The organism is Halomonas sp., from assembly GCF_029263665.1.
GTDB lineage: Bacteria > Pseudomonadota > Gammaproteobacteria > Pseudomonadales > Halomonadaceae > Halomonas.
In genome coordinates, this window is the sequence record NZ_JAJUFQ010000013.1 from 57672 (window position 1) to 110940 (window position 53269).

Genomic DNA, 53269 nt, shown 5'->3' on the forward strand with positions numbered 1-53269 from the left:
TAGCGCGCAATCAACTGGTCAAGAATCGACAACCCCAACCCATAACCAGGTTGACGTTCATCGAAGCGGACACCTCGCCTTGCCAGATTGGGAAGAGCGTCAGGCGGCACGCCGGAACCATCATCCTCTACCGTGATCACCACCTTGTCCCCCACTTCGATCGAGCACCAGACCTGGCTGGCTGACCATTTCCCGGCATTGTCGAGCAGCACACCCAGCATTTCTGAAAAGTCCTGCGACTCCACCGGCAATACCCTCTCTGCCTCACCCTCTTTCGTCAGCAATGCCAGCTCGTAGCGCTTGGAGGGATACAGACCACGGAACATTTCGACCAGACGCTGACTGTCGCGCTGCAGGCTGGCCATGCGTCCGGCATGAGGACCGGCAATCCTCGACCGCCGTAACTCCGCCTCGAGCAGCGCCTGCATATCTTCCATACGCTGAAGCAGACGTTCTCGGCGTTCGTCATCGATAGGCCGCGATCCACGTAACACCTGGGTTACCGCGGCCAATGGCGTCTTGAGTGCATGGGAAAGGTTGGCCAGGGACTCGCGTGAACGTGTCAGCCGATTTTCGATTTCATCGATAAAACGATTGAGCTGCGTCACCAACCCATCAAGCTCTGACGCTGCTTGCACGGATAGACGCTGACGCTGGCCAGCCTGCAACGCTTCCAACTGGCGCTGCAGATGCGCCAGCGGCATCAGACCACGATTCACTGCCAGCAGGTTGAGCGTGGCCAACATCAACAGCAAGGCACCGGCAATGGCACCGACCCACCAATGCAAAGTGGCAAGCCCGGCTTCCACCTGCGAAAAATCCTCGCCGACCAGCAACACTCCAGGTTCGCCTTCAAGGGAGAAAGGTTGCCGATAGACCAGTAAACGTTGCTGCCCAATGGTGAGCTCAGTCAGTCCACTGTCTTCATCAGTGAGCAATGGTTCCAGATCCTGCGACCACTCAGGATTGGATGTTCTGACATCATCGCCCACCTTGAGCACATAGAGATGATGAAAGACTTGATAACCGCGGCTTGCCGAATCCAGCATCAACGACGTCGAACTGCGATCATCGCGGAGCTGCTCGACGGCATGAAGCGCTTCACGGTGCAAACGCTCACCAAGGAAATCCTGGGCTAGCCGATTGAGCAGAATGCCATGCAGTACCCAGGTTGCCACCACCACCACAATAGCGATGCTCGATAACCAGGCAAGCAGACGAAAACGCAGGCTGCGTCGGTCAACGCGAAACGAAAACATAACCCTGCCCTCGGCGAGTCTGGATCAGATCCTTGCCCAATAGACGACGCAAACGGGCCACATAGACCTCCACCAGATTGGGTGCCGCAGCATCCTGGTCAAGGGAGTAAAGCTGATTGAGCAAGTGATCCTTGGACAGCACCCGGTCAGGGTGATGCATGAGATAGCGCAGCAGACGGAACTCCGTTCCGGTCAGCATATGCCAATTGCCATCCTGAAGCCTGACGCATTGGTTCGCTTCATCCAGCGAAATTCCGTTGAGGGATACCGCTTGCTGTACATGTCCGGTGCGTCGTCGCAGCAGCGCCTTGATGCGTGCCAGCAACTCGGCTTCATGGAAGGGTTTGGTCAGATAGTCATCGGCCCCGCCTTCAAGACCTACCACCTTGTCTTCCCAGGTATCGCGGGCAGTGAGGATCAGAATGGGCAGGTCACGGCCCTGCTGGCGCCACTGGTTCATGAGGTCCAGTCCAGAGCCGTCCGGCAAGCCAAGATCCAGCACCGCCAGTGCATAGCTTTCCGTTCCCATAAGCGACCTGGCCACACTCAATGAGGTGGCCAGGTCAACGCGATAGCCGCTGTCTTGCAGACACTCCATCAGACTCTCGGCAAGGAGGTCATCATCTTCAAGCAGCAACAGTTTCATATGCGCACTATGCTCCGAGATCGATGGTTCCTGTCATGCCCACTTCATAGTGCCCCGGAATGTTGCAGGCATATTCCAGTTGGGCGACATCCTGTGGCGCGGTCCATACCAGTTCCTTTGTTTCACCCGGCGCCACGGTGACTGCCTGCATGCTACCACCATGTTCGCCTTCGGCCATATCATGACCGCCATGCGCATCGTGACTGCCTGACATCTGCTGCATCATCTCACGATGTGCTTGCTGGGCCTCGGCATCACCGATGACAAATTCGTGTTCAAGCTGGCCTGTATTGATCACTTCGAAGCGAATCGTCTCACCTGGAGATACTTGAAGCTCCTTGGTATCGAACCAGATATCGCCTGCTTCAACGCGAATGGTGCGATCAATGTCAGCGCTATTCACCATCCCAGTTTTTACAGCATCATGTCCGCCCTCGTGCGAACCTGCTGCGAACACCACTGCCGAGGCCATACCACATCCCAGCATCAGTAGAATCCTGCGCATTACACCACCTCCTGAAACCGATTCGTGGATTCTGTTATAACGCTCGAAGCTGAAACCAGACTGAACACAGGCACCGTGAATGGAAACTCGCATGGTGTCGTGGGAAGCTCGTAATATCGTTAGCACCCAACTCATTCCTGGAGCCTCTCATGCACGTGGATGACGCCATCACCTCACGCAGGTCAGTACGCCGTTTCCTGCCAACACCGGTGGAACGTGAAGTGGTCGAACATATCCTGCGTGTGGCCAGTCGTGCTCCCAGTGGCAGCAATATCCAGCCCTGGAAGGTGCATGTCGTGACGGGTACGGTACTCGAGCGCTTGAGCACCGCATTGATTGCCGCCGCAGATTCCTCCCCGGATACCGAACAGCCCGAATACACCTACTACCCCCGCGAGTGGTTCGAGCCTTATCTCAGTCGCCGACGTGCCTGCGGCTTTGGGCTCTACGACAAGCTGGGTATCGCCCGGGGCGACAAGCCAGCACGCCATCGACAGATGCTGCGAAACTTTCTGTTCTTCGATGCCCCGGTTGGCCTGATCGTGACCATCGATCGACGCCTGGAAACCGGCAGCTACATGGATGCCGCCATGCTGGTACAGAATATTCTCGTGTCAGCCCGTGGCCAGGGGCTGCATACCTGCGCCCAGGCTGCCTTTGCTGGCTATCATGGCGTCGTGCGCCAGCACTTGCCCATGACAGATGACGAGATCCTGCTGTGTGGTATTTCGCTTGGTTACGAAGATCCCAACGCAGCGGAAAATCACTTTGTCACCGAGCGCGTACCGCTCAGCGAATTCACCACTTTCAGCGGTTACTGATTCGGCAAGGACATCAGCATTCAGTGCTTGCGAGATAGCGTAGATACCGCCTGAACCAGAGCGTGAATCGGCTCGCTGAGCGGACCTGTCGCACGATGCACCAGGCCAATATCACGATGAAAGGTGTGCTCTCCCAGATCGATGGCCCGTACACTGCCCGGCCAGCGGCGCAGTGAAGCGGTTTCAGGCACCAGTGCCACACCAACATGATTGGCCACCAGTTGGAGGATCGCATCCAGTTCATCCACTTCGCATATTTCCTTCACACCGAAGTGCATGTCACGTAGAAAACGATCGACTCTGCGCCCGCCAAAGGAGGCCCGGTCATAACGTACGAAGGGTTGGGTCGACAGCAATTCACGCCAATCGCTGCCTTCTTCCGAGGCGGGTACCACCAAGCGGAAAGGTTCACGTGCCAGCAGCGTCCAGTTCAGGTCACTCGGCAAGGAGAATGGTGGCCGGATGACCACCGCCATATCCATTTCTCCAGCATCCACCTGGTTGATCAGGTCCATGGACAGCCCTGGCACCACGCGTGAGCGGCAACCGGGAAAGTACCGATGAAAGCGCGCCATCACTCTGGGCAGCCAGGCACGTTGCACAGAGGCGATGGCACCGATCACCACCAGCGTCGTCGCCGCCTGGTTCAGGGAGGACGAAGCCAGGCCCTCATACAGCCTGATCAGCTCCTGGGCCCGCTCCAGCGTCTGGCGCCCCAGCGCAGTCAACCGCGCTGACCTGCCCTGACGCTCGAACAGACTGACACCCAATGCTTCTTCCAGACGCTTCATCTGTGCGCTGACCGCCGCCTGGGTCAGGCCAACCCGTTTCCCGGCAGCGGCGAAAGTGCCCTCCCGCGCGACACAGACGAATGTCTTCAGCTCGCGAATCATTCATCAATCCTTTTTGTGAATCACATAAAAATAGTTTGATTTTATTTTTATGTCACTCGCGCGAGGATACTCTTGGTACATAACAACTGACGACGTGCATTGACCGACTTGTATTGACTGACGTGCACTGAACAAGGAGCTAGCCCCATGAGCCTTTCCCCTTTCCACCTGGCCATCCCTGTCTACGACCTCCAAGCCACGCGGCGCTTCTATGGCGAAGTGTTCGGTCTTGAGGAAGGACGCTCCAGTGACCATTGGGTCGACTTCAATTTCTATGGCCACCAACTGGTCATCCATGAACACCCCAAGACGCCCTCCCAGGAAAGCGCTCACACCAACCCGGTAGACGGGCATGACGTGCCCGTGCCTCACTTCGGTATCGTGCTGGGTTGGCAAGAATGGGAAGCCTTGGCCGAACGCCTCAAGTCCTTTGGCACCGAGTTTGTCATCGAGCCTTACGTTCGCTTCAAGGGACAGGTCGGAGAACAGGCCACCATGTTCCTCCTCGACCCCTGCGGCAACGCGCTGGAGTTCAAGGCATTCAAGGACATGAGTCAGCTGTTTGCCAAGTGATAGCGCGCCAAGTGATAGCGCTGCATTCAGGGTGACGTCACCGGACTGGTATCATCCTGCCAGTCCGCCAGACGCCCATCGATGAGATGGATGCGGCGATCGACACGTTCGGCGATGGATTCTTCATGGGTTACGGCAACGACGGTCTTGCCATGCTCCCGAACCAGATCATTGAGGATATGGAAGACCTGTTCTGAACTCTGGCTGTCGAGGCTGCCGGTGGGCTCGTCGGCCAGTACCAGCGGCGGATCATTGGCCAGCGCCCTGGCAATGGCCACGCGCTGACGCTGACCACCCGACAACTGTTCCGGCAGCTTGTCGAGATGGGCCGCCAGCCCTAGTGAATCCAGCAGTTCCTCGGCTCGCGCGCGCCGCTGACTGGCAGACAATCGTCCCAGCTTGCGCATCGGCAGCTCGACATTGGCACGCACGCTGAATTCCGGCAACAGGAAGTGAAACTGGAAGACAAAGCCCATCGATGCCAGGCGCAATGCGGCTCGCTCGGTTTCACTGAGCTCGGCCATGTTGCGACCGCCAATCGTCAAGGTGCCGGCACTCGGCCTGTCCAGCAGCCCCAGCAGATAGAGCAGAGATGATTTCCCAGAACCGGATGGCCCGGTGATGGCGACGAATTCATTGTCGCTGATGCTCAACGTGATATCGCTGACCAGTGTCACCGGTACCGTAGCGGGGAGCACACGTTCCAGAGCCTGAGTCTCGACCAATACGCTCATGTGGCCCCCCGAATGATGGCGACAGGATTGAGGCGTGCCGCACGTCTTGCTGGAAGATAGCCAGCCACCGCCGCCGACAGCATGGCAAAGCCACCTGCGATCAAGTAATGCCAGATGCTCCAGGCCAGCGGCAGATGGGTGATTTCCTGGCCCACCACACCGCCACTGAGCTCAAAGCGAACCATCGACAGGGCAACGCAAAGCCCGAAGCCCAGCAGCCAGCCCAGAACCGAACCGGCGACACCGAACATCAGGCCTTCGATCACGAACAGGCGGCGCATATCTCGCGCCGTGAAGCCCAGTGACTTGAGAATGGCGATGTCGCGAGCTTTCTCATGGGTCAGGGTCGAAATGATGTTATAGATGCCAAACCCGGCTACCAGCAGGATGGTGCCGACCACGGTGTACATGATCACATTGCGTATCACCAGGGCTTCGAGCAGCGACTCATTGGCTTCCTGCCAGGACACCGCCTTGTAGCCAACCTGCGCTTCAGCCCGGGCGGCGACGTCGGATGCCATATCCGGGTCGGGCAGGTAGAGGCGAATGTTGTTGATGACATTCGGGCGTTCGCTGAGGATCTGGGCCTTCTTCAACAGTACGTAGCCTTCCCCCTCATCACGCGCCGTGGTGCCAGTATGAAACAGACCGGTGACCTTGAATGCCCGGGTCTGACCGGTCGAGGACACCAATGTCAGGGTCGTGCCGTAATCGGCCCCCAGTTTATTCGCCAGGCCATCGCCAATGACAATGTTGTTGCCACCACTGAGCAAGGATGAGAAGTCACCGCGAATGAAGTCCTCTGCCTTGATGGCTTCTACCTCTGTCTCGGGTTGAGGCTCGATACCGTAGATCGTGATGCCCTGGTCGCGCCCGGCATATTGCACCACCCCTTGAGTCTCCAGGCGCCAGACCAGTTCACCTGGCACCCAGGCGCTCAACTGGGCGCGAATCTGCTCCGGGTTGAGCATCCCCCGGCGATCCTCGAGGGGACGCAGACCGCGAATGCGGGTGGCGGCAAACACATTCTCGACCGGTTGCCGACGGGCCTCGCGCTGTTCGTCGCTGATCTGTACATGCGGCATGTCATTGACCAACTGGTCGATCAAGTCATCCTCACCGCCCTGCATCAATGCGGCCATGGCAATGGAAAAGCCCACTCCCAGCCCCACGCTGAGAATGGCTACCCAGGTCTGACGTCCACGTCCCAGAATATGCGTGACCGCCAGATCCAGGATCAGGGTGGTCATGCATCATCTCCCTCGGTGATGCTCACTTTGCTGCCGTCCGTCAGTTCTGCAGGCCAAGGCACAATGACCTGGCTATCTTCAGCCAACGAAGAGATCACCTCGACACGCTCAGTTCCGCGAATCCCCACTTGCAGGGTACGCCGATGAGCCTTGCCCTCCTCCACCACGAACACATCATCCTGGTGAAAGGCCTCCACAGGCAGCAACTGCGCATTTTTCACCACACGCGTGATGATATTGGCTTCCACCGTCATGCCAATACGTAGCGGAGAATCATCGGACAAGCGCAGATAGACACGATACGTTCTGGCCACTGGATCCCCTTTGGGGGTGATGCGCGCGACGTCGGCCTGTATCTGTTGCCCAGGGAAAGCATCGGACTGAATCAGTACCCGTTGGCCTACCTCCACCACGGGAATATCCTCTTCATTGACTTCGGCAACGACCTCCAGCCCATCTTGCCTGCCAACCCAGAACAGCGTCGTATCTGGACCTGCAATCTCACCGACATCACCATCCTGGCGCAGTACCTGGCCAGCTTGTGGTGCACGCAATACATGGTGGTCGAGCAAGGTTCGCTGGGCACTGGCCAGGGCTCGGGCACGAAGTGCATCACTACGCGCCTGGTCCAGTTCCTGACGACTGACAGAACCCTGCTGTGCAAGACGCTCCATGCGCTGGAGATCAATACCTGTCTGTTCCACGCGAGCTTCCAGATCCTCCAATCGAGCACTGGCCTCACGGTCATCAAGGCGTACCAGCACAGTGCCGGCCTCGACCCACTGGCCCTCACAGCGGCACAGGTACTCGATTCGGCCCTGCGCCAGCGGAGCCAACTGGGCCCATTCATCCGGCTCGACCACGCCGGTGGCATAGACCACATCCGCCGCATCACCGCGTGATGGCGTCACCGTCGAGACCGGCGTCGGACGCAGCCACCACCACACCGCCAGCACGATGATCGCCAGCAGTGCCAATACCAGCAACCCACGAGATATCAGACGTGAAGACAGATGAGGAGACGATTGCACGGGGCGCATTCCCGGGTTACCTTTAACAGACCGACGGTCGGTCTTATTACAGACCCATGGTCGGTCACTGGTCAAGTACTATATCCAGGGGTTCCTCCAGGAACGCTTCCCTGAGGAGGCCATCAGGCGCTATTGATCTCCAGATACGATTGACCTTCAAGTACTATGGGAAACGCCATCATGGCTCGCCAGATAAAAAGCGCAGCACAACGACGCGGGGAACTGCTTGATAGTGCACAGGCACTCTTCTTCGAGCGTGGTTATGACAACACCACCGTCAATGACCTGATCCAGCACGCGGGGCTTTCCAAAGGAGGGTTCTATCACCATTTTTCCTCCAAGGAAGAAGTTCTGGAAGCATTGGTAGAACGCCTCTCCAGTGCCAGTATGGAACAGCTGGCTGATGTGTTGGAGCACCCACAACTGGATGCCCTGGCCAGGCTCAACACCTTTCTTTCGCGGGCCCGGCAGATGAAGGTAGAACAGGTGCCACAGATGCGTGGGCTGTTCGATACCCTGTTCCAGCCGGGCAACCAAGTGCTCTATCACCGCATCAACGCCGCATCCATGGCAGTGATATGTCCGCTATTGGCACGCATCATCGAGCAGGGTCGCCAGGAAGGTTGCTTCGATGTGCCAGACGCCTACCTCGCGGCAGAAACCATCCTCCACCTTGGCGCGGCCAGCTATCGCATCGTGGCTCGCGCATTGCGCGCGGCGGGTACAGAGGATGCCCCCAAGGCGGCCGATGAACTGGAACAGGCGCTGTATTTCCAGGGTATCGTGATTGACCGCATACTCGGCCTGGAGGATGGCAGCGTGAGCTATGTCGAACCTGGCTTCGCACAGGCTATCGTGCAGGCACTGGCTTCAAACTGATCATCAAAGGAATGACTCATGAACCCCATCATGCGTAGTGCTAAAGTATTGTGGGACTTTCTGAGCGAAGGCCATGCCACCCTCGCCGACAGTGATATCGTTGTGGTGTGTGGCTCTTATGACTTGCGTGTCTGCGACCATGCTTGTGAACTGATGAAGCAAGGGATAGCGCCACACCTGTTGATCACCGGCAACACCGGCAACTGGACGCGTTATCTGTGGTCGCAGCCCGAAGCCGAGATATTCGCTCACCGGGCTCAGCAGAACGGCCTTGCCGAAGAGCAGATCATCCTTGAACCCAAGGCAACTAACTTCGCCGAAAACATTGCCTTTGCACGCCAGCTCATGCCTGAGGCACGCAGAGTGACCTTCGTTACCAAGCCTTATTCCATTCGCCGGATTCAACAGACGCTACCACTGCAATGGCCCGGGATCGAAGCAGCCGTGAGCGCACCGAAAATCGCCTTTCCCGATGACGTCTCCAATATCATCGGGGTATTCGGCCTGATCGAAGAAATGGTCGGTGACCTGCACCGCATGCAGGTATATCCCGAGTTGGGGTTTCAGGCCCCGATCGAAATACCGGAACCTGTCATCAGCGCATGGCAAAGATTGATCGACACGGGGTTCGACCGCCATCTGGTGGCAGGCATGATCTGAGGACTGACTCAGTTCGGAGTCGTCTCACGACATGGCTTGCCAAGGATTGATGATTTCCACATCAAACGCGGCAAAATCTCTTACATTGCGCGTGGCCAGCTTAGCCTGATGCTGCAAGCATATCGCCGCTATCTGGGCATCAGCCATCTGTACCCCCTACCCATCTTCTCAGCCATGGCTGCCTGCTCGGCATAATAAATAGCCGCGCCACCATCAAATGACAGGATCCGCCCTTCAAAATCTTCTTCCAACATCGCCGTCGCCTTGACCAGTAACGCGTACTTTCGCTTTCCATCAGGCAAGCGGGTGATGCCATAAAGGATTTCTGCCACGGTGATGGACGTGATGGCCAGTGCATGCATCTCCTGAACATCCAGCCAATCGACAACTACCTGTTCAGGCTCTGGCCTCATCACCTCAGAGAGTACGTTGGTATCGAGGATGATCATTCGTCGAAGTCTGCCCTGCGGGGCTGCCCCTGGCGTGACGGCAGATCAAGCGCTGCCCCCTCAGGCCCGAAGCGTTCGCGGATACGACTCCCGAGTCCCTTTTGCTCAGGCTGCCGTAAAGCATTACGCAAAATAACGCGGACCTCTTCCTCCATGGAGCGACCGTGTCGAGCAGCAGACAGACGCAGCTCAGCTTTCAACCCTTCATCAAGGTTACGAATCGTGATGGATGCCATGCCGGTATCTCCTTCAGCTACAACGCGCCGAAATGCCATCAATGCAATCATTGATAGCCATTATGGCAAGTGAAGGTTCCCTTGAATAGAACAGCGACTCGCCTTCCCGTTCTCTCCCTATTTCACACCATCCCTACCCCACGCTCTCCAGCATCCATTCCATGAACGCTCTCTTGGCGGCGGAACCCATGCCGGGACGCGCATCGATCAGTCCATATCCCCTTGCCGTCTGAACACCCAGTTCAGGCAAGCCGACCAGGATGCCGTTCTCCAGCATGTCCTCCACCAGACCGCGCCAGCCGATAGCCACGCCTTGCCCTGCGATCGCTGCTTGAATCAGCAGTGTGTAGTTATTGAACGTCAGTTCGGCGTCATGGGGGTAACCGGTGTAGCCCAGCAGGCCAAAGTAGCGTGGCCAATCCAGCCAGCGCTGGCCTTGCTCCGCCGTCAGTGTCAGTAGCGGTGCCTGGCTCAGGGACTGAACATCCGTGATGGGACCATGCTGCAGGAGAAAACCAGGGCTGCAGAGTGGCAGGACTTCCTCACGGAACAACAGCGGTACATCACCGGCCAATGAGCCTTCATCACAGAACAGAACAGCTACATCCACATCATGGGTCTGCCAGTCGAGAACCCCCTGGTTGGTGACGATCTGCACATCGATATCAGGATGGCGCTGGCGAAACAACGGCAGACGCGGCATCAGCCAGAATGCCGCGAAAGAGAAGTCCGTCAGAATGTTCACATGCGGGTGACGATCGCGCTGACGCAAACGATCGATCGTTCGATCGATGGTGGCGAAGCCATCCTGGACACTGGCAAACAGGGTCTGCCCTGCATCCGTCAACCTCACACCTCGATAGATACGATCAAACAGCACCAGGCCAAGTTGCTCCTCCAGTCCACGAATCTGCTGGCTGACAGCGGACTGGGTCGAGTGCAACTCCCGCGCCGCTGCGGTGAAACTCAAATGGCGTGCTGCCGCCTCAAACACTTTCAGGCTATTCAACGACGCCGTCCTGCCAATCCACGACATTAGCTCACCTAATAGAAGGCATTAGATTTCAACGAGTTTACAGCATCTTGGATTAGACGAGACACTGCAAGCAGTCATCACCGTCCATGGCAATCCCATGGCCGCGGTACATGACGTCAATCCATATCGTCGATCCATAACGACAATTCACAAAGACAGGAGGCCCCATGGCGCGCAAGAAGCCCAACATTCTGTTCCTGATGGCCGATCAGATGGCTGCTTCAGTACTTCCTTTCCATGGTCACCCCTTGGTCAAGACCCCCCATCTTTCGCGCCTGGCCAGTGAAGGAGTGGTGTTCGAATCCGCTTACTGCAACAGTCCACTGTGTGGGCCGTCCCGTTATACCTTGATGGCCGGGCAACTGCCCTCACGCATCGGTGGCTACGACAATGCTGCCGACTTTGCCGCCGACACACCGACCTTTGCCCATTACCTGCGTGATGCCGGCTACTACACGGCACTGTCGGGCAAGATGCACTTCTGTGGTCCTGATCAGTTGCATGGCTTCGAAGAGCGCCTGACCACCGATATCTACCCGGCCGACTATGGCTGGTTCGTCGACTGGGAAAACTTCGACACCCGGCCGACCTATTATCACAACATGTCATCGGTCACCCAGGCAGGGCCTTGCGTTCGTTCCAATCAGCTCGACTTCGATGACGAAGTCGCCTTCCGTGCCCGCCGCTTCCTCTACGACTATGCGCGCAACGGCGAACAGCGTCCCTTCTGCCTGACGGTATCGCTGACCCATCCTCACGATCCCTACACCATTCCGCAGGAATACTGGGACCGCTACGATCACGATGAAATCGACATGCCGCGTGTTCCCTATTCACGTGAGTTGATGGATCCACATTCCAAGCGTCTGCGCCATGTCTACCAGATCGAAGAAGACACCGTCGACGATGACCAGATTCGTAATGCCCGCCACGCCTACTACGGCTCCATCAGTTATGTGGATGACCAGATCGGTTCGGTGCTCAAGGTACTGGAAGAAACAGGGCTGGCCGACGACACCATCATCGTGTTCTCAGGTGATCATGGCGACATGCTGGGAGAGCGTGGCCTTTGGTACAAGATGAGCTGGTTCGAGAACTCAGCTCGGGTGCCGATGATCGTCCATGCCCCCAAGCGTTTCTCTCCGCGTCGAGTGAAGGAATCCGTCTCGACCATGGACCTGCTGCCGACTTTTGCCGAGTTCGCTGGTGATGGCCAGGCGCCAGAGTACGCCGTCCCCCTTGATGGCCGTAGCCTGATCCCCCACCTCACCGGCAATGGTGGGCATGATGAAGTCATCGGCGAATACCTCGGAGAAGGCGCCATCGCACCGTTGCTGATGATCCGCCGCGGACGCTACAAGTTCGTCCACTCAAAGCCGGACCCGGACCAGTTGTTCGATCTCGAGACGGATCCCCTTGAACTCAATAATCTGGCCGCTGATCCTGCGCACCTCGACCTGTGCAAGCAATTCCGCAATGAAGTCAGCGAGCGCTGGAACTACGAGCTCCTGCATCAGCAGGTGCTGGATAGCCAGCGCCGACGCAAACTGGTCTCTCGCGCCCTCATGAAAGGCAAGGTGACCACCTGGGATCACCAGCCCATGTTCGATGCCAGTACCCAATACATGCGCAATACCATTGACCTGGACGATCTCGAACGGCGTGCACGCTTCCCGGTACCTTCCGACCGGCCATGATGACGTCGCCGACAGACATCCGCCGGCAACCGGCCAGGCTGCAGCGCATCCTGCCATTTCTCGACTGGCTGCCACGGCAGACTGCACGCTCAGTGCGCGCCGATGCCATCGCGGGATTGACCGGTGCGGTGCTGGTCGTGCCCCAAGGGGTAGCCTATGCCTTGCTGGCTGGACTGCCCCCGGTCTATGGCCTGTATACGGCCATCGTGCCAGTCGTGCTGGCTGCACTGTTCGGCTCTTCGCGTCATGTGGTCAGCGGACCATCAGCCGCACTGTCCATCGCGTTGTTCGCCACCTTGATGCCCTTCATTGAGGCACAAGGTGGTGATTTCATCGCGCAGGTACTGACACTGACGTTCTTGACCGGTGCCTTCCAGCTCTTGCTGGGTCTGGCACGACTGGGAGTACTGGTCGATCTTGTCTCGCATTCGGTCGTGATGGGGTTTACCGCTGGCGCCGCGCTGATCATCGCTACCAGCCAGCTACCCTATGCACTGGGGCTGGCGCCGATAAAGAGCAGTGGTTTCCTCGATATCTGGCCACACATGTTTGCTCAGCTTGGCGACATTCATCTCGACGCCCTTGTGGTCGCCGGGTTCACGCTGGCGACATGCCTGGCATTTCAGCGCTGGTTGCCACGTTGGCCTGGCATGCTGCTTTCACTCGTGGCCGCTTCACTGCTGGCGGCCTGGCTCGATCCAGAACATGCCAGCATCCTGCGCATTGCTGCCGTACCAGCAGGCCTGCCACCGCTTTCGCTCCCGGACCTCTCGCTCGACACCGTACGCATGCTGACGCCGGGTGCCATTGCCTTGGGCCTGCTGGGGCTGGTTCAGACGGCAGCCATATCGCGAGCCTTCGCCGCACGAACAGGTGAACGGCTGAACCATAATCAGGAGTTCATCGGTCAAGGGCTGTCCAATCTCGGCGGTGCGTTCTGCTCCAGCTATGTCTCATCTGGATCACTCACACGCTCGGGGCTCAATGCCAGTGCAGGCGCATGCTCTCCCCTGGCAGCCGTCCTGTCGGCACTCTTCCTTGTACCGATCGTGCTGATGGCTGCGCCTCTGCTGCACCATATCCCCATGCCTGCCATCGCCGGACAACTGTTGCTGATCGCGGCCAGACTGGTCGATCGTCACAGCATTAGAGAGGTACTGGTTGTCAGCCGCTCAGAAACGGCCGTCTTGCTGATCACCTTCTTCAGCACCCTGTTGCTGACCCTGGAGTTCGCTATCTATTTCGGTGTGCTGACATCCCTGGTGCTTTACCTGCGCCGCACGACTCGGCCTCCGATCGTCGAATGCCCGCTGTCCTATACACCTGTGGCCATACAGCAAGTCACGGACGTTTCCAGCACTAGCGTCATCAGAATCGACGGTTCGCTATTCTTCGGCGCTTGCGAGTCGGTCGCAAGACGTATCGATCATTTCGACCGCCCCAACCTGGTGATTCTGGCAGCGGGCATCAACTTCATCGACCTGAGCGGTATCCACCTGCTCCAGCGTCAGGCACGGCTTTGCCATATCCGAGGAGGCAAGCTGTACCTGGCCTGGCCCAAGCCTGACGTCCTGGCTCGCTTGCAACGAGCCGGTCTCATCGGACACCCCCCCCACCATGAAACGCCCACGGCAATAACAATATGAGAGGCGCCCCATGACATCCAAGCAACATGCACACCCACCGGCCAATCGCCTGAACCCAGCCGTATTCCACGGTTCGGTCGCCGGTATTCTGGTCTTTCTCGTCTATACCATTGCCTTTACCGAACAGGCCACGGCGTTCTTCAATGCCTGCCTCAACTGGATCGGCCGAACCTTCGGCTGGTACTACATGCTCGCCATCGTAGCGTACCTGGTGTTCGTCATCGCCATCGGCGTTTCCCGCTTTGGCAAGATTCGGCTAGGGCCCGATCATTCACGACCGGAGTTCTCGACGCTGTCGTGGGCAGCCATGCTGTTCGCTGCCGGGCTTGGTGGCGCCATCCTGTTCTTCGTGGTTTCCGAACCCCTGACCCACTACCTCACGCCTCCGCTGGGTGAAGGCTCGACACCAGAAGCCCAGCGCCATGCCATCGTGCAGACATTCCTGCATTGGGGCGTTTCCGGTTGGGGCCTGTATGTGCTGATGGGCATGGCCCTGGCCTACTTCAGTTATCGCCATCGCCTGCCCCTGGCCATTCGCTCCACGCTTTACCCGTTGCTCGGCCAGCGTATCTACGGCCCCATCGGCAACGCGGTCGACATCACCGCGGTCGTGGCCACCGTATTCGGTATCTCCACGGCCCTGGGCATCGGCGTGATGCAGATGAACTACGGCCTGACCTACCTGTTCGGAATTCCCGAGAGCCTGTTCGCTCAAGCTGGATTGATCATACTGGTCGTGACCCTGGCCACGTTGTCCGTCGTCAGTGGTGTTCAGCGGGGAATTCGCCGCCTGTCCGAGCTCAACCTGCTGCTCATGGCGGCGCTGGTACTGTTCGTACTGCTGCAAGGTGACACCCTGCATCTGCTCAATGCCCTGGTACAGAACACCGGCGATTACCTGGATGCTCTCACTGGTAAAAGTTTCGACACTTACGCCTATGCTCCGGATGCCCAAGGCTGGTTCAGTGGCTGGACCGTGTTCTTCTGGGGGTGGTGGATTGCCTGGGCACCTTTCGTCGGCCTGTTTCTGGCACGTATTTCACGCGGCCGGACCATTCGTCAATTCGTCGCTGGCGCTTTGTTCATACCACTGCTTTTCGTCATGGTGATGATGTCCGTATTCGGCAATAGCGGTATCGACATGGTCGATAACGGGCTGACGGAACTGGGCGAGCAGGCGCTCAATACGCCTCAGGCCACCATCTATACCTTCCTTGAGCAGTTCCCCTGGGTGGGATTCACGGCCACGCTGGTCACCGTATTGAGCATCGTGTTCTTCGTCACCTCTGCTGACTCGGGTGCACTGGTGCTTTCCAATTTCACCTATGTACTGCGCGACGTGAACCACGATGCCCCTATTCTGCTGCGCATCTTCTGGTCCGCCATCATTGGCGTCATCACCCTGGCCCTGCTGGTGGCAGGCGGTCTCAAGACCCTGCAGAGTGCCGTGGTCATTACCGCCCTGCCATTTTCGCTGGTCATCTTCCTGACCATGATCGGCATGTATCGCTCGTTGAAGCTGGAAAGCGGCAAGGCTGAAACACGCTATCAGAACGGCGCGACCTCAATGGCCAGCAACGACTGGCGAGAGCGCCTGGATCGTACCCTGGACAGCAGTACCCGTACTCAGGCAGAAGACACGCTGCGCCATGCTATCCGCCCGGCACTCGCGGAACTTGCCGAGGAACTGACACGGCGTGGACAACAGGCCAATGTGGGCGAGGAGAAGGTGGAAGGCACCGAGTTGCTGTGCCCGACACTTCACGTTGAATTCGATGGCGCACCGAGCTTCATCTACGGTATTCGCCCTCAGCGAATGCAAGCCCCGAGCTTCCTGCCTGCTGATGACGACTACTATCTACGCCTCGACGTCCATCTCGCCGAAGGCGGTATCGGGCAGGATCTCAACGGCTACACTCGGCTGCAGGTCATGCACGACGTGATCAACGAATATCAACACCACCTGCGCTTCCTGGCCCAGACCAGTGAAGATGGTGGCAGCCTGGAAACCATGCCTGCCACCCATGTCGCCGAAGACCTGAATGAACAGGAACCCCAGTCACCACCTGTCGGTGGTTAGCGCTTAACCGCAACCGACTTATAGCCAGCTATGGCTAACGATCATCAACGACAGGATGCTTGCTGCCGCCTGCCATGGAATCGCATGGCAGGCGGCAGTGGGTTCGCTACCCAATGGTCGAGGGCAGCAGCCGTCGCTGGCTGCCTTCGGCTTTCAGCATCTCTCCTTGCAACCCCCGTCCCTGCCTCGGCATCATGAGTGGCCCCCCACATGTGACGAGGATATTCATGTCGACCCTCTTTTCCCTCCTCAAGGAAGTGGCTGCTCCTGCTATTGGCCTAGGCTGCATGAACCTCTCCCATGGTTACGGCAATCCACTGGCAGAGCAGGAGGCGCTGCGCGCCTTGGATGCAGCATTTGACATGGGATATCGTCACTTCGACACTGCCACGCTCTATGGCGCAACAGCCAATGAGAAGCTGCTGGGCAAGGCCCTGCAGGGCAAGCGTGACCAGGTTCTGCTAGCCAGCAAGTGTGGCATGGCCATGGACCCAGCACAGGGCAAGAAGGTCATCGATGGCCGACCAGAGACACTCCAGCAACAGTGCGAAGACAGCCTGCGGCGCCTGAATACCGATCACCTGGATGTGTATTACCTTCACCGCCTGGATCCACAGGTCACCATCGAAGAAAGCACAGGCGGCCTGGCCCGGCTCGTGGAACAGGGCAAGATTCGTCATATTGGCCTCTCCGAAATATCCGCCGCCACCCTGCGCCGTGCTCGCTCAGAACATCCTATCGCCGCGGTGCAGAACGAGTACTCCCTGTGGACACGCAACCCGGAAATCGGTCTGATCAAGGCCTGCCGCGAAGCCAATACAGCACTGGTCGCCTTCAGCCCTCTGGGCAGAGGTTTCCTGACAGGCACTATCACTGACACAGTCAGCTTCGACGATGGTGACATGCGTCGCAACATGCCACGTTTCAGCGCTGACAATTACCCCAGGAATCTCAGTCTGCTGGAAGATTTCAAGAACGAAGCCCACACCCTCGGAGTGACACCTGGCCAGCTCGCCCTTGCCTGGCTCAGGGCCCAGGGTGACGATATCCTTCCCATTCCCGGTTCACGTTCCATCGAACACATGCGTGAAAACCTGGAAGCAGACACGCTCCGCCTGGATGCCGACAGCATCACCCGCATAAACGGCATGCTGACAGTGGAACAGGTCGCGGGCCCCCGCTACAGCGAAGCCCAGCAGAGGGAAATCGATACAGAGGAATTTGCTTGACCGTTCCTACGCGGCTTCCCCCCTACTAAGCTACTCCTCTCCCTCCGACGGCTCCTTGGGTGAGCGTCTTGGGTCTGTGCCGACAACTTTCTGGAACGCTTCCATGATATTGATAGGGAGTGGCACCACGATGGTGGAAGCATTCTTGTTGCTCATGTCGCTCATGGTCTGCAGGTAGCGCAACTGCAAGGCAGCCGGGTTCTCCGACATGATATTGGCGGCCTCGACCAGTTTCTTCGAGGCCTGCAACTCGCCTTCGGCATGGATCACCTTGGCGCGCCGCTCACGTTCGGCTTCTGCCTGCCGGGCAATGGCACGAATCATGCTGTCGTCAAGGTCGACATGCTTGATCTCGACATTGGCCACCTTGATGCCCCAGCTTTCTGCCGAGGTATCGATGATTTCCTGGATATCGTCATTGAGTCTGTCTCGTTCTGAAAGCATCTCGTCCAGGTCATGCTTGCCCAGCACGGAACGTAGCGTGGTCTGGGCCAATTGGCTGGTAGCATTGACAAAGTGCTCTACCTGGATGATGGCCTTTTCCGGGTCCACGACCCGGAAATACAGCACCGCATTGACCTTGACCGTGACATTGTCCCGGGAAATCACATCCTGCTCGGGGACATCCATGGTGATGACCCGCAGGTCCACCACCTGCATCCTTTGAATGGCTGGGATGATGATCACCAATCCCGGTCCCTTGACGGCCTGGAAGCGGCCCAGGAAGAACACCACGCCACGCTTGTACTCTGGCAGGATACGAATCGCAGCTGCCAGCAGCAGCAAGACCAGAACGAGGGGGACAAGATAGGAAAAGATCATGGTGCATTCTCCTCGTCATTGTCGGCCAGTGACTCCACCGGCTCGACCACTACAGTGAGTCCATCTACACCGACCACTTTCACGATTTGGTCGCGGCACAAGGCATGGTCACTACGCGCATTCCATCGCTCGCCATGCAAGCGCACATGTCCCTTGCCCTGGAAGTCGTCGAGTACCTGGGCCTCACTTCCCAGCAACTCTTCCTGCCCAGTGCGCACACGGCTCCGGCGCAGTCCCCAGAAACGTGTCACCACCCACAGCATGATTCCTGCCGCTACCAGGGCCACACCACCAATCAACGGTATGGATATGTTCAGCGTATCTGCATCCATCAGCATCACCGATCCGATCACGAAGGCAATGATCCCGCCGATCCCGAGTATCCCGAAACTGGGCATCATGGCCTCGCCGACGATCAGCCCCATCCCCACTACAATGAGCGCTAATCCAGCATAGTTGACAGGTAGTACCTGGAAAGCAAAGAGCGCCAGCAGCAGCGAGATGATGCCGATGGTGCCAGGTACCAGGCTACCGGGGTTGGAAAGCTCGAAGATCAGGCCATAGAAGCCAATGATCATCAGGAAGTAGGCCACATTGGGATTAGTGATCACCGCCAGTAGCTGAGTTCGCCAATCCGGATCGAAGTACTGAATGGCAAGATCCCCGGTGGACAGGGTGCGCTTGCCATCGGCCATGACCACTTCCCGACCATCGATCTGGGTAAACAGATCGTCGATATCCCGCGCCACGACTTCGATGACGTTCTGCTCCAATGCCTCACTGGCAGTGAGATTATGGGCTTCGCGCACCGCATCCTCAGCCCACTCAGCGTTACGACCATGACGCTCGGCCAGGGAACGGATATAGGACACAGCATCCTCGAGTACCTTGCGCTCCATGGCGGTGTCGCCGCGGCGCTTTTCAGGCTGTTCTGACGCTTCCTGCTTTCCATTCTCGCCCTGCTCCGCCTCTGTCGCAGGCTTGGATTCGTCATTGTCAGGCTGTTTTTCGGATGCTTCATCCTGTGCCGGATCATCCTTGGGAGACTCGGGTTCATCATCGAGTCCCGGCAAACCACCACCGCCAAGTTGGACCGGCGTCGCCGAGCCCAGGTGAGTGGCAGGCGCCATGGCCGCCACATGACTGGCATAGATCAGATAAGTCCCCGCACTGGCCGCCCGAGCACCTTCCGGAGCGACATACACCACCACCGGTACCGGTGAGGCCAGCATGGCACTGATCATGTCACGCATCGAAGAATCCAGCCCACCAGGCGTATCGAGGCGCAGTACCGCCACCTCGGCACCACTTTCCGCAGCCATTTCCAGGCCGCGCTGAAAGTAGTCACTGGTCGCCGGACCAATGATGTCAGCAAGAGTCATGACCAGGGCAGAGCCCCGCTCCTGCTGATCCATATGCTGTTGGGCCAGGGCATTCCAGCCCAGAAAAGCACCCAGCAGCAGACACACCAGACTCAGCCAAGTGGTGGGGTGATATGGAGAACGCCTGCGCTTGCCAATCATGACGTCGCGCCTCGGCAAATTGATTCATTCGCGATGGAAGCGCAGGAAAGCACTCAGCCCATGTTCCATTGCGACCATCAGGTCTTATGTATCAGTGTAGATCTCATCGCGAAAAGTGTTCTTGGTATGCGCATTTACTGTCCACAATCTTGATGTCTATCAAAAACCTTTATCCCCTCTGCTTCTGCACCTCTTCCCCCTGTCAGACTCAAAATGACGCCGGTGTAATGAACCAGATGGCAATAGTGTCGCCATCACTGGCATTCCGATGTGAATGCCGTTCCGTACTCTTGAAGGAAAGACAGTCGCCTTCATCCAGAACAAACTCTTCCCCAGACACGATCAGCACCAACCGCCCCTGCAGTACCGTGACCGCTTCGTGCCCTTTGTGCGAATAAGGCTCACTCTTTGTACCAGGCGGATAGACCGAATAGATCACTTCGAGATTGTTATTGCTGCGGGGCGTCAGCAACTGATCAACGATGCCATCTTCGTACTCAATGGAGATACGTTGGTCTTTCTTCACCAGCTTTTCGGGGGAACGACTATCCGCCTTTCCCGCTTTTCCCGGAGGATCCGAGAACAGCCATTGCATGGTAACGCCCAACGCCTGGGCGATTGACACCAGAGAGCCGATGGATGGCTGGCTGATACCCCGCTCGATCTGACTCAGGTATCCCTGCGACAGCCCTGTCCGCTGGGATAGCTGCCCCAGGGTCAGCCCTTTCAACTTGCGCAGGCTACGGATGCGAGCGCCTTGCAGCTCAGTGCTTTTCGCCATTCTTCACCTTATGCATTGAAGTACCTGCCCCACGTCTTGAAAGCCAAGAGTCTGACATAGCTGGATAAAAAATCTCTACAAGTGAATTTCCAACTAAAGTTAAATCGCTGACAGTGAAATTTATAGTGTAAAAATTCACTAAAAGCTTAACGTCAGAATACTCAACGCGCCACTCGCTCATCCAAATCTCGCCCATCATCCAACTACTACAAAGGCAGACTGATGAACATCTACTTCTGGGGGTTACTCGCCAGCCTCATTGTCTATCTGTTGGTCGGCAATTATGCCGGTCGCAAGGTCCAGGGACTGGACGACTACTATGTCGCGGGTCGTCGTGCGCCAACCCTGCTGATTGTCGGTACGCTTGTCGCCAGCTTTCTCAGCACCAATGCCTTTCTTGCGGAAACCGGCTTTGCCTATGATGGTTACGCTTTTCTGATGCTCGCTCTGGTCGCAGTGAACACCAGCGGCTACGTCATTGGAGCACTGTTCTTCGGACGCTTCGTCCGGCGTAGCAAGTCATTGACCATTCCAGAGTTCTTCTCCCGGCGCTTTCATTCCAAGGCCATGCAGAGATTGGCCGGTGTTACCACGGTTATCGGCTTGACAGCCTACCTCCTCGCCGTCACTCAGGGCGGCTCCATCCTGATTTCCGATGTTGCAGAAATCCCTTATGGCCTGGCCCTGATCCTGGTCTGGCTAGGTTATATGCTGTTCACGCTCTATTCGGGATCACGGGGTGTCGTGCTGACTGACACCATCATGTTCCTGCTCTTCACACTGGTATCGATCATCGCTCTGCCCTATCTGCTTGGCGAGGATGGAAGCTGGTTCTCGACGCTGGCTGACCTGGCCAACTTCGAGCCCAAACCCGGCATCATTGCCTGGCATGGCCTGAGTGGCGAAGGTGCCTACTGGGCATCCGGTCGAGAATCACTTATCTGGGCCTTGGTTCTCGGGGCTTCCTGGTCACTGGTACTGGCAGTGAGTCCATGGCAGACCAGTCGTTATCTCATGGCCAGAAGCGAGCATGTGGTCATGCGCTCGGCCTGCATTTCAGGGCTGGTACTGGCCATTCTGTATGTCGTGCTGATGTTCGGTGGTGCCGCCATCAATCTGGTCAATCCAGAGATAACTCCCTCAGAAAGAGCCATGGTGTGGGCCGCCATGAACATGATGCCAACATTCCTTGGCACCCTGCTGATCGCCGGCATCATGGCGGCGGCATTGTCATCCTGCTCGACGTTCCTGTCATTGATCGGGTTCAGCGTATCCAATGACATTCTCAGAACATCGAAGCAGGATGAGCAGAAGTCGCTGCGCCTGAGTCGCCTCATCATGTTGTGCGCCGCTTCCATCAGTCTGCTGCTGGCGTATTTCCAGCCTCCCGCTGTGATGTGGATCACCTATTTCGCAGGAACGCTGTTCGCCTCATCTTGGGGGCCAGTGGCCTTTGCCTCCATCTGGAGCCGCAATGTCAGCGCACCAGCGGCCTTCATCGGCATGGCCACCGGCTTCGTGGTCAATATCGCTGCCAAGCTGCTGGATCAGGCCGGGATAGTGTCGCTACCGGTATATCTAGACCCGTTCATTCTGGGCTTCGTCGCCAATCTGGCGTGTCTGGTCGTCGTATCGTCGCTGACAACACCGCATCCCGCAGCCCAGGCCTATTTCGACGCACTGCATCAGACTCCCATCGAAGAGCTTGACTCGACCGAGCTGAAAAAGACGCTCGCATGGCCCCTAGTGGTGATCCTTGCCGGGATTGCCATCAGCATCCTGCTGGTGACGTTCTATGCCCTCCCCTATGCCGCTGCTCGGGGGCACGCCTTCCACTTGCTTAGCGGTGAATCCCTGTTGTCCATCGGCTATGGCCTGTCCGTATGCGGTGTTGGGCTGCTCGCCTTCTGGTACATCCGGCGTGCCTATGGCCGCAGAGCACTTGATTCATTGCAGGGCAAGGCGCCTTCACAGTCTCAGCACACTGCGCCGTCTTCTCCGAACGAGGTCCGCCAATGAGCCAGCATGAGCTTTTTCCACACCTGATGTCGCCGCTATCAATCGGGCAACACCAGATCGCCAACCGTATCGTCTTCACTGGCCATGATACCTGCCTGCCAGAGGACGGCATGGTCAACGATGCACTGATTGCCTATCTTGAGCAGCGCGCTCGATATGGCACTGGCTTGATCGTTCTTCAAGTATCCGGGGTTGATGAAACCGCCCGCTACACATCCCACCTGTTGATGGCCAATGACGATCGCTGTATCCCCGGCTATCGCCGCCTCGCCCAGGCGTGCCAGCAGCATGGCAGCGTGGTCTTCGCACAATTGTTTCATCCAGGACGCGAGATCATGGAATCCGCCGACGGCTTGAAGCCCGTGGCCTATTCTGCTTCCTCGGTTCCACAAGAGCGCTTTCGCGTCATGCCAAGAGCGCTGACACGGCAGCGGATTCAAGACATCATTGCCAGCTTCGCCGCTGCTGCGCGCCGCATGCATACGGCAGGCATTCAGGGTGTCGAGATCCTTGCCAGTCACGGCTACCTGCCAGCGCAATTTCTCAGCCCACTGGTCAATCAGCGTGATGACGAATATGGCGGAAGCTTCATCAATCGTGTGCGATTTGTAGAGCAGATCATCGATGCCATTCGCGCTGAAACCGGAACACAGCTGGCCATAGGGTTGCGCATCTCCTGCGATGAACGCGATGAACAAGGCATGGGCAGTGATGAGGCCATCGCTACCTTGCAGCATCTGCAGGACAAGCTCGACTATGCCAGTATCGTTGCCGGGACTTCCGCTTCGCTGGGAGGCTCCGTGCATATCGTGCCCCCCATGATCTATGACGCTGCCTATCTTGGCGATGAATCCCGGCAACTGAGGACCGGGTTGCAGTTGCCGATCATACTCACCGGGAGAATCAATCAGCCCCATGAAGCAGAGCATGTGATTCGCTCCGGGGCAGCCGACATGTGTGGCATGACACGGGCTCTGATCTGCGACCCCGCCATGCCAACCAAGGCCCGCCATGGTGATAGTGATGGCATTCGCGCCTGCATCGGCTGCAATCAGGCATGCATTGGCCACTTTCATCGTGGACTGCCTATTTCCTGCATCCAGTATCCTGAGTCGGGCAGAGAACTGCGCTATCGCAACATCGGTATCAGCGCTACGCCTCAACGTATCGCCGTGCTCGGGGGCGGGCCCGCAGGAATGAAGGCCGCCGTCACCGCCTCCACACGAGGCCATCAGGTCACCCTGTTCGAGGCTTCCCCGCGGCTTGGTGGACAAGCCAACCTGGCCCAGCTCCTGCCGGGCCGAAGTGAGTTTGGCGGACTTGTCACCAACCTCATCGAAGAACTCAAGCGCAGCGAGGTCGAGATCGTGACCCAGCGCAGAGAATCCCCACCGACACTGCTGGAGAAAGGCTTTGATCATGTCTTGGTAGCCACGGGAGCATCAGCCTACCACCCTCCTGTCGAACGCATGGGAGAACTTCCCATCAGCCAGGCCACACAGCTGTTGGGCAGCCAGCCGCTACCAGGCGGCCATATTGTGGTCTATGACACCCAAGGCGACTGGATCGGAGTCGGTATCGCCGAACTTCTGGCCCGGCAAGGAGCTCGCGTCACTCTGGCTGTCAATGGCCTGCATGCAGGAGAGGCCCTGCAAAGTTATGTACGGGATTCCACTGCCGCCCGACTGCACAACCTGGGCATCCAGGTAAAAACGTATGCCCGAGTATTCGGAGTGGACGACGACAGCGTCTATCTCTATCACACCGCTGGCGGTGAGCCGATGGTCATCGACAGTGTCGATCATCTGGTGCTGGCGTGTGGAGGCTCGCCCAGTGTCAGTACGCAAGATGAGGCGCAATGGTCAGGCTTGCCCATTACCATGATCGGAGACTGCCTCGTTCCAAGAAGCGCCGAAGAAGCCATCTATGATGGCTTGAAAGCCGCCATGGCGCTGTAACGTTGCCCCGCTTCATCAACCATGGGTGGTGACGCCGGGAACGTAGGTCCTGCGTTCCACCCATCCCAGCAAGCTGGCAACACTGGACGTGAGGATCAGGTAGACCAGACCCGCCCACAGAAACACCTGGAAGAAATCCAAGGTCCTGGAGCCGATATCCTGGGCAATGGCGGTGATCTCGACGACACCGATGGTATAGGCAATCGAGGTGAACTTGAGCTCGATGATCGCTTCATTGGACCATTGCGGAATCACCCGCCGCAGCGCCTGTGGCAGCATGATGTAGCGGATTGCCTGCCACTGGCTCATGCCACAGGCACGAGCCGCTATCAGTTGCCCCTTGGGCACCGACAGCACCGAGCCACGAAAGTATTCGGCCTGATAGGCGGCACTGTTGAGGGTGATGGCAATGACTGCCGCAGTGAAAGCATCAAACACGATGCCGACATGCGGCAGCCCGAGATAGATGAAGAACATCTGCACCAACATTGGTGTACCACGGAACAGTTCGATATATACCGTACTGAGCCAATAGCAGAATCGATTGCCATACACTCGTGCCCAGCACAGGATCAGTCCCAATACACAACCCAGGCTGATGGCAATTGCCCACAGGGCCAACGTCACCGGGACGCCTTCCAGAATGCGAGGCAGCCACTCGATACCAAAACGAATGAAATCCAGCATTGGCTCACCCATGCTCTGCAATGACATTGAGAAAAGCGCGGGTACGCTCACTGGCCGCATGACTGAAGAGATTGCCAGGAGGCCCCTGCTCAACGATATGGCCGTTCTCCATGAAAATGAGCTCATCGGCGGCCTGCCTGGCAAAACTCATCTCATGAGTGACTACCACCATGGTCATGCCATCGCGCGCCAATTGCTGCATGACCCGTATCACTTCATTGGTCAGCTCAGGATCAAGCGCAGAAGTCGGTTCATCGAACAGCAGCACATCAGGATCCATGGCCAATGCCCGGGCGATCGATACACGTTGCTGTTGGCCTCCGGAAAGCTCTGCCGGATAGGCTGCCGCCTTGTCACCCAGCCCCACTCGCGCGAGTTCCTGCTGTGCACGCTGCGTTGCTGTTTCGCGATCAATGCCACTGACCTTGATCTGGCAGATTCTGACGTTGTCGAGCACCGTCAGATGCGAGAACAGATTGAAGTCCTGAAATACGAACCCCATGCGAGCGCGCATGGCATCGATATTGCCTTCCCGCACTTCCTCCCCCGAGAGGAAGATGCGACCTGCATCAGGCCTTGTCAGGTAATTGATACATCGCAACAACGTACTCTTTCCTGAGCCAGAAGGGCCGATGAGGACCTTGGTCTCTCCCTTGCGCAAGCCAAAGCCGATGCCCTTCAACACCTCCAGGCCATCGTAGCTCTTCGTTACGCCCTGCACGTCCAGGATCAAGTCGTCAGTCATTGCAGCCTATCTCTTGTCTTATTTTTCAAAACCAGGCACCGCCAACTTGCGTTCATAGGCGTAGAGCAGGCTGTTACCTGCCCGATTGAGGACAAAGTAGAGCAACGCCACCACGGCAAACACGATGAGCACATTGCCTTGGGTGCTGGTAATGATGTAGTGAGCCTGGCGGGTCAGTTCCACGACACCGATGACATAGGCCAGCGAGGTTTCCTTGATCTCGGAGGAAAACTCATTGGTCCACGGGCCGATGGCGTGTCTCGCCGCCTGTGGGAAGATGATATGGCGTATCGCCTTGGCCTTGGACATTCCCATGGCCCTGGCAGCCATCATCTGACCGGCGGGTACCGATTGGAACGCACTGCGAAATATCTGCGACTGGTAGGCGGCCGAGCGCAACCCCATCGCCAGAATGGCCGCAGCAAACGCCGAAATGTCATAGACCCCGGAAATACCGTAATAGAAGATGAACAGCATGATGATGATCGGCACACCACGAAACACGCGTTCATACAGCAACAAGGGCCACTGCAATAACCGTGTTTTCGGACCATAGAGCTGTAACAGGCAGATGCTCATTCCCAGCACAAAGCCGATCACCAGGAGGGCAGCCAGCAGCACGATAGCGACGCCCAACCCTTTCAGTAGAAAGGGAAAGTCACGTATCAAGACATCATAGATATCCATACGCCTCCTCGGGATCTGGAAACAACGATGGGGTAAGCAGAATGGGAAGATTCTGCCCCTTCACATCCTTTTATTCGTTGCCCAGTTCCGGAAGGCCCGCCACAGGCTTGGCATAGGTATCGACGAAATCTGGCATGTTCCCGGGTATGGCGGGAGGCGTGATGCCGGGAATATAGTGATTGATGATTTCCTGCCACTTGCCGGATTCATATATCGCCATGATGCCCTGGTTCAGGGAGGCCAGAATATCCTGGGGATCGCCCTTGGATACCGCCAGTGCCAGAGGAGCACGAATATAGATCTTGCCGGCTATTTCTATCGCTTTGCCCGCGTTGATATATTCCTGGGCAGAAGTGTCATCGACAATGACGGAAGAGATTCTGCCAATCGCCATATCGTCTACAGCAGTGACATAACTGTCGTACTTGGCCAGCTCGACATCGATATCGCTGCCGACGACGTTCTCTTCCATCCAGGCTTGCTGAGAAGAGCCGCCCTGCACGCCGATACGCGCGCCACAGCAGACAGCGGTAAAGACATTGAGATCGGAATCTTCTGGCACCAGCACGACATCATTCGTTTCCCACCAGGGAATGGTGAAATCGATCGCCTTGCTACGTTCTTCGGTGACGGTCAACCCCGTCGCCAGAATATCGATCTTCTCTGCTGACAATGCAGGAATCAGTGAGGGAAAAGGCATGTCCTGGAACTGAATGTCGATGCCCATTTCATCGGCTATCGCCTGCATGGCATCGATAGCGATTCCCTTGAATTCTCCGCTTTCTACATATGCCCATGGCGGGAAGGAAGCCTCGACCCCAACGGTATAAGGGTCTTGAGCCGAAACGGTTGTTGAAAGGCTGCTACCTACCAGGGCGACAGCGGCGACGGTAACGCTGCGAAACAGGGATGTTGTTATACCTTTCATGGACGCCTCGCATTTTCAGTGAATTTTATTATTAGCTTTCTCACTATCATCACTATGGTTGTCCGGATCCGGGACTGTCAATTGAGCTTTGCTCCTCACCATCCAACAGTGCAGCATGAAAATACTCACTGATGCGTCGATAGGTATTGGCATACCAGTCATCGTCCTGAGTGATGGCACGTTCGGCATTCAATGGATATGTCGGAATATGCAGGCGCATATCCACACCGCTATCAGAATCGGAACCAATCTGGAGCGTTGCCGAGTGGCGCGATGGCCCATAGGGAATCAACTGGGCCAGTGCAACCTGACGCTGGCTGGTGGCGACAAAACGAATGAACGCCCGCGCCATGTCAGGATGCGGAGCATGCTGTGGAATCACCCAGGTCTCATGCTCCTGGACCTGGCCATCCCACAGTATTTCGATAGGTAAACCGCGATTGACGATGGCGTCGAAAAAGCGCCCATTGTAGCCCGAGGCCATCACGACCTTTTGTTCGGCCAAAAGGCGTACGGGAGTATCGCCAGCCTCCCACCATTGCAGATCCTCGAGTTCGGCAATCCGCTGCAGGGCCAACGACAAGCCCCGCTGTGTGCTCAGCAGTTGATAGAGTTCCTGCCGGGGAACACCATAGGACAGCAACGCCCACTCCAGGTTGACGGCTGGCGTGCGCTGCAATGCACGAGGCCCGGGAAAACGCTGCTGATCGAACAGGTCCTCAATCCTGGTCGGGCGATATCCAGGAAAGGCATCTCGACGATAGGCCACCACCGTGGCAAAGATCGAATGGGTGATGGCACAGCGACCCAGAGCACCTTCGATGAAGTCTCGTTGCGCAGGCGAACCATCAGGCGCAGGCGCCAGCAATGACCAGGAAAGAGGCTGCAGCAGGTTCTCGCCACATGCTTCCTTGGCCTGACTGCGTGTCATGTCGATGACATCCCAGGGCACCCTTCCCTCTGCCACGGCCTGGCGCAAGCCTCCTATCCCGCCATCATATTGCAGCACCCGCACAGGAATGTCGGTAGCTGCAGTAAATGGCTCGAACAAGGCGCGTCGTTGTGCACGCTCATAGGCGCCTCCCCAACTGAGCACTACCAGCTCTGTGGCAGCAGCCGATGACACCGCAGAATCCGCGACTTCGTCTGCACGTAATGCCGAGGACAGCAGCACAACGGCAGCCAGCAGCATGCCCACGCACTGACGATACGTCCTGTACTGGCAATGCGTCCTGTACTGGCAATGCCTTCTGCGCTTACCCCACACCGTGTTCCTCCCGGCGCAATTCTGCGCTGTAGTTCAGATAGGCACGGGCAATGCTGGTTTCGTAGACCACACCAAGGAAAGCATCTTCATTGTGGTCATCAACCACAGCGATGGCTTCGCCGGTCACTTCTTGAAGGTACTGCATGGCCGTCCAGACCGAAGTCTCGGGGCCAAGCACCGGGCGAGGTTCACGAGGACAATCGCGTAGCAGGTGATCCCCCCACCCTCTGCTGCGCATGGTTTCCAGTTGGACTAATGTCACGCTGCCCTGGTAATGCTGTCCATCATCGACCAGATGCGCCTCGGTATGGCCACTATTGCTGAGCAACGATATCGCATCATTCACGCATTGTTCGGGATGCAGGGTCACACAATCATGGCTAAGCAATTGCCTGAGTCGTGCACCTTTCAGCACCGCCTGACTGCGACCCGCCGAGAGGTCCAGCCCTCTCTCGGCCAGTTGGATGTCAAACAATGAACGGCCAAACAACTGTGCCGCAATCGGGCTGGCCAGGGTAACGCTGGCCAGTGCCGCCGTCGTCAGCACATAGTTGCCTGTCAGTTCGAAGACAATCAGCAAGGTCGTCAAGGGAGCACCGATGACCGGTGCCGTCACCGCCACCATGCCGCATACGGCGTAGAATACATAAGTATCCGTTGCCAGCCCGGTAGCACTCGCCAACGTGCCGCACAGCGCCCCAAACAAGGTGCCAATTACCAATGCGGGACTAAATACACCGCCCCCGAAGCCCATGCCCAGGCACAGTGCCGTAGCGGCAATCTTGAGCAGCAGCACAATAGCCAGCTCAACACTACCAAAGGCGCCTGCGATGGTGGCAAAGCGCAAGGTCTCCTTGCCCATGCCCAGGATATCGGGCACCCAAAGCGCCATCAGGCCCAGCATGGCCCCTGCTACTGCGGGGCGTAACGAGGGTATCAAGGGAAGACGGCCCGCCCAGCGCCCGACGGCGAGAATGGCATGCATATATGCCCCGGACACCAGAGCACCAAAACCACCGATGATGATGAACAGGCCAAACTCCCAAGCATGCGGAACGGCCGTATCATTGACATGAAACAGTGCCCCCTGAGCCAGCACATCATTGGCAATGACATAACCGACAATAGCGGCTGCAGCGACAGGAGAGAATGCACGCAACGCGTAGTGGCGAAGTATCACTTCATGGGCAAACACGATACCGGCCAGTGGAGCGTGAAAGGCTGTGGCAATCACGGCTGCCACGCCGCAAGCAATGGCAACGTTATCGTCGGAACGCCCCAGGCGCAGTACCCTGGCACCCAACGATCCCAGGCTCGCGCCCATATGCACCAGCGGACCATATTGTCCTACCGAAGCCCCACTACCAAGTGACACCAGAGCGCTCAGCATGGATAACACACCCGCCTTGAACGGTAGCCGTCCACGACGTGTCTGTACTGCCGCAATCACATCAGCCGGGCCATGGGGCCGACGCTCAGGTATGGCACGATGCAGCTGCCCCACGATGATTCCCCCGACAACCGGGACTAGCACCGTTGTCACCACCAGCCATTCAGGGTACGCGAACATCATGCGCCCACGAGGAGACATCAACAGGACATCATTCAGCCACAGCACCAGGGCAACAAAACCCGCCGCGGCAAGTGCCGCCACTCCCCCGATGATCCCTCCCAGCACCACCAGCCCCACAAAGCGCAGCATTCCCCGCATCCCTCGAGGCGAAGGATGAAGATCGGTCGGCGCCGGTTGCTCCGGCTGGCGAGTACCGTCTTCCACATTGTTGAGCCTAATGGCTTGATCTTATTCAGGTGTAGGAGGGATCACTCTCAAGGGCAAACGGTGATCACTTTTCCTCGTGCCCAGCCTTCCCATACTCCACCGCCAGCCGCAATCGATCCTTGTGCTGAATGCCGTGCTCATGAATCGGCTCGTCATAATGGGTCAGGAAATAGTCCCTCTCTACCGCCATGACCCGAAACCCTGCGCGCTGATAAAAAGCCAACTGGTAGCCAAACGTGCCCGTCCCCAATTCGAGTCGACGAGCCCCCTGCTGCCTGGCGAACTCGATCGCGTGTTCCAGCAGCTTCGCCCCAATGCCCTGTCCCTGGTGCCCCGGCGCTACGGCGATGTTCATCAACTCATGGATGTCATCACCCATATCCTGGATGACATACACCCCCACAGCCTGTTCGCCTGACCAGGCAACCCAGCACGTCGAATCATCAAGATAACGCTTGATGCACTCCAGAGACGGATCGGCTTCCAGCAGCAAGTCCAAGGGTGCATCACAGCTTGAAACACTACCAATGGACATATCGATCAGCATAAAAATCTTCCTGAAGGAAAAGAAAGAGATGGAACCCCTTACATGATAACGATGACCAGAAGATGACAATTAAAAACCAAATTTCACATTCTGTTTCATTTTCATGACTAGATTGAGACAGATGTTCCCTCCTTCTGGAGGGAGGTGTTCCCAATTGCCTAGGGTTTGTCTCAAAAGTCGACGAGCGATAGTCAGGGCTATCCGTGTTAGTTAGGGCTACCCGTGTGCCCGACACGGATACGCACTTCCCACCTTCATGTGGGTCGCAAGGCCAAAATGCTGGTTAACAACAACCTCCCCCGCCAGAGGCTAGAGGAAGGAGCTTGCGGTGATCAATCTAATTCGAAACATTCGTCAGTTTACTCAAGCTGACCCTGCGGATGCCTTTGCCTCGATCCTCGGTGCTGCCATTTTCAGCAAGATTCAGAGCCCTCCGCCGCCGCCTCCAACACCGAGATATACCCCGGCCCTTGATGCCACACCGGCCTGGAACGGGGGATTCCAGGCACCGGTATTCCACTATCAACCACCTTTGAATAATGGCGAGGGGCTGGGCGTCTATTCACAACCGTTTCTGGCTCAACAGGCCAACCAATCTTATCTGGACAACGATCCCTTCCAGGCCCAGTACCCACTGCTTGACACCAGCGGCCAAGGGCCGACGTTTGATGTCACTCAGGTCGATAATTCAGGGACCAATAACGGCAATGGCCTAAACACAGAAGACGCTGAGGCGCTTGCCACGGATATTGCCGACGGCAAGAGCATCGACGAGGTGGCCGCGGACTACGACATCAGCCGTGATGTCGTCATCGAACAGCTCGAGTCGAATGGCCTGGACGTCGACGCCACACAGTCCGATGACGGCCAGGAAATCACTATCGAGTTCAGCGACGCGGAAAGCGGTGACACGCTTGCCACGCACGAATTCTCCCAACAGCCGGACGGAGTGGTGGTCGAAGAGATCACCACTGCCGATGGCGAGACCACCACAGCAGTGTTCGATGAGCAAGGTCGGCGCACGGAGCTGAAACCCGACCAAGACACCACTCGCGAGGGGATCAACGATATCGTCGAAGGCATTGCCGATGGCCAGAGCATCGAGGAAATTGCTGAAGCCCAGGGCCTGTCACCCGAGCAGGTGATCGCCCAGGTCGAGGCTGCCGGCTACGAATACGAAACGGGTAGCGAGGGAGAAGGTCCTGCCATCACCTCGACGGTAAGCATTACCGAAGAAGACAGTGGTGATGAGATCGTCAGTCACGAAACAGGGCCTTCCGGCACTACCACGTCGGTGGTGACCGACAAGGATGGCAACGAGACCCGGCGCACCGAGAATGACGATGGCAGCACCACGGAAACCGTCACCGAGGCAAATGGCCGCAAGACCACGACCACCGAGCATGCCGATGGCAGTACCACGGAAACCGTCACCGAAACGGATGGACGTGAGACCACGACCGTCGAGGATGCCGAGGGCAACAAGACCACCACGGTCACCTATGAACAGAATGGCGTGACAGTCGAGGAAGTCACCGCTGACGATGGCAAGACCACGACGACGATCATCGACGAAGACGGCACACGCACCGAGCTGGACGATAGCCAGGGCATCACACGAGAAGGCATCGATGACATCGTGGCTGCGGTGGCCAATGGCAAGAGCATCGAGGCGATTGCGGAACAGAATGATCTGACTCAAGCCCAGGTGGAAGCCCAGTTGCGTGCCGCCGGCTATGTCGTCGAGACACGCACTGATGAGCTGGCCAATGGCGGAGAGCAGTACACCACCGAGATCGTCGGCGCTGAAGATGCCGAGGACATCATCGCCAGCCACAGCAGTGGGCGCGGCACGGTCCCCGAGACGTCACTGGCCATCGACAGCAACGGCACCGAAACTCGCACCACCGAGTACAGCGATGGCCGCAGCAGCGAGACTGTCACGCGCAAGGACGGGCGCGAGACCACGACCGATGTGGATGCCGATGGCAACACCACCACGTCCATCACCGACAACGGCTATACGCTGACCACACATCCCGACGGCGACCTGACTTTGCGTCGCGATGAAGACGGCACCGAGATCGACCTCGAACAGGGCACTCCCGAGGCCGCGCTTGCCGACACGCTGATGGAAATCAACCCCGATAGCGAGGACGGCGCCGAAGCACGCGCCGCCGAAGTCGTCCAGACCGCCATCGAGGGCATGATGGCAGGAGAGCGCATCGAGGACCTGCAGTCATCCGTCGATGACAAGACGGAGGAACTCAATCAAGCGCTAGAGGAGTACCAGAAAGAGTACGGAGACGACAGTACCGGCGTAGAACCCGAGAACAACGTCACGCTGGAAGACCCCTACGGTGATCCCCCGACGGAAGCTCCCCCCTCGGGTGGCACCTGGGTACCGATGAACGGTGTGTGGATGGACTCCGCTGTCGCCCAGGCCACGCTGGAGCTGAACGAACTGATTGCCGAGCAGCTCGAAGCCGGCTCGGAATTCCAGGCCAGCCAGGCACAGCTGGATGTCTACGCCCTGGATAGCGACTACGACGGAGCGCTTGACCGCGCCCAGCAGATTCTCGACGAAGCCCTGGCGCCCCATGGTCTGGTATGGGTATGTCCAGAGAAGCCTTCCGGCAGCCTGGCCGATGCTCAGGAACGCCTGGATGATGCCGAGGCCATGGTAGAACAGGCCGGCAACGCCAGCACCGAATACGCCGATGCCCAGGACCTGTTGGACGAGGCGATTTCCGCCAGCGACAACGTGCCTGATATCACGGTTCAGGGTGTCTGCACCGCGGACGATACCCCGGACGACCTCAAGCTCATGCAGGACCAGTACGAGCGCCAACAGAGCGAGCGTGATGCCGCACTGACCAACGTCGACTCGCTGTTCTACGACATGGGGCTGCATAACGCCAAGGGCAACAGCTTCATGGCCGACTACAGCGTCGGTTTTCATGAACAGCAACTGGCCGAAGCCGAGCCTGGCAGCAAGCAACACGATGAACTCACGGCTGCCTTAGAGGAAGCCCAGCAACAACAGGAAGACAGCAGCAATCAGGTCGATGTCGCTCAGGCCTATTCCGAGTATCACCATGCCCGCAGCGACCAGGCCCAGCTACAGTCCGACACCTACGATATCCGTGATGATCTGCTCGAAGCCTTCAATGAAGACAAGGGCTTGAACGAGGAAGGCAAGGAATTCAGCCGGGTAAGTGGTGACTACCTGGGCGAGTTCACCGGTCAGCAGGTCATCGAAGAACGCGAGGACGGCCTTTGGGTCACCACTCACTTCGAGCACGGCACCACGGAAGAACAGCTCGCCCCCGAAGAGATGAGCGAGTTCTGGGAAGAAAACCGTGATCCGGAGGTCACCGCGAACTGGCTTGAACATCTGGACAATCGTCAGGGCGCACACGAGCAAGTGTCGAACGCCGAATCCGCGCTGTTCGATACCCTGGAGCAAGACTTCGGCATCCGTCAGGAAGATCTGGCCGACAACATCTCCGAGCTCGAGACCGAGTTGGACAAGCTGTTCGACACGCATGGCGAAGGCACCACGGAAGCCCCCGAGGATGCTTTCCCCGATGGCAGCGAACCCCAGAACATCGGCACCGACGAACAGCCCGTATGGGTCACCCAGGACGTCAAGGACACCTTTGACGACCAAGGACTGCTGGCTGCCTTGAGCTCCAGCGACCAGCCTGTGGGCATCGAGATCGATGGCGAGACTCGCTGGGTACATCCCGATATCGCCATCACCACCATCGCCCTGGAAGCCGCCCGAGCTGACGACCAGGCACTCGACGATATACGCCAGGGCCTGACGCAGGCCTCAGAGCGTTCCACGCTGATGGCCGAGCAGCCTGCCCAGCGCATGGGCGAGTCCAGTATGGACTTCGACAACCGCCTGGAACTTGGTGCCCTCGAAGACAACAGCGAACAGGCTCTGGATGATCTCTATCAACCCAAGTTCCAGCAGTTGGCAGAACAGGGGTATGACAACGAGTTCACCACTTACAAGAACAATGAACTGGAGCCGATGCTCGATGAGAGATTCGGCCTGAACCGCAACACTGATGAAAGCAGTGAGGCGCTGGACGAGGTACTGGAATCGATACATGACATCGGCGGCGACGACCCTCAGATCAATTTCGTGCCGATGTTTCATGTCGATGAGGAAAATGGTGTCAGCCAGGTCGACTTGATTGCCGTCCAGGGGGACGACGGTGAGGTTCGCTACGTCGACATGAGCGGCAAGCATTACTCGGATCTCGAGGACTTCCGCGACAACAACCAGATGTTCAGCGACGACGGCAAGCTGGTCGCACCACGTGACCTGGAAATGTCCTCCGAAGGTGGCAAGTTCGACCTGGAAGTCGTGGATGCGCATGAGACCTCAGCGCTGGACAGCATCGTCGACCCTCTGGTCGGTATCGGCACCGGTATCGCCACTGTTCTGTCCTTTACTCCAGCGGCCCCGGTGGCTGCGCCACTGGCCTTCGCCGGTGGCGCTTATCTGGGCGGGCGAGCGATCGTCAACCAGATTGATCATATCAATCATGGCGGCGACTGGAACGACCTGGAATCTGGTCTCAACTACCTCTCCGTCGCCACCACCGCCTTCCCTATCTTTTCCAGTGGTCTCCGCACCATCGGCATGGCGCGCACCTTCAGTGCAGCGAACTCCAGCGTCCAGATAACACGGGGACAGGCTTTCCTGGCCAGCATCGGCGGTGTCAAACCAGGCTCGAATGTGGCCGAAGCTGCGACAACCTTCATGAGCAGTGGAGGAGCCCTGAACCGAGTGGCACGGGGTTTTGACTGGGCCGCGATCGCCACCGGCGTCCCCCTCATGGGCTACTCGGCCAAGAGTCTGATTACCGATGGCAGCCAGATGTCGGGACTGCAGTTGACCGATGCCATCGTCGGCCTGACCACCGGTTTTGCCGGTACCGGGATGGGTGCCCACGGCCTGTGGACGACGCGCCCCAGCCGCAGCAACGGGACCGACACCACCTCCAGCAGCAATCTGCAGTTGCATGACGAAAGCGGTAACGTCATCGACGCCAGGATTCTCGGCAATCCTCCCGAGAGTACCGAGCATGTCTACCTGCAACCCGATATCGGCCCGCGCCCACGCGGCAATGAGCCAGGCATCGCTGACAAGACCCATATTTTCTATCGCGATCCACAGACAGGTGAAGCCTATGTCATGCCGTGGATACGCGACGCCTCGAACCCCTCCAGCACTCTGGGTAGCGAAATGTTCGCTTCTCTCAAAGAAGCCTGGCAGCAGCGCATCACTCAGGGAGAGGAGCAGAGCGGTGGATCCAGTCTTCCTTTCTGGCCCAAGAAGGACAACCTGGAGGCTGCCGCGATTCGCGAAGAGCTAGGGCTCCCCTCCTGGGTCAATGATGCCGACTTGCAGGCAGTAGCAGCCCTGAGACAATTGTCGCCAGAAGACATTGCTACGCTGAGTGTCGCTGAGCGTCAGAACATCGAGTCGTGGCACCTTCTGCTGCTGTCTCGTGAGCAGCTTGAGGCCTGGCCAGCGCCTCCTGAACCGGCACAGAGATCAAACTGGGAGGCGTGGCACGAAAGGTCGCGCTCGGTATCCCTGAAGAATACGGCAGAAGCGCTGTTGGAACCCTCGGTGATCCGGCCCAGGCTGTCGAGCCTCATGGGAGACATGAACCCTTCCCATACCGAGTCGACTGCTGTCTTCCGTGGAGACACCCGTGGTCCCGACAGCGTCTTTGATTCCGGTTTCCAGCCAAGGAATTCTGTCGACCCCGAGTCAGGCGTCTCAACAAGCCTGTCGGCAAGAAAAGCACGCTGGTGGGCCAACGAAAGAGCCCAGGATGGCGACTCATGGGTCTACACCATCGTGCGTGATGTTTCCGATGGCGACATGTTCAGTTCACTGCCCGCCAGGCCGCCGGGCGACAACACACCGCAACGTCAGGCCGATATCAACCATTATGAGGTCAGGTTCACAGACGGTATCGCGGGACAGGACATCCTGTCGGCTCGACGCGTCGATGCCGATGGCAACTATGTTGGAGCCCCCGTCTACAATCCGAACTTCAAGGACCCAGCCAGACTGCCTGATGCTTCACCAGTGTCTATCTCCGAAGCGTCCGGTACACAATCTGTTCACACACAACCTGTTCGTACACAGCAGGTCAGCACGCCTCCCGAAGGGATGCCACGACTCTATCGTCTCGGCGACCTGGATGCCCTCAACCAGGCATCACAGGACGGCAGCCTGCCGCCAGGGCAGTTCGTGCATATCGTTCGCTCGTCCAACCCTGGCATCGACAGCGGCAACCAGGTCGTCAAGGGCGGCACCGTACCCAAGAGCGGTCGGGTCAACGCTGATGGGCGTATCGTATGGCCATCGACCCGCCCGGAAGACAGTGTGCGTCTTTCCCTGGCATCAGGCAGCAATGGGCAACAGCAGCTGCATATTACCAACACCTCTGGTGATGCCACACCACGCGCACTCAATGTCGGCAATGACACCCACTTCATCGTGCTCAGCGATAAACGTGTGAGCGATTTCCGTGCACAGGTACAGGGTGGCGGCCTGCCCTTTGCTCTTCATGACAATGGACAGTGGACACTGGCGGCCAATCAGGCAACGACAACACCGCCTCAAGCCAGCGAAGCCACACAGACAACACCCGTGGTGCATCCAGCCAATGAGGAAAACGCACCCGCAGCCACGCAAGCGACTGCGGAGTCAGGCTCGAACACTGTCCATGGAGAAATCACGCTCAGCCAGGATGGCCAGGGAACCGTGGTTCACCTGCCAGGGGTCGTAGCAGACAGGTCTTCTGTCATTGGCCAGTCAAAGCGTAGGGTCATCTCCTCCCCCTACGATCGCCATGCCAATAAAGATGCAGTACCTGATACCGTACTCCTGCCCCGCAGCGTGCTTGAGCAAGCGCTGTCGCCCGAAGCCGCCGCCCAGCTGCCCGACGGCGATCATATTCGCGTATCGCTGGTCACAGACCCAGATGCTCCCGTGCAATCAGCAACCAACCGACCTGCGGACAACAGTTCATCCCCCGCACGCAAGCGAACTGCAACAGGCCTGGCCGCCGGGACAGTACTCGGCTCGATGGGGCTGGTGCATAGCGCGGCCAGCTTTGGCAAGCCCAGTGAACTGGTACAACGCCCAGCGCAATCAGACAGCTCGTCATATTCGGACTTTGTCGGGCCCGACAATGCTCCCGGCCTGCTGCTCAATGGCCCGGGGTTCATTGCCCGCGGCATATTGAATGCCGGGAAGGCACGTTTCGATGAAAAGCTGAGGCTCCACAATGCCGCGATGGATAATGGCGAGCTGAACGCCCAAATGCTCAACTGGGAAGCTAGTCGCATCATCGCTTCGCGCAGGGCATTGAACCTGAACAACGAGCAGGTTTCCCAGGTGACCGGGCTGATCGAGGGCTTATGGGGACGCTATCAACTTCTCGACAATCTCCCCGTCACGCCGGAAAGCCAGCAGCGCGGCTGGACAGAGCAGGCCAAGAAAGCGGCGATCCAGGAACAGGTCAACAACTACCGTTCTGAATTGGCCAATATTGCCGGCGATGATGCACTGACCGTCAACCCAATGGAACCACGCACCTGGAAAGGCATCGCCTTCAATAGCGCGATCCTGACGACGCACATGATCAATGATGCCGTCTCCTGGCACTACCTGATGAACGGAGGCCTGCTCGACTCCAGCTACCCACTGGCACTCCAGATCGTCGACAAGGCTGGGCTGGCCGGCTTCCTGGCGGCCAACGTGGTACTGGCAGGCAGCGCCGCCGTCAAGTTGGGGACTGGCCTGGCCAGGGTCGATCTCAAGTCGCTGCCGCTGGTCAACAAGCTGACCGGCACCAGCACCTTCCTTGGCTCCTACCTCTACGGCATCATGACGCCACCCTGGGCCGCCCTGACGCTGCACAGCGCCGCAGGCTCCCTGGCGGAAGGCAACTGGGTGGCCGGGGGAGCCAACCTGGCGGCACTACCCTTCCAGATAGGCCTGTCCTACTACGGCATCAAAGGCTTGCGCGATGACACGATTTCGATGGTCAAGACCTGGAAGAACAACACCGATCCCAGCCATAGCTGGCCGATGCGCCTGATCTATCCATTGACCACGATTCCCATGGCCGCCTTGACCGGAACGGAGTCGGTCAACCAGTTCATGCAAGGCAATACGCTTGCCGGATCGACCCTGGCTGCCGGTACCGCGTTGCAGATGTACTTCATCGACCTGGCCAGCCGGCGGCTCAATTGGGTGGATGCCGATGTTCGCCATGGACCATTCCGTCAGCTGACCGATGGTAATCGCCTGGCCGCCGACGGAAACCGCATCTGGACGGGAGTGGGTGTCACGCTTGCGCTAGGCATGGCGCTTCCCCTCCTGCTCGATGCCAGGAAGTGGCTATTCGAGGATGACTCACTGCCAGAGTGGGAATGGCTGGTTGACGAACTCGACAACGATAAGGGCAAGGAGAACGCAGCACCCGCAACGGCGGAAAATGGCTCATCTTCGACAAACGAGACGGGTAACGAAGCAACAACACCCGGCTCAGAGGATGACGACCCTGCCGCCAATGAAGGCATGGTACCTCCGTCGCCAGAGCCGCTGGAACATGTGGTCGGCCTAGGCCATCGCATCAATCCAGCCTTCGAGAATCATCGCGATTACTATGCCATCGATGTACAGCCCGGGCAGACATCGCTGGGCAGTATCATCACCGGTCAGGGATATCACGACGTGGCAGACGTCGTGGCCATGAATATGGAACATATCGTTGACCCTACGGCACTCAGGGTCGGTGATCGTATCTACTTCCCCCGCAAGACAGCCTGAATAATTGCTGTTTTACCAAATTTGACAAGTTGAAACGTCAGAAAGCCTCCCATGAAGATATTCATGGGAGGCTTTTGGCATTTTATTTGCTCCGAACTATGGCGCTTTCTGATATTCACGACAATAGAACATTAACATTTAGTCGTAAGAAAAAAGACACAAGACAGTAACTTGCAGGTGATATGGAAAGCCTACGACGACGACACGAGATGACCCTCAGACTGCATTTCAGTCTTGTTTCATTATCATGAAAAAACAGGAAGTGTCGCCAAAAACCCCTAAGTAAACTATGAACAAAAAAGTGCAATGATACAATAAAGTTCTTATATATCAACTTGTTAACATAACACATATATTATATACACAATATTACATATATAAGTATTGCTCCATGCAGTTTTTCTTCTACTTTGTAGGAACGCAGTAGTCCGTAACTTCGGTTTTCTGGAAACCACTAGGCAAGAAACGATGAAAGGGATCAGCCTTTCAAGGCTCCCTTCTTGTCGATAGCAGTACTCCAAACCACTCAAAAGGAGAGAAGTGAGATGGCCATGTTTTCCCTGAAACACAAGAAGGAACAGGTTGAAGGAGCTGGTGATTCTGGCGGTGGCATCGACGTCAATCAGCTCAAGCAGGTCTTTGATGAGGCCGCCAAGAAATCCATGGAAGTGAGCAAGGCCAAGACCGAAGGAAACACCGAGGTCGATACTGCCAGATCATCACGTCCCAACAACTGATGCTGTCGACATCGGTGGATGCCCACGCAGCTTGTGCCTGAACAACTGCCGATATCAGCCACCGGCAGCGGCCGGTGGCTTTCTGGCGCTGCCGGAGGCTTCCTGACAATCGTTTCATTCCCCTTGCCGGCTGCTGTCGAGGCATGACAGCAGCCGGCAAGGGGGGTGTTGGGTTAGGTACACGTTCATGTCTACTGCCTTCATGACATCCTTTCGTTCTCTGTTCGCTCCGGTTACCGACGTGTACTCGACATTGGAGGTGACGGACGGCTTTCATCGGGGTGTGACGATTCCGGTGGAACAACCCGTCTGCCGGATCGGTTCCTCTTCCCAGTCGGATGTGATGCTCAGCGATACGGGCGTTGCAGCCGAGCATGTCACCTTGCGCTTCCATGCCCGTATGGTCGCCATCGAAGCGACCGGTGGCGATGTCACCGTCGGAGGCAAGGTGCTCACACAAGGAACCGGATGGCGCACCAATCTGCCGGTCACGTTCGAAATGGGGGATGCCAAGCTGCAGCTCTCCCAACCTGAGCTGTCCTTGCCTCCCATCATGCGTCTGGTGTGGGAGACCATTGAGCCTGCCTGGCGAGCCACGCGCCAGAGCGTACCCGCCCTGTTGGCCAAGGGCCGAACATTATCGCAACGGGGCCTGGCACCGTTACGACGCCCGCTGGCTGCAGCCGCCCTGACAGTCAGTGGCTGGCTGGCCAAGATACCGCTATCCGATGCTTGGCGTGCGCGCTTGCAGCGTCTGCTGCCGCGTCGTTCATCCCAACAGCGCGATGCCACACACCTGAAGCGCAATGCCATTGCCACGGTGCTGGCAGTGGTGGTGCTGAGCGTGCTCGGTGCTGGATTCTTCGGTGCTGGCGGCAAGGCAGGCGCCACGATTACGGCCACAGCCCTGCAGACAACCGCCATGCTGCACCCTCAGACAGCAGATGCCACGTTAATGCTGGCCGACCTGAGCCGGTCACCTGCCGAGGCGTTGCAGAACCGGCTGACGGAAGCTGGCCTCAACGACCTGCAGGTAGAGGATGCAGGCAATCACCTGGTCGTATCGGGAGAGTTCGCACCGCACCAGCATGCTGACTGGCAGGCTGTGCAACGCTGGTTCGACGAGAGCTATGGCAGCCGCCAGGTTCTGATCAGCAATGCCATGCCTGGTGTCACACCCGACCATCCGGACTTCCGCTTCCAGGCCGTGTGGCTGGGGGACAACCCCTATGTCATCGGCGACAACGGAGAGCGTCTATATCCCGGCGCCGCCTTGCAGCAGGGATGGGTACTTGCCGAGATTGCCAATGATCGACTCACCCTGCGCCGAGGCGAGGATGAGATGTTCCTGACACTGTAAGCCCATGCCCCCATGAGTGAGTCCATGACGCCATGAAAGTCAGTGCCGATCGCGATATCAACAGCTACCGCCTTCATGATCAGGCCGTAGCAGATCCTCGGGAAAGCGGAGCGATCAAGCCCGCCGCTGGGGATGGAGAAACGATCTTCACCCGAGTGGTGGGCAATCACGCGGCAAAACGACAAGGGGATTCACTGAGCGCACGCTTGGCCCAGGCGACCTCTCCGACGTTGGATGACCCTGCACGCTACAGTGCTGAACGCACCATTGAGCTGCTTCAGTACGTGGCGGACCAGGTACTGCCAGTGATGAAAAGCGAACTGGCAGGTGGCGGTGACATCGCGGATCTGGCGATACAGCTGATCAATGAAGAAATCGGCATGCGCCTGGAGTGGGAAGTGCGACGTAGTGATGAACATGGTGATGAACATGGCGAGGCGCATAGTGAGGAGCAGCAAGTATGAACGACAGCGACGACCGTCAGGCCGCCGAATTGCTGCATCTGCTGGGCCATCTCTACGTGAAAGGCGGAGAACGCAAGCGTGGCCTGATTCTGCTGCTGCTCGCTGCACATATGTTGCCCACGCACTCCGGCATTCTGCACAGCCTGGCTCAGGCTTTCATTAGCACCGGCGATGCTCCGCGCGCGCTCGATGCCATAGGCCGTCTCGAATATCTGCAGGGCCCCACGCCAACTCAACGACTGCTACAGAGCCGCGCACTGTGGGTGGCTGGTCAGGCCGATGATGCTCGCCAGTGCTTCCGTGATTATCTGCAGCTCCGGGAGGATGCATGAACCGAGTACTGTCCAGGCTCAACAGCATTGCCCAGAGAGCAGCGCAACGCAGTGATGTGATCATCGCCATGTTCATCGTGCTGGCGGTCGTCATGATGATCATTCCCCTGCCCACCTCCCTGGTGGATGCCCTGATCGGCATCAATATTGGTTTCAGCCTGCTGATTCTGATCGTGGCGTTCTACATCTCCCACCCCGTCGAGTACTCCTCGCTACCGCCGATCATTCTGCTGGCCACACTGTTTCGCCTGGCCCTTTCGATCACCACGACACGCTTGATCCTGCTGGAAGGCAATGCCGGCCAGATCGTCTCCGCATTCGGCAACTTCGTCATCGCCGGCGAAGTGGTCATCGGTCTGGTGGTGTTCCTGATCATCACCGTGGCCCAGTTCCTGGTGATCACCAAAGGGGCTGAACGAGTTGCTGAAGTGGCAGCACGCTTCATCCTCGATGGCATGCCAGGCAAGCAGATGAGCATCGACAACGATGTACGCAATGGCCACATCGACCAGGAGCAGGCTCGTATCAAGCGCAACCGCCTCGAACGAGAAAGCCAACTTTATGGCTCGATGGATGGGGCAATGAAGTTCGTCAAGGGTGATGCCATCGCAGGCCTGGTGATTCTGTGCGTCAACCTGATCGGTGGTTTGCTGATCGGCATGCTCAAGCGCGACATGCCCTTTGGCGAGGCCGTCAACACTTACTCGCTACTGACGGTCGGCGATGGCCTCATCGCCCAGATTCCTGCCCTGTTGATTGCCGTGGCTGCCGGTACTGTCGTCACCCGAGTGAACTCCGATCAAGCCGGCGACCTGGGCAGCGAGATCGTGACGCAATTGGGCAGCAATTCCCGCGCCCTGGGGCTGACAGCTGCCATCATGTTCTTCGCCGCCTTCATTCCCGGCTTTGCCACCGGCGTGTTTCTGGTGCTGGCTGCCGGACTCGGCCTGGCCGCATGGTGGGTACGGCGGCGTTACCGTCGGGATCATCCAGAAGACAGCAGTGGCGAATCATCGGCTCCCTCCTCCTCCGTTGACAGCACTCAGCCCTCTGCTTCTGGCGCAGAAGCATTGGCCTCGGGTCAACAATTGCCAACCACCCAGCACCGGCTTGTCGTGTCGCTGGGATCGGCTCTGGCCGAGGAAATCCCCCTCGATTCCCTGCGTGGCGTAGTGGACGCCACACGCCAGCGTGTCGCCAGTGAACTCGGCATCGACATCCCTGCCGTTGGCGTACGCAGTGATGCTTTCCGTGAAGCTCAGGGCATGGCGATCGAACTCGATGAAGTTCCCGTACTGGAAGGGGAAGTTCCTGCCGGCCATGTACTGCTTGATGACGACCCCATGCACCTGGAACTGCTTGAAGTCGAATACCTCAGCCGTCCCTCGCTAACCAGCCGCGCCTCGAGCCATTGGGTGGATGCCCAGTCGCAGTCACTGCTCGACGAAGCAGGTATCGGCTACCAGCTACCGCAACAGGTGCTGTGCCAGTGCCTTGAGCGCGTCCTGACTCGCTATGCAGGCGAATTCGTCGGCATCCAGGAGACACGCTCTCTGCTGTCGCAGATGGAACAGGATTACTCCGAACTGGTCGGCGAAGCGGTCCGTGTCGTATCCCTGCAGAAAATGGCCGATGTGCTGCGACGCCTGGTGGAAGAAGGTGTTCCCTTGCGTGCACTGCGCACCATTCTTGAAGCCATGGTGACCTGGGGAGCGCAGGAGCAAAGTGTTGGGCGACTGGTCGAGCGGATTCGTGGTGCTTTGGCACGTCAGATCTGCCACCGCTATGCGCGCAATGACCGCGTCCTGCCCGCCTGGGTCATCACCCGTCAGTTGGAAGAAACGATTCGCTCGGCATTGCGCGACAACGACGGTACTCCCAGGACCAGCAACCTGCCGGTGCCACTGTCTCGCTCACTGAACAACTGGTTCCAGCACCGCTTGAGCGAGCTGGACGCAGATGTGTCCCCAGTGATCGTCGCTTCCAGCGACGTACGCCCGGTCCTGCAGCAATGGGTCAATCGCCACCACCTGGACCTTCCTGTGATGTCCTGGCAGGAGATCGCAGCAGAATTCAACCTCCAGGCGCTGGCCCAGGTCCGCCTGCCCACGGTATCGGCCCAGGGAAGCGCCTCTTCGACAGCGGCCTCCAGGGAGTAGCACAACGCCATCATGATGACTCACTCCGGAGCAGTGCGCTGATGGGGATAAAAAACCTTCAACAACAAGGCATTGGAAGACAAACACCAGGAGCAAATGTCAGCAGCACCAGGTTAAAAACAGCACTTTGAAAACAACATTTTCCAAAACAACGCTTTGAAAACAACACTTTGAAAACAATGTTTTTGAAAACAATACTTTGAAAACAATGCTTTAAAAGCAATGTCTTGCATGGAGCCAACCTGTGACGCAAGCAACGTCCATAATGCCCTTGATGGCACGTCGTCCCACCACGACGCCACCGCTAGTCCACCTGTTCTACTGCGCGATGACGCGAGTCATGACGCCGCTGATGCTGCTGCTGGCATTCATTGGCCATGCGCATGCCCAATCAGAGTCAGCACTGTCTCTGGAAACCGGGCAAGGCCGTATCCTGCGCTTTGGTCAGGATGTCGCTTCCGTGTTCGTTGCCAACCCGGAGGTTGCCGATGTTCAAGTCGTGTCACCCGGGGTGGTTTATGTGTTCGGCAAGCGCCATGGCGACACCAACCTGATTGCGCTCAGCAGTGACGAACAGACCCAGGCTTCCATGCGCCTGATGGTCAGCGATGGCGATCAAGGTGCCAATCGTGCCCTGCATTCCGCTGACAACAACAGCCAGATCCGCCTGAGCATGGCCGGTAATCAGCTGATCGCCGAAGGCCAGAGCCAGGATATCGAAGGTGCCATGGCCACCCAGTCCACGCTGGAAAGCCACACGCCAGAGAATGGCGGCATGCTGAACAACACCACCTACGACGGTGCGACCCAGATCAATCTGCGCGTTCGTTTTGCCGAGGTGGCGCGTGAAGAACTGCTGCAGTATGGGGTCAGCTGGAGCGCACTGATCAACAACGGTTCATTCTCCCTGGGCGTCTTCCCAGGCTCGATGGCCAACGCCTCTTTCGGCACCATCGGCAGTGGCATGGACAGTGTCGATGGTCTGCTCCAGGCCCTGCAGGAAAACAATCTGCTGCAGATCCTGGCCGAACCCAACATCACCGCCAAGACGGGCGAAACCGCCAGTTTCCTGGCCGGTGGCGAAATCCCCATTCCCGTACCGGCGGGTAACGAGCTGGTCGGCATCGAGTACAAGCAGTTCGGTGTCTCGTTGATGTTCACGCCGGTATTGCTGCCCAATGGCCGCATCTCGCTGGAAGTGCGCCCAGAGGTCAGCAGCCTGACCAATGAAGGTATCGAGATCGCAGGTACCAGCGTGCCAGGGCTTCAAGTGCGGCGTGCCGACACCATTGTTGAAGTAGGCAGTGGTCAGACCTTCGCCATTGCCGGCCTGTTCCAGCGCAACGCCTCCAACGATATCGAGCGCATTCCTGTGCTTGGCGATATGCCGATCCTCGGCAACTTGTTCCGCTCCCGGCGTTTCCAGCGTGACGAGACCGAACTGGTCATCCTCATCACGCCTTATGTCGTAACGCCGGTCGAAGGACGCTCGTACAGGACACCGCTGGATCAAGCACGCGTGAGCAATGGTGCTGTGCGTGTCAATGATATGGCGCCTCCCCTGCAGGTCAGGGATGACCCCTTCGGCTTCTATCTGCAGTAAGGAGTGGCAATGACGCATTCAAGTAAATCGTCAATGTGGATCAGGCTCTTGCCAAGGTGTGTGTTGCCAGGGCTTGTACTGCCCGTGCTGATGAGCGGCTGCTCCTCGTCAATGGGACCGATGTCCTGGGAGACAGGTTATCGCACGACCGAAGTCATCAATTCGGAGAACCCCGAGACCCAGCGCATGGCATTGATCCCCAACACCTGCGCCTTGCCGACCGGTACCAATGGCATCATGACCTTGCCTTCAGGCTGTGCCAACGACCTCAACCTGCAGTACATGGCGGAACGCCCCCAGGACCTGCTGGTGGGGCGGGAAATGGGGCCTGCACAGGCGGGGCCGGTGGCCACTGCCGCTCGCGAGCGTCTCACCGATCGTGAACAGAGCAGGATACGGCGAGATCGCGTTGGCGAAGAAGCACGCGGTTCGACCAGCTACGTCACCACAGGAGACATGTAGTCGATGAGCAGCGGATTCGGTTACTGGTTCATGGCAAGCCCGATGGCTCGCGCCTGCTCGCTGGGCGTGGAGATGTCACGGATCTGCTGGGCTCGCTCGATCAGCGACTGGCGGCGGGAAACCGGCATGTCAGGAATTCGGATGCTCTGCGCCTGGGCGTCCTCCCCCGCCATCACCAGAACCAGAATCAGGCTGCGGAAATGGCGCTCTTCTGCCAAGGGGGAAGCCGTGACATCACGCATCAGAGCGACAGCGTCGTTCCCCCGCCCTGCCAATGCCTGGGCCACGGCAAGGTTGGTCTGCAGGTCAGGATCATCCGGTGCCAGCTCCACGGCACGGGAAAAGTCAGTCACCGATGCATCGCCTTGTCCCAATAGCGCCTGGGCGGCTCCCAGTCGGCTCCAGGCCGCTGGGGTATCAATCTTGGGTGCCGCATGGCGCAGATTACGCTCTGCACTTTCGACCTTGCCCAGGCGCAACTGGGCACTACCCAGGCCAAACAAGGCGTCGGCATTGTTGATGTCCTGCTTCAGCGCAGCCCGATATGAATCCACTGCGCCCTGGAAGTCACCAGCGGCGAGTTTTGCATCACCGAGGCGCACATGAATATCGACACCATCCCCGCCCGGCACTTCGGCAGCGCGTTCGTACATGCTCGCAGCAGTGGCATAGTCACCGTGTGCAGCAATATCGTCCGCCAGCTTCAACAGGCGAGACTCTTCGGCACTCTGCGTGGAAGCACAAGCCGCCAGCAACGAACACAGCATAGGGATGGACAAGCGTACGCAGCAACGCATCAGGCACTCCTTGTCATGAAGACATGGCATGTTGTTTTTCGAAAACACCCAATAACCGCGGGTATTGAGTCATTCAATTGCAATCACGTCAACTAGATACTTATTAGGAACACTAGCGTTCCATTGGCAGGATCCCTGAACCACATGATGCCGAAACGAAAAAGATCACAGTGCTTTTTTCACCCTGAAAAAAAGGGAGTCTTGATAACGCAGATGCTGTTCGCGAGCCTGATCGCAGTGGCGATATCCACTACCACTCAGGCAGCTCCTCAGACACCTGAAGGTCAGGTGCAAGGAGAAAGCGGATGGATGACACGAGACTATCACTACATCATCGTCGAACAGGATGTACGTGACGTACTGAAGGAGTTCGGTAGAAACCTGGCGCTTCCTGTCGAGGTTTCCCGCAATGTCAGAGGCAAGGTCAAGGGAGAAATCAGGGCCACCACTGCGCGCGAGTTTCTGGAACAGGTCTGCGCCTCCAATGACCTGGCCTGGTATTTCGATGGTGGCGTATTGCACATCGCGACTCGCCAGGAACTGAGCCAGAGGACCTTCGATCTGGCCAGGGTCAATGGCGAGCAATTGATGGAAGATATTAACAATAGCGGCACAGGTGAGCCATTACGCGCTAGGCTGACAGAAGATGGCTCGACACTGCAGGCTTGGGGCATGGATGCCTGGCTGGAAAGTATCGCACGCAATATCGAAAGGCTGCGCAGCCCGGCGGCATCGGGCCGCGGTGAAGTAAGAGTGTTTCGCGGCAGTACTGCTCCCAGTCCTGCCGAATGACAGCAACGTGGAACTAAGCAACACCTTCAATCGCAGCGTCTTTAATCACATCACCAAAGGCAAAGGAGGTTGATATGGCAACACCAGAAGTTTCAAACGTGGCTGGTGCCGATCAGACATCGGCCCAGGATCAACAGCAAGCCTTCGAGCAGGCTGCCGAGAATGCCCGAGTCCAGCAGATCGTTGGCCAGGCCATCGGTTCTCTGGCTTCCACGCAGTTGATGGAATATGCCGGAGACATGCTCAAGGACGAAGGCTAGGGTTTGTCTGAAAAGTCGGCGAATGCAGGCACTTTTCTTACACAACCTTACGCCGCCAGGGATTCAAGCGATTGCATGGCAATCGCTTGAATCCCGGGTCACTTTTCAACAACTCAGGAGCGTTGATGATGATTCCCGCGACAGAGGCAGGTGCCACTCCATTGAGTGCTCCGAATGCGGCAGGTATGCAAAACCTGACCTCACAGAACCTGTTCGAGCATATTGCCGGCCAGCAGGGAACGACGCTGCAGGCGACGACACCGGCTGAACTGGGGTCCAACCTTATGAATGCCTTGGAAAACCCCATTGAACAGGCGCAGAGCTTTGCCAGCGCTCTGCGAGCAGAGCGAGCCGGACATGCGCCTTCCGGTGCCAGCGTGCCAGGCAGTGACGCAGAGGGACTTGGCGACATGCAGTTCGATCGCATGCTCAACTCATTGACCGCCATGTTCGACCACGCAACGTTGATGAAGCTGATGTCGTCCTGCGCGTCCCAGACTTCCGGCGCCTTCCGAACGCTGCTGCGAGGACAGTGACACTTGGCTTACATCTCGTCTATGCAAGCTGTTTCCATGCAAAACATGTCACCCCGGAAGGTAACGCTCCCGAGCGTCCTCAAGCTGCTGTTGGTGGTGGTCACGGCGCTGCTGCTGCAGGCCTGCGATACCGAGCTCTACACCGACCTCAACGAGCGTGAGGCCAATATCATGGTCGCCAGTCTGGCGCGCCATGGCATCCCGGCAAAACGTGTCGTTCAGGAGGGCGGCCTCATGAGCGTGACCGTCGATGAGGACAACTTCGCTGAAGCAGTCAGCATTCTCGATCGGCTGGGCCTTCCGCAGCAGAAGTTCTCCAATCTTGGCACAGTATTCGAAAGCAACAGCCTGGTGTCCTCACCGGTGCAGGAGCGCGCCCAGATGGTTTACGCGCTCAGTGAAGAACTGTCCCATACCGTATCCCAGATCGATGGCATCCTCTCGGCGCGTGTCCATGTCGTGCTGCCGGACAACGACCTGCTCGAACGCAACAGCACTCCCTCGTCGGCCTCGGTGTTCATACGCTACTCACCGACCCTCGATGTCAATCCGCTGATCCCAAAGATCAAGACATTGGTGGCCAACAGCATTTCCGGTCTCGAATACGACAGTGTCTCGGTCGTTCCGGTTGCGGCGGTGTCCCTGGATATCGCTGAAGGCGCGCCCACCATGACCTTGAGCTCTTTCCTGGGTATCGCCATGCCAGCCTCCAGTGTGGCGCGGGCCGGCTGGATCTTCGGTACTCTGCTGGTCCTGGTGCTGGGCCTGGCCACGGCCCTCGGCTGGATACTGTGGCATCAGCGGCGGCGCGGCCCTTATGAGCTGGAGACACCACCATGAGTTCGGCCGTACCGGACACCTGGCAGGACTTCATTGCATCACCGGCGCGTAGTGTTGCGCTGCGTTGGCTGAGCGCCATGCTGGGCGACGTGGCGGATGAAGCGACCCAGACAGCACTGGCACAGCACCCTCGCTTCAAGCAACGCTTGGTCGAGCGCCTGATTGCGCAACACAAGCTGACGCCTCCTGCCGCGTTACCGGTGCCGGCAGAGGAAGATATTGCTCTGTTCCGCCTATCCCCCGATGCGGGAAGCGATCTCGTGCGTCACTGCGGCATGATCTGCCATGCCCCGCTCTTCGTGCGCGAGATCCGCGCTCCGAGGGTGGTCGCGCTAAAGGAACGCTTCGGTGAAGCGCCATTTTTGGCCGCATTGGCCAATCGCGAGCTGGCCATCGTCGACACTGGTAATGCCCATGTTGATGACGATGCACTGGCTCACGCGGTACAGCGTGATGGCCTGGCATGTTTCGCCGTCTGGCTGTCGCGTCAGCCGACAGAGCTGGCCGACTGGCTGCGCCTAGGCATCGCAGATGATCGGCGCCTTTCTCAAGCTCAAGGGACATCTCGAGAGGCGTCTCCAGACGGCTTGGAGATCGCGCCATCGGTGCGTGAAAAAGGCATCGATATTGTGCGTCGTGCCGCCTCGGCCATGTTGAAACGCGGGGAGCTGACGCCATGAACGAGCTACCGACACGTCCAGGCAAGATCATCCTCAAGGCACGGGAAGCCCAGGCATGGGTCGATGGCTATGCCTTTATCGAGCAGGCCCGGCAACATGCCAGCGATGTCGAAAAGGAAGCGCGACAGACGACCGCAAAAGCCTACGCCGAAGGCTTTGCCGAAGGACGTCGCGATGGCGAAGCCCAGGCGGCAGAACTCTTGTCCCACACCACTCAAAGAGTCGAGGAATATCTTGCTGGGCTTGATCAGTCCATGGCCGAGCTGTGTCTGAAAATGGTACGCAGGATCTTGGGCGAATTCGACGATGCCGAGTTGATTGCCCGCTGCGTGCGCCAGGCGCTTGTCGAGTACCGTCACGATATGGCCGTGACGGTGCGGGTCGCCCCGGAGCGTGTCAACGAGGTCTCGGCCCAGTTGGCGGCAGATGAACGACAGGACAGCCCTTCCTGCCGGGTCGAAGGAGATGCTCAGTTGGGTCCAGGCCAGTGTCTGCTGGTCAGCCCCATTGCCGTCGTCGATGTGGGACTGGAGGCCCAACTGAACGCCCTGAGAGAGGCCCTGGCCCCCGGTTCTGCAAACGGGGCTGATAGAAATAGAAACAGCCATGAGAGCGGAACAGGCAGCATGGGGAGATCCGCATGAGCCCCAGCAAGCCGCTACCCGATATCGATTTCGATGCCCTGTTGCCACGTCTCGGTGAGCGTGCGGAACAGGCCGAACTACGCCCCGTACGTGGCCGGGTACGCAGAATTCTCGGCCAACTGGTACATGCCAGCGTCGAAGGTACCGGCATCGGTGAATTGTGCTATCTACGCGATCCTCTCAGTGGGCGGCGTGTTGCCGCTGAAGTCATCGGTTTCGAGGAAGAAGCCGCCGTGCTGTCCCCCATCGGCGACCTGCAGGGAATGTCGACGCGAGCCGAAGTCATCGCCACCGGTGCGCCGCAGAACGTTCCTGTCGGCAGAGCGCTTCTCGGACGTGTTGTCAGCCCTCTCGGAGAGTTTGTGGATGGCCTGCCGCCCCCTCCTCTCGGAACTCTGAGCGACTATCCGGTACATGGCGAGCCTCCATCACCGCTATCGCGTCAATTGATCCAGCACCCTCTGACACTGGGCATTCGCTCCATCGATGGCCTGCTCAGCGTGGCGCGAGGCCAGCGCCTGGGCATCTTCGGTGAGCCGGGTGTCGGCAAGTCCTCCCTACTCTCCGCCATCGTGCGTGGCAGTGAAGCGGATGTCATCGTGCTGGGGCTGGTCGGCGAACGTGGCCGTGAAGTGCGTGAACTTCTGGAAGTACAACTGGATGCCGAGGCACGCCGACGCACGGTATGCGTCGTTGCCACATCGGATCGCCCAGCCATCGAACGCGCCCGTTCGGCGATGGTGGCCACCAGCATTGCCGAATATTTCCGCGACCAGGGACGTGATGTGCTGTTGCTGGTCGACAGCATCACACGCTTCGCCCGAGCCCAGCGTGAAATTGGCCTGGCAGCGGGTGAGCCGCCAACACGTCGGGGGTTTCCCCCGTCACTGTTCGCCGCGCTGCCACGCCTGCTGGAACGTGCCGGGCCCGGCACCAAGGGCAGCATCACCGCACTTTATACCGTCCTCACCGAAGGTGACGGCACCCTTGACCCTGTGGCAGAGGAAACCCGAGCCATTCTCGATGGCCATATCGTACTGAGCGCCGACCTGGCACAACGCGATCACTTCCCCGCCATCGACGTACTAGCCAGTCGTAGTCGCCTGATGGAAACCGTGGCCAGCAGCGACCATCGCCATCGTGCCGGTCGCATACGCGACCTGATGGCACGCTACCAGGATGTCGAGCTGTTACTGCAGGTCGGGGAATACCACCGCGGACAGGATGCACGTACCGATGAGGCCGTGGACAAGCATGCCGCCATCGAGGCCTTCCTGCGCCAGACCAGTGGAGAAGTGAGCAGCCTGGACGACACTCTGCAACGCATGAACGAGATCCTGTCATGAAAGAG

At 58.0% G+C, this 53269-nt stretch carries 47 protein-coding genes (1 of these 47 running past the window's edge); 25 read left to right on the top strand and 22 right to left on the bottom strand.

Annotated elements, in window-relative coordinates:
- The 3 genes in view from Q1K07_RS13620 to Q1K07_RS13630 are tightly spaced (at most 7 nt apart) and all read right to left on the bottom strand, a layout consistent with a single transcriptional unit that may run on beyond the window.
- Positions 1-1259 carry the 5' portion of a sensor histidine kinase gene (locus Q1K07_RS13620; RefSeq protein ID WP_300311769.1) on the bottom strand. It extends 79 nt beyond the left edge of the window, so 1259 of the gene's 1338 nt are visible here — the first part of the coding sequence; it begins with the start codon at positions 1257-1259; the stop codon falls past the left edge of the window.
- Positions 1240-1905 carry a response regulator transcription factor gene (locus tag Q1K07_RS13625; RefSeq protein ID WP_300311772.1) on the bottom strand — a complete coding sequence of 222 codons (666 nt, stop codon included), beginning with the start codon at positions 1903-1905 and terminating at the stop codon, positions 1240-1242. The genes Q1K07_RS13620 and Q1K07_RS13625 overlap by 20 nt, the downstream gene beginning before the upstream one ends.
- 7 nt (positions 1906-1912) lie before the next feature.
- Positions 1913-2410: a plastocyanin/azurin family copper-binding protein gene (locus Q1K07_RS13630; protein ID WP_300311774.1), complete on the bottom strand. Its 498-nt coding sequence runs from the start codon at positions 2408-2410 to the stop codon at positions 1913-1915.
- Between the two features lie 149 nt (positions 2411-2559).
- Here Q1K07_RS13630 and Q1K07_RS13635 point away from each other — a divergent pair, with 149 nt between their 5' ends.
- A complete protein-coding gene (locus Q1K07_RS13635) occupies positions 2560-3231 on the top strand; it encodes a nitroreductase (protein ID WP_300311777.1) in 672 nt (223 codons plus the stop codon).
- A gap of 20 nt (positions 3232-3251) precedes the next feature.
- Here Q1K07_RS13635 and Q1K07_RS13640 read toward each other — a convergent pair whose 3' ends face one another.
- A complete protein-coding gene (locus tag Q1K07_RS13640) occupies positions 3252-4124 on the bottom strand; it encodes a LysR substrate-binding domain-containing protein (RefSeq protein ID WP_300311780.1) in 873 nt (290 codons plus the stop codon).
- 147 nt (positions 4125-4271) lie between these two features.
- Here Q1K07_RS13640 and Q1K07_RS13645 point away from each other — a divergent pair, with 147 nt between their 5' ends.
- Positions 4272-4697 (top strand): VOC family protein, encoded by a 426-nt coding sequence (locus Q1K07_RS13645; RefSeq protein ID WP_300311782.1) that lies wholly within the window; start codon positions 4272-4274, stop codon positions 4695-4697.
- A gap of 26 nt (positions 4698-4723) precedes the next feature.
- On the opposite strand, the gene Q1K07_RS13650 is transcribed toward Q1K07_RS13645, so the two are convergent.
- Genes Q1K07_RS13650 through Q1K07_RS13660 form a run of 3 tightly spaced genes read right to left on the bottom strand, consistent with a single transcriptional unit; the run spans position 4724 to position 7712 of the window.
- The gene (locus Q1K07_RS13650) at positions 4724-5431 is read right to left on the bottom strand and encodes an ABC transporter ATP-binding protein (protein WP_300311785.1); all 708 of its coding nucleotides are present in this window, start codon (positions 5429-5431) and stop codon (positions 4724-4726) included.
- Entirely contained in the window at positions 5428-6681 is a 1254-nt protein-coding gene (locus Q1K07_RS13655; RefSeq protein WP_300311788.1) for an ABC transporter permease, read from the bottom strand. The genes Q1K07_RS13650 and Q1K07_RS13655 overlap by 4 nt, the downstream gene beginning before the upstream one ends.
- Positions 6678-7712 carry an efflux RND transporter periplasmic adaptor subunit gene (locus tag Q1K07_RS13660; protein ID WP_300311791.1) on the bottom strand — a complete coding sequence of 345 codons (1035 nt, stop codon included), beginning with the start codon at positions 7710-7712 and terminating at the stop codon, positions 6678-6680. Before Q1K07_RS13660 ends, Q1K07_RS13655 begins: the two co-directional genes overlap by 4 nt.
- Positions 7713-7892: 180 nt before the next feature.
- Here Q1K07_RS13660 and Q1K07_RS13665 point away from each other — a divergent pair, with 180 nt between their 5' ends.
- Positions 7893-8591 (top strand): TetR/AcrR family transcriptional regulator, encoded by a 699-nt coding sequence (locus tag Q1K07_RS13665; RefSeq protein WP_300311794.1) that lies wholly within the window; start codon positions 7893-7895, stop codon positions 8589-8591.
- 18 nt (positions 8592-8609) lie between these two features.
- A complete protein-coding gene (locus Q1K07_RS13670) occupies positions 8610-9251 on the top strand; it encodes a YdcF family protein (RefSeq protein ID WP_300311797.1) in 642 nt (213 codons plus the stop codon).
- Positions 9252-9275: 24 nt separating this feature from the next.
- Here Q1K07_RS13670 and Q1K07_RS13675 read toward each other — a convergent pair whose 3' ends face one another.
- The 4 genes from Q1K07_RS13675 to Q1K07_RS13690 form a co-directional block, all read right to left on the bottom strand.
- Positions 9276-9398, bottom strand: coding sequence for a hypothetical protein (locus tag Q1K07_RS13675; protein ID WP_300311800.1), 123 nt, complete (start codon positions 9396-9398; stop codon positions 9276-9278).
- Positions 9380-9700 (bottom strand): PIN domain-containing protein, encoded by a 321-nt coding sequence (locus tag Q1K07_RS13680; protein WP_300311801.1) that lies wholly within the window; start codon positions 9698-9700, stop codon positions 9380-9382. Before Q1K07_RS13680 ends, Q1K07_RS13675 begins: the two co-directional genes overlap by 19 nt.
- Complete coding sequence (locus Q1K07_RS13685) at positions 9697-9936, bottom strand: plasmid stabilization protein (protein WP_300311802.1); 240 nt, start codon at positions 9934-9936, stop codon at positions 9697-9699. The genes Q1K07_RS13680 and Q1K07_RS13685 overlap by 4 nt, the downstream gene beginning before the upstream one ends.
- Before the next feature lie 133 nt (positions 9937-10069).
- A complete protein-coding gene (locus Q1K07_RS13690; RefSeq protein WP_300311805.1) occupies positions 10070-10945 on the bottom strand; it encodes a LysR substrate-binding domain-containing protein in 876 nt (291 codons plus the stop codon).
- Positions 10946-11139: 194 nt separating this feature from the next.
- Between Q1K07_RS13690 and betC the strand changes: the two genes are divergently transcribed.
- The 4 genes from betC (at position 11140) to Q1K07_RS13710 (ending at position 17624) form a co-directional block, all read left to right on the top strand.
- Positions 11140-12669 (top strand): choline-sulfatase, encoded by a 1530-nt coding sequence (betC, locus tag Q1K07_RS13695; protein ID WP_300311807.1) that lies wholly within the window; start codon positions 11140-11142, stop codon positions 12667-12669.
- Positions 12666-14315, top strand: a complete 1650-nt coding sequence (locus Q1K07_RS13700) for a SulP family inorganic anion transporter (protein WP_300311809.1) — start codon at positions 12666-12668, stop codon at positions 14313-14315. Before betC ends, Q1K07_RS13700 begins: the two co-directional genes overlap by 4 nt.
- Positions 14316-14325: 10 nt before the next feature.
- Positions 14326-16395, top strand: a complete 2070-nt coding sequence (betT, locus tag Q1K07_RS13705) for a choline BCCT transporter BetT (RefSeq protein ID WP_300311812.1) — start codon at positions 14326-14328, stop codon at positions 16393-16395.
- Between the two features lie 227 nt (positions 16396-16622).
- The gene (locus Q1K07_RS13710) at positions 16623-17624 is read left to right on the top strand and encodes an aldo/keto reductase (RefSeq protein WP_300311815.1); all 1002 of its coding nucleotides are present in this window, start codon (positions 16623-16625) and stop codon (positions 17622-17624) included.
- Between the two features lie 30 nt (positions 17625-17654).
- On the opposite strand, the gene Q1K07_RS13715 is transcribed toward Q1K07_RS13710, so the two are convergent.
- The 3 genes from Q1K07_RS13715 to Q1K07_RS13725 all read right to left on the bottom strand — a co-directional run bounded on the left by Q1K07_RS13715 (position 17655) and on the right by Q1K07_RS13725 (position 20750).
- On the bottom strand, positions 17655-18446 hold the full coding sequence (locus Q1K07_RS13715) for a slipin family protein (protein ID WP_300311817.1): 792 nt from the start codon (positions 18444-18446) through the stop codon (positions 17655-17657).
- A complete protein-coding gene (locus Q1K07_RS13720) occupies positions 18443-19969 on the bottom strand; it encodes a nodulation protein NfeD (protein WP_300311820.1) in 1527 nt (508 codons plus the stop codon). Before Q1K07_RS13720 ends, Q1K07_RS13715 begins: the two co-directional genes overlap by 4 nt.
- 208 nt (positions 19970-20177) lie before the next feature.
- Positions 20178-20750: a cupin domain-containing protein gene (locus tag Q1K07_RS13725; protein ID WP_300311823.1), complete on the bottom strand. Its 573-nt coding sequence runs from the start codon at positions 20748-20750 to the stop codon at positions 20178-20180.
- A 222-nt stretch (positions 20751-20972) separates the two neighbouring features.
- On the opposite strand from Q1K07_RS13725, the gene Q1K07_RS13730 reads away from it, so the two are divergent.
- Both Q1K07_RS13730 and Q1K07_RS13735 read left to right on the top strand, forming a co-directional pair.
- On the top strand, positions 20973-22769 hold the full coding sequence (locus Q1K07_RS13730; RefSeq protein ID WP_300311826.1) for a sodium:solute symporter: 1797 nt from the start codon (positions 20973-20975) through the stop codon (positions 22767-22769).
- Positions 22766-24727: an FAD-dependent oxidoreductase gene (locus tag Q1K07_RS13735; RefSeq protein ID WP_300311829.1), complete on the top strand. Its 1962-nt coding sequence runs from the start codon at positions 22766-22768 to the stop codon at positions 24725-24727. Before Q1K07_RS13730 ends, Q1K07_RS13735 begins: the two co-directional genes overlap by 4 nt.
- 15 nt (positions 24728-24742) lie before the next feature.
- Here Q1K07_RS13735 and Q1K07_RS13740 read toward each other — a convergent pair whose 3' ends face one another.
- The 7 genes from Q1K07_RS13740 to Q1K07_RS13770 all read right to left on the bottom strand — a co-directional run bounded on the left by Q1K07_RS13740 (position 24743) and on the right by Q1K07_RS13770 (position 31368).
- Positions 24743-25414 (bottom strand): amino acid ABC transporter permease, encoded by a 672-nt coding sequence (locus Q1K07_RS13740; protein ID WP_300311831.1) that lies wholly within the window; start codon positions 25412-25414, stop codon positions 24743-24745.
- Between the two features lie 4 nt (positions 25415-25418).
- Positions 25419-26159 (bottom strand): amino acid ABC transporter ATP-binding protein, encoded by a 741-nt coding sequence (locus Q1K07_RS13745; protein WP_300311834.1) that lies wholly within the window; start codon positions 26157-26159, stop codon positions 25419-25421.
- Between the two features lie 18 nt (positions 26160-26177).
- The gene (locus Q1K07_RS13750) at positions 26178-26846 is read right to left on the bottom strand and encodes an amino acid ABC transporter permease (RefSeq protein ID WP_300311837.1); all 669 of its coding nucleotides are present in this window, start codon (positions 26844-26846) and stop codon (positions 26178-26180) included.
- Between the two features lie 70 nt (positions 26847-26916).
- Positions 26917-27774, bottom strand: a complete 858-nt coding sequence (locus tag Q1K07_RS13755; RefSeq protein ID WP_300311840.1) for an ABC transporter substrate-binding protein — start codon at positions 27772-27774, stop codon at positions 26917-26919.
- A 52-nt stretch (positions 27775-27826) separates the two neighbouring features.
- Entirely contained in the window at positions 27827-28966 is a 1140-nt protein-coding gene (locus Q1K07_RS13760) for an extracellular solute-binding protein (protein ID WP_300311842.1), read from the bottom strand.
- Between the two features lie 64 nt (positions 28967-29030).
- Complete coding sequence (locus Q1K07_RS13765) at positions 29031-30743, bottom strand: chloride channel protein (RefSeq protein WP_300311845.1); 1713 nt, start codon at positions 30741-30743, stop codon at positions 29031-29033.
- Between the two features lie 142 nt (positions 30744-30885).
- Positions 30886-31368 (bottom strand): GNAT family N-acetyltransferase, encoded by a 483-nt coding sequence (locus Q1K07_RS13770; RefSeq protein ID WP_300311848.1) that lies wholly within the window; start codon positions 31366-31368, stop codon positions 30886-30888.
- Between the two features lie 328 nt (positions 31369-31696).
- Between Q1K07_RS13770 and Q1K07_RS13775 the strand changes: the two genes are divergently transcribed.
- The 8 genes from Q1K07_RS13775 (at position 31697) to Q1K07_RS13810 (ending at position 47369) form a co-directional block, all read left to right on the top strand.
- Positions 31697-40252 carry a DUF4781 domain-containing protein gene (locus tag Q1K07_RS13775; protein ID WP_300311850.1) on the top strand — a complete coding sequence of 2852 codons (8556 nt, stop codon included), beginning with the start codon at positions 31697-31699 and terminating at the stop codon, positions 40250-40252.
- A gap of 545 nt (positions 40253-40797) precedes the next feature.
- Positions 40798-40989, top strand: coding sequence for a hypothetical protein (locus Q1K07_RS13780; protein WP_300311853.1), 192 nt, complete (start codon positions 40798-40800; stop codon positions 40987-40989).
- Between the two features lie 187 nt (positions 40990-41176).
- Positions 41177-42349: an EscD/YscD/HrpQ family type III secretion system periplasmic domain-containing protein gene (locus Q1K07_RS13785; RefSeq protein ID WP_300311855.1), complete on the top strand. Its 1173-nt coding sequence runs from the start codon at positions 41177-41179 to the stop codon at positions 42347-42349.
- 32 nt (positions 42350-42381) lie between these two features.
- Entirely contained in the window at positions 42382-42813 is a 432-nt protein-coding gene (locus tag Q1K07_RS13790; RefSeq protein ID WP_300311858.1) for a hypothetical protein, read from the top strand.
- Positions 42810-43145: a hypothetical protein gene (locus Q1K07_RS13795; RefSeq protein WP_300311861.1), complete on the top strand. Its 336-nt coding sequence runs from the start codon at positions 42810-42812 to the stop codon at positions 43143-43145. The genes Q1K07_RS13790 and Q1K07_RS13795 overlap by 4 nt, the downstream gene beginning before the upstream one ends.
- Entirely contained in the window at positions 43142-45304 is a 2163-nt protein-coding gene (sctV, locus tag Q1K07_RS13800) for a type III secretion system export apparatus subunit SctV (RefSeq protein WP_300311864.1), read from the top strand. Before Q1K07_RS13795 ends, sctV begins: the two co-directional genes overlap by 4 nt.
- A 244-nt stretch (positions 45305-45548) precedes the next feature.
- Entirely contained in the window at positions 45549-46907 is a 1359-nt protein-coding gene (locus Q1K07_RS13805; RefSeq protein ID WP_300311867.1) for a type II and III secretion system protein family protein, read from the top strand.
- A 120-nt stretch (positions 46908-47027) separates the two neighbouring features.
- Positions 47028-47369: a hypothetical protein gene (locus Q1K07_RS13810; protein WP_300311870.1), complete on the top strand. Its 342-nt coding sequence runs from the start codon at positions 47028-47030 to the stop codon at positions 47367-47369.
- Positions 47370-47389: 20 nt separating this feature from the next.
- On the opposite strand, the gene Q1K07_RS13815 is transcribed toward Q1K07_RS13810, so the two are convergent.
- Positions 47390-48166 (bottom strand): tetratricopeptide repeat protein, encoded by a 777-nt coding sequence (locus tag Q1K07_RS13815; protein WP_300311873.1) that lies wholly within the window; start codon positions 48164-48166, stop codon positions 47390-47392.
- A gap of 213 nt (positions 48167-48379) precedes the next feature.
- On the opposite strand from Q1K07_RS13815, the gene Q1K07_RS13820 reads away from it, so the two are divergent.
- From Q1K07_RS13820 to Q1K07_RS13850, 7 genes are all read left to right on the top strand, one after another.
- Positions 48380-48958: a hypothetical protein gene (locus tag Q1K07_RS13820; RefSeq protein WP_300311875.1), complete on the top strand. Its 579-nt coding sequence runs from the start codon at positions 48380-48382 to the stop codon at positions 48956-48958.
- 74 nt (positions 48959-49032) lie between these two features.
- Positions 49033-49218, top strand: a complete 186-nt coding sequence (locus Q1K07_RS13825; protein WP_149285697.1) for a hypothetical protein — start codon at positions 49033-49035, stop codon at positions 49216-49218.
- Positions 49219-49343: 125 nt separating this feature from the next.
- On the top strand, positions 49344-49754 hold the full coding sequence (locus Q1K07_RS13830) for a hypothetical protein (RefSeq protein ID WP_300311879.1): 411 nt from the start codon (positions 49344-49346) through the stop codon (positions 49752-49754).
- A gap of 45 nt (positions 49755-49799) precedes the next feature.
- Positions 49800-50594 (top strand): type III secretion system inner membrane ring lipoprotein SctJ, encoded by a 795-nt coding sequence (sctJ, locus tag Q1K07_RS13835; RefSeq protein WP_300311882.1) that lies wholly within the window; start codon positions 49800-49802, stop codon positions 50592-50594.
- Positions 50591-51274, top strand: a complete 684-nt coding sequence (locus tag Q1K07_RS13840) for a hypothetical protein (protein WP_300311885.1) — start codon at positions 50591-50593, stop codon at positions 51272-51274. Before sctJ ends, Q1K07_RS13840 begins: the two co-directional genes overlap by 4 nt.
- Positions 51271-51918 (top strand): type III secretion system stator protein SctL, encoded by a 648-nt coding sequence (gene sctL, locus Q1K07_RS13845; RefSeq protein WP_300311888.1) that lies wholly within the window; start codon positions 51271-51273, stop codon positions 51916-51918. Before Q1K07_RS13840 ends, sctL begins: the two co-directional genes overlap by 4 nt.
- A complete protein-coding gene (locus Q1K07_RS13850; RefSeq protein WP_300311890.1) occupies positions 51915-53264 on the top strand; it encodes a FliI/YscN family ATPase in 1350 nt (449 codons plus the stop codon). Before sctL ends, Q1K07_RS13850 begins: the two co-directional genes overlap by 4 nt.
- Positions 53265-53269 lie beyond the last annotated feature (5 nt).

What these genes read in the sequence shown, in the direction of transcription:
- Q1K07_RS13625 (WP_300311772.1), bottom strand. Translation starts at nt 1,905, where the DNA reads ATGAAACTGTTGCTGCTTGAAGATGATGACCTCCTTGCCGAGAGTCTG.
- Q1K07_RS13630 (WP_300311774.1), bottom strand. Translation starts at nt 2,410, where the DNA reads ATGCGCAGGATTCTACTGATGCTGGGATGTGGTATGGCCTCGGCAGTG.
- Q1K07_RS13635 (WP_300311777.1), top strand. Translation starts at nt 2,560, where the DNA reads ATGCACGTGGATGACGCCATCACCTCACGCAGGTCAGTACGCCGTTTC.
- Q1K07_RS13640 (WP_300311780.1), bottom strand. Translation starts at nt 4,124, where the DNA reads ATGATTCGCGAGCTGAAGACATTCGTCTGTGTCGCGCGGGAGGGCACT.
- Q1K07_RS13645 (WP_300311782.1), top strand. Translation starts at nt 4,272, where the DNA reads ATGAGCCTTTCCCCTTTCCACCTGGCCATCCCTGTCTACGACCTCCAA.
- Q1K07_RS13650 (WP_300311785.1), bottom strand. Translation starts at nt 5,431, where the DNA reads ATGAGCGTATTGGTCGAGACTCAGGCTCTGGAACGTGTGCTCCCCGCT.
- Q1K07_RS13655 (WP_300311788.1), bottom strand. Translation starts at nt 6,681, where the DNA reads ATGACCACCCTGATCCTGGATCTGGCGGTCACGCATATTCTGGGACGT.
- Q1K07_RS13665 (WP_300311794.1), top strand. Translation starts at nt 7,893, where the DNA reads ATGGCTCGCCAGATAAAAAGCGCAGCACAACGACGCGGGGAACTGCTT.
- Q1K07_RS13670 (WP_300311797.1), top strand. Translation starts at nt 8,610, where the DNA reads ATGAACCCCATCATGCGTAGTGCTAAAGTATTGTGGGACTTTCTGAGC.
- Q1K07_RS13675 (WP_300311800.1), bottom strand. Translation starts at nt 9,398, where the DNA reads ATGGCTGATGCCCAGATAGCGGCGATATGCTTGCAGCATCAGGCTAAG.
- Q1K07_RS13680 (WP_300311801.1), bottom strand. Translation starts at nt 9,700, where the DNA reads ATGATCATCCTCGATACCAACGTACTCTCTGAGGTGATGAGGCCAGAG.
- Q1K07_RS13685 (WP_300311802.1), bottom strand. Translation starts at nt 9,936, where the DNA reads ATGGCATCCATCACGATTCGTAACCTTGATGAAGGGTTGAAAGCTGAG.
- betC (WP_300311807.1), top strand. Translation starts at nt 11,140, where the DNA reads ATGGCGCGCAAGAAGCCCAACATTCTGTTCCTGATGGCCGATCAGATG.
- Q1K07_RS13700 (WP_300311809.1), top strand. Translation starts at nt 12,666, where the DNA reads ATGATGACGTCGCCGACAGACATCCGCCGGCAACCGGCCAGGCTGCAG.
- betT (WP_300311812.1), top strand. Translation starts at nt 14,326, where the DNA reads ATGACATCCAAGCAACATGCACACCCACCGGCCAATCGCCTGAACCCA.
- Q1K07_RS13710 (WP_300311815.1), top strand. Translation starts at nt 16,623, where the DNA reads ATGTCGACCCTCTTTTCCCTCCTCAAGGAAGTGGCTGCTCCTGCTATT.
- Q1K07_RS13715 (WP_300311817.1), bottom strand. Translation starts at nt 18,446, where the DNA reads ATGATCTTTTCCTATCTTGTCCCCCTCGTTCTGGTCTTGCTGCTGCTG.
- Q1K07_RS13720 (WP_300311820.1), bottom strand. Translation starts at nt 19,969, where the DNA reads ATGATTGGCAAGCGCAGGCGTTCTCCATATCACCCCACCACTTGGCTG.
- Q1K07_RS13725 (WP_300311823.1), bottom strand. Translation starts at nt 20,750, where the DNA reads ATGGCGAAAAGCACTGAGCTGCAAGGCGCTCGCATCCGTAGCCTGCGC.
- Q1K07_RS13730 (WP_300311826.1), top strand. Translation starts at nt 20,973, where the DNA reads ATGAACATCTACTTCTGGGGGTTACTCGCCAGCCTCATTGTCTATCTG.
- Q1K07_RS13735 (WP_300311829.1), top strand. Translation starts at nt 22,766, where the DNA reads ATGAGCCAGCATGAGCTTTTTCCACACCTGATGTCGCCGCTATCAATC.
- Q1K07_RS13740 (WP_300311831.1), bottom strand. Translation starts at nt 25,414, where the DNA reads ATGCTGGATTTCATTCGTTTTGGTATCGAGTGGCTGCCTCGCATTCTG.
- Q1K07_RS13745 (WP_300311834.1), bottom strand. Translation starts at nt 26,159, where the DNA reads ATGACTGACGACTTGATCCTGGACGTGCAGGGCGTAACGAAGAGCTAC.
- Q1K07_RS13750 (WP_300311837.1), bottom strand. Translation starts at nt 26,846, where the DNA reads ATGGATATCTATGATGTCTTGATACGTGACTTTCCCTTTCTACTGAAA.
- Q1K07_RS13755 (WP_300311840.1), bottom strand. Translation starts at nt 27,774, where the DNA reads ATGAAAGGTATAACAACATCCCTGTTTCGCAGCGTTACCGTCGCCGCT.
- Q1K07_RS13760 (WP_300311842.1), bottom strand. Translation starts at nt 28,966, where the DNA reads ATGCTGCTGGCTGCCGTTGTGCTGCTGTCCTCGGCATTACGTGCAGAC.
- Q1K07_RS13765 (WP_300311845.1), bottom strand. Translation starts at nt 30,743, where the DNA reads ATGCTGCGCTTTGTGGGGCTGGTGGTGCTGGGAGGGATCATCGGGGGA.
- Q1K07_RS13770 (WP_300311848.1), bottom strand. Translation starts at nt 31,368, where the DNA reads ATGCTGATCGATATGTCCATTGGTAGTGTTTCAAGCTGTGATGCACCC.
- Q1K07_RS13780 (WP_300311853.1), top strand. Translation starts at nt 40,798, where the DNA reads ATGGCCATGTTTTCCCTGAAACACAAGAAGGAACAGGTTGAAGGAGCT.
- Q1K07_RS13785 (WP_300311855.1), top strand. Translation starts at nt 41,177, where the DNA reads ATGTCTACTGCCTTCATGACATCCTTTCGTTCTCTGTTCGCTCCGGTT.
- Q1K07_RS13790 (WP_300311858.1), top strand. Translation starts at nt 42,382, where the DNA reads ATGAAAGTCAGTGCCGATCGCGATATCAACAGCTACCGCCTTCATGAT.
- Q1K07_RS13795 (WP_300311861.1), top strand. Translation starts at nt 42,810, where the DNA reads ATGAACGACAGCGACGACCGTCAGGCCGCCGAATTGCTGCATCTGCTG.
- sctV (WP_300311864.1), top strand. Translation starts at nt 43,142, where the DNA reads ATGAACCGAGTACTGTCCAGGCTCAACAGCATTGCCCAGAGAGCAGCG.
- Q1K07_RS13810 (WP_300311870.1), top strand. Translation starts at nt 47,028, where the DNA reads ATGTCCTGGGAGACAGGTTATCGCACGACCGAAGTCATCAATTCGGAG.
- Q1K07_RS13815 (WP_300311873.1), bottom strand. Translation starts at nt 48,166, where the DNA reads ATGCGTTGCTGCGTACGCTTGTCCATCCCTATGCTGTGTTCGTTGCTG.
- Q1K07_RS13820 (WP_300311875.1), top strand. Translation starts at nt 48,380, where the DNA reads ATGCTGTTCGCGAGCCTGATCGCAGTGGCGATATCCACTACCACTCAG.
- Q1K07_RS13825 (WP_149285697.1), top strand. Translation starts at nt 49,033, where the DNA reads ATGGCAACACCAGAAGTTTCAAACGTGGCTGGTGCCGATCAGACATCG.
- Q1K07_RS13830 (WP_300311879.1), top strand. Translation starts at nt 49,344, where the DNA reads ATGATGATTCCCGCGACAGAGGCAGGTGCCACTCCATTGAGTGCTCCG.
- sctJ (WP_300311882.1), top strand. Translation starts at nt 49,800, where the DNA reads ATGTCACCCCGGAAGGTAACGCTCCCGAGCGTCCTCAAGCTGCTGTTG.
- Q1K07_RS13840 (WP_300311885.1), top strand. Translation starts at nt 50,591, where the DNA reads ATGAGTTCGGCCGTACCGGACACCTGGCAGGACTTCATTGCATCACCG.
- sctL (WP_300311888.1), top strand. Translation starts at nt 51,271, where the DNA reads ATGAACGAGCTACCGACACGTCCAGGCAAGATCATCCTCAAGGCACGG.
- Q1K07_RS13850 (WP_300311890.1), top strand. Translation starts at nt 51,915, where the DNA reads ATGAGCCCCAGCAAGCCGCTACCCGATATCGATTTCGATGCCCTGTTG.